This window comes from Streptomyces sp. NPDC093071, from assembly GCF_044754545.1.
Taxonomy (GTDB): domain Bacteria; phylum Actinomycetota; class Actinomycetes; order Streptomycetales; family Streptomycetaceae; genus Streptomyces.
Genome location: NZ_JBIVPH010000014.1, coordinates 1 through 48514 on the forward strand (window position 1 = coordinate 1; position 48514 = coordinate 48514).

The following is a 48514-nucleotide window of genomic DNA, read 5'->3' on the forward strand; positions in this document are numbered from 1 at the left end:
GGGCTTTTCCCTTCGGTCTTGCGTTTCCGACTCTATCAGATCTTTCCGATCCGATTTCCTCGGTGCTTTCCGGTCCCTTTCGCTTTCGCTCCGGGGGCCTTTCGGCGGTTCCGACTTTATCAGAAGTTCTGAGTCGGATTTCCCGCCTCCCGTTCGGCCTTCCGGGCGCACGTCGGCACCGGGGCTTCCTGTTCTGGCGGAGCCGTAAACGTACTGGAGCGGGGCGCCCCGATGCAAATCGAGGTGCCCCGCTCCGTTCCCGCGCTGGTCAGACCTCTACGACGACCGGAAGGATCATCGGGCGACGGCGGTAGGTGTCGGAGACCCACTTGCCGACGGAGCGGCGGATCAGCTGCTGGAGCTGGTGCGGCTCGACGACGCCGTCCTGGAAGGACTTGTTGAGCGCCTGGTCGATCTTCGGGATCACCGCGTCGAAGGCGGAGTCCTCGATGCCGGAGCCGCGGGCGTGGACGTGGGGGCCGCCGACGATCTTGCCGGTCGACGAGTCGACCACGACGAAGACCGAGATGATGCCCTCCTCACCGAGGATCCGGCGGTCCTTGAGGGAGGTCTCGGTGACGTCGCCGACCGAGAGGCCGTCGACGTACACGTAACCCGCCTGGACCTTGCCGGTGATCCGGGCGCGGCCGTCGACCAGGTCGACGACGACGCCGTCCTCGGCGATGACGATGTGGTCCTTGGGGATACCCGTCATCGCGCCGAGTTCGGCGTTGGCTCGCAGGTGGCGCCATTCGCCGTGGACCGGCATGAGGTTCTTCGGCCGGCAGATGTTGTAGAAGTACAGCAGCTCGCCGGCCGAGGCGTGGCCCGAGACGTGGACCTTGGCGTTGCCCTTGTGGACGACGTTCGCGCCCCAGCGGGTCAGGCCGTTGATCACGCGGTATACCGCGTTCTCGTTGCCCGGGATCAGGGAGGACGCCAGGATCACGGTGTCGCCGGGGACGATCCGGATCTGGTGGTCGCGGTTGGCCATGCGGGACAGGGCAGCCATCGGCTCGCCCTGGGAGCCCGTGCAGACGAGCACGACCTCGTCGTCCGGCAGGTCGTCGAGGGTCTTCACGTCCACGATGAGGCCGGCCGGGACCCGGAGGTAGCCCAGGTCGCGGGCGATGCCCATGTTGCGGACCATCGAGCGGCCGACGAAGGCGACCCGGCGCCCGTACTCGTGGGCGGCGTCGAGGATCTGCTGGATGCGGTGCACGTGGCTGGCGAAGCTGGCCACGATGATGCGCTTCGGCGCGTTCGCGAAGACGTTCCGCAGGACGTTCGAGATGTCCCGCTCCGGCGGGACGAAGCCCGGGACCTCGGCGTTCGTCGAGTCGGAGAGGAGGAGGTCGATGCCCTCCTCGCTGAGCCGGGCGAACGTGTGGAGGTCGGTGAGGCGGCCGTCCAGCGGCAGCTGGTCCATCTTGAAGTCGCCGGTGGCGACGACCATGCCCGCGGGGGTGCGGACCGCGACCGCGAGCGCGTCCGGGATGGAGTGGTTGACCGCGATGAACTCGCAGTCGAACGCTCCCAGGACCTCCCGGTCGCCCTCCTTCACCTCGAGGGTGTAGGGGCGGATGCGGTGCTCCTGGAGCTTGGCCTCGATCAGGGCGAGGGTCAGCTTGGAGCCGATCAGCGGGATGTCCGGCTTGAGCCGGAGCAGGTAGGGGACGGCACCGATGTGGTCCTCGTGGCCGTGCGTGAGCACGATGCCCTCGATGTCGTCGAGGCGGTCCCGGATGATGGTGAAGTCCGGCAGGATCAGGTCGACGCCGGGCTGCTCCTCCTCGGGGAAGAGGACGCCGCAGTCGACGATGAGCAGACGGCCGTCGAATTCGAAGACCGTCATGTTGCGGCCGATCTCGCCGAGGCCGCCGAGCGGAATGACGCGCAGGGCGCCCTTGGGCAGCTTGGGCGGGGCGCCGAGTTCGGGATGCGGATGACTCAAAAGACTCTCCTCACCACGCGCGCCACGTACCCCCTGGCACGTGGCGCGCATGACAATCGTGCACTTGCTGTTGTGGGTGTTCAGTTGTCCAGACCGTGTTCAGTTGTGAAGTCCGTTGTCAGAGTTCTACCCCGCCGGCGGCCAGGTCGAGCCTGAGCTGCTCCGTCTCCTGCGCGGAGAGTTCCACGAGGGGCAGCCTGAGGGGGCCGGCCGGGAGGCCCTGGAGGGCGAGGGCGGCCTTGGTGGTCATGACGCCCTGGGTGCGGAACATGCCGGTGTAGACCGGAAGCAGCTTCTGGTGGATCTCGGTCGCCTTCTGGACCTCGCCGCCCAGGTGGGCGTCGAGGAGGGCGCGGAGCTCCGGGGTGACGACGTGGCCCACGACGGAGACGAAGCCGCAGGCGCCGACGGAGAGCAGCGGCAGGTTGAGCATGTCGTCGCCGGAGTACCAGGCGAGGCCGGAGCGGGCGATGGCCCAGCTCGCGCGGCCGAGGTCGCCCTTGGCGTCCTTGTTGGCGACGACGCGCGGGTGCTCGGCGAGGCGGACGATCGTCTCGGTGTCGATCGGGACGCCGCTGCGGCCGGGGATGTCGTAGAGCATCACCGGGAGCTCGGTGGCGTCGGCGATGGCCGAGAAGTGCCGGTAGAGGCCCTCCTGCGAGGGCTTGTTGTAGTACGGCGTGACCGCGAGGAGGCCGTGGGCGCCGTCGCGCTCGGCCGTGCGGGCGAGCGCGATCGAGTGGTGGGTGTCGTTGGTGCCGATGCCGGCGACGACGTGGGCGCGGTCGCCGACCGCCTCCAGTACCGCTCGTACCAGCTCCGATTTCTCCGCGTCGCTGGTGGTGGGGGACTCGCCGGTGGTGCCGTTGATGACGAGGCCGTCGTTGCCCGCGTCCACCAGATGGGTGGCGAGCCGCTGGGCACCGTCGAGGTCGAGTGCGCCGTCCGCCGTGAAGGGCGTGACCATGGCGGTGAGGACCCGCCCGAAGGGGGTCTGCGGAGTGGAGATCGGAGCCATGGGTAACACGCTACTCGCTGCTCAGCGCCGGGTGTCCCCCTGGGGGACGGAAGAAAGGGAGCCCGGCGCTGCCTGCTCGGGGGTTCAGACAGCGCCGGGTCCGTTTGATCAGCCTAGATGAACTTCGTGAAACGTCGCAATACGGACACTTCGCGTGACGAGGTCGGACATGTGTGCCCTACGGGGCCACGCGCCCGTTCTTGTTGAAGGCGGCGTGGGTCAGCGGCATCAGCCGGGCCCAGTGCTCCTCCATCCTCTCGCCGACCATCTCGATCTCCCGCTGCGGGAAGGACGGGACCGCGGCCAGCTCGTGCTGGGTGCGCAGGCCCAGGAAGTGCATGAGCGAGCGCGCGTTGCAGGTGGCGTACATCGAGGAGAAGAGACCGACCGGGAGGACCGCGCGGGCGACCTCGCGGGCCACGCCCGCGGCCAGCATCTCCTGGTACGTGTCGTACGCCTGCCGGTACGAGTCCTCCATCGAGCGGCTCACCAGGTCGTGCTGCTCCTGGCTGCCCTCGACGAAGACGTACTTGCCGGGGCGCCCCTCCTGGACGAGCTTGCGGGAGGCGTCGGGGACGTAGAAGACCGGCTGGAGCTCCCTGTAGCGGCCCGATTCCTCGTTGTAGGACCAGCCCACGCGGTGCCGCATGAACTCGCGGAAGACGAAGATCGGGGCGCTGATGAAGAAGGTCATCGAGTTGTGCTCGAACGGGCTGCCGTGGCGGTCCCGCATCAAGAAGTTGATGAGGCCCTTCGAGCGCTCCGGGTCCTTCTGGAGCTCTTCGAGGGACTGCTCGCCCGCCGTGGAGACCCGGGCGGCCCACAGGACGTCGGAGTCGGCCGCCGCGCTCTTGACCAGGTCGACGGTGACGTCGCTCCGGAAGTCGATCTTCACGTTCTCGGTGGGGCTGTCGCTCACCAGCGGTCCTTCCAGTCGGGGTGCAGCCGCCCACTTTAACGAGGGGTCCCGGCGGGATCCTCCATAGGGCGGACCCCCTCCTACCGGAGGACTACATTCGGCCGGTTTGGTGAAAACCTTGGCGAAATCGGGCACCGAAAGACCGGTTCTGTCGTCTGTACCTGTGAAGCACGACGACACCCGAGGAGAGTGGACCTGATGCTGCGCCGGCGAGAGCCCGTACCATTCGCGTTCGTCGCGGAGGCCGACCACTTTCGCAGTAACGTCACTCCACCGCCCCGGGAGCGCCCCAGCGCCTCGCAGCTCGTGGGCCGCACCCTGCTCGGGCTGACCGTCGTGGCCGGTCTCGTCGGGTCGCTGGTCCTCGGGATGCCCTCGCTCCAGTCGGGTGACTCGGCCACGCGTCAGCAGCAGTCCGAGGCCTCCGACAACCGCTGAGGTAGCCTCACCGGGCATCGCCCCTTCGAGCGTGCTTGTGAGTGAGGATCTGTCGTGCCCCTGCCCTTTCTGACGGCCGACCATGCTTTTGACGCGAACGACCAGGTCGCCCTGCCGTTCGACGACCACGACCAGTGGCGTCGTCCGTACCGGCCGGGGTCCTGGCGGGTCGGGGCGGCGGCGCTTTCGCTGCTGCTCGCCTCCTTCGTCCTGCTCGCCGCGGTGATCGTCGCCGCGGCGGGCTCCGTCGGCGGCGCGACCGTCACCTTCGGCATCGCCGGACTGATCATCCTGGCCACCCTGCGGATGCTGCGGATGGGCACCTGGGTGAGCCGGGCCGGCGTGCGGCGCGTGGGCTTCCTCTCGACCGTCACCGTGCCGTGGGCCAAGGTGACCTCCGTACGGACCGTCCAGCAGCCGGTGCGCTGGCTGGGGCTCCCCCGCACCGTCCAGGGACAGGCCCTGGTGCTCGGCCGGCAGGGTGGTGAGCAGCTGCTGCTGCTCACCGACCACAACGCCGACTTCCTCTCCCGGGTCGAGGCCTTCGACCGGGCGGCCGACACGGTCGAGGCCTGGAACGCCGAGTACGGCACGGCCCCGGTCGCCGCTACGCGCTGACCGGGCGCCCCTCGTGGAGCGCGATGGCCCGCTGCATCGCCTCGCGGGCCCGGGGGGTGTCGCGGGCGTCGTGATAGGCGACCGCCAGCCGGAACCAGCAGCGCCAGTCCTCGGGCGAGTCCTCCGTCTCGGCCTTGCGCCGGGCGAAGACCTCGTCGGCCGAGTCCCGGTCGATCCGGCCGCCCGCCGTGCGCGTCAGCTCGTCGACGGGCAGACCGCCCTCCGCCTCCAGCTCGGCGGCGAGGCGGTTCGCCCGGCGGGCGAAGCGGGTGTTCTTCCAGAGGAACCAGCCGCCGACCAGGGGCAGCAGGAACGCCACCGCGCCCATGCCCATGGCGGCCGGCTCGCCGGTGAGGAGCAGCAGGACGCCCTCCATCCCCACCACGCCGAAGACCAGCACGAGCACGGTGGAGAGGAAGACGTACGTGATCTTTCCACCCACGGCCGTCAGCCCAGGTCCAGGAAGTGCTCCAGGCCGAAGGTGAGGCCGGGGGTGGCGGTCACGCGTCGGGCCCCGAGCAGGATGCCCGGCATGAAGCTGGAGTGGTGCAGGGAGTCGTGCCGGACGGTGAGGGTCTCGCCCTCGCCGCCGAGCAGCACCTCCTGGTGGGCGAGGAGCCCGCGCAGGCGTACGGCGTGCACCGGGACGCCGTCGACGTCGGCGCCGCGCGCGCCGTCCAGGGCCGTGGTCGTGGCGTCGGGCTGCGGGGCGCAGCCTGCCTTCGACCGGGCCTCGGCGATCAGCTGGGCGGTGCGGGTGGCGGTGCCCGAGGGGGCGTCCACCTTGTTCGGGTGGTGCAGCTCGACGACCTCGACCGACTCGAAGTACGGGGCCGCGATCTGGGCGAACTTCATGGTGAGGACCGCGCCGATGGAGAAGTTCGGGGCGATGAGGACGCCGGTCCCCGGGGCGGCGTCGAGCCGGGTCCGCAGCCGCGCGAGGCGCTCCTCGGTCCAGCCGGTGGTGCCGACGACGGCGTGGATGCCGTGGCGCAGACAGAAGTCGAGGTTCTCCATCACCGAGTCGGGCGTGGTCAGTTCGACCACGACCTGGGCGTCGGCCTCGACGAGCTTCTCCAGCCCGTCGCCGCGGCCGAGGGCCGCGACCAGTTCCATGTCCTCGGCGGCCTCGACGGCCCGGACCGCTTCGGAGCCGATGCGGCCCCGGGCTCCGAGGACCGCCACGCGCAGCTTGCTCATTGCTCTTCCTTAGGGGACTCGTGGGTCAGGAGACCGCTTGCCGGAGGCGGTCGGCCTGCTTGTCCTTCAGCGGGCCGATCACCGCGAGCGAGGGTCGCTGCTCCAGTACATCGCGGGCGACCTCCCGGACCTCGTCCGGGGTGACGGCGGCGATCCGGGTCAGCATGTCGTCGACCGACATCTGGCTGCCCCAGCACAGCTCGCTCTTGCCGATGCGGTTCATCAGCGCGCCGGTGTCCTCCAGGCCGAGCACGGTCGAGCCGGAGAGCTGGCCGACGGCACGGCGGATCTCCTCGTCCGTGAGGCCGTCGGAGGCGACCTTGTGGAGCTCGTCCCGGCAGATCTTCAGGACGTCGTGGACCTGGCCCGGCCGGCAGCCCGCGTACACCCCGAAGAGGCCGCAGTCGGCGAAGCCCGAGGTGTACGAGTACACGCTGTAGGCCAGGCCGCGCTTCTCCCGGACCTCCTGGAAGAGGCGGGAGGACATGCCGCCGCCGAGGGCGGTGTTCAGCACGCCGAGGGCCCAGCGGCGCTCGTCGGTGCGGGCCAGGCCCGGCATCCCGAGGACCAGGTGGGCCTGCTCGGTCTTGCGGCCGAGGAGCTCGACGCGGCCCGCCGCGCGCAGGGTGCGCCGGCCGTCGCGGGGGGCGACGGGGACGGCGTCGGTGCGGGTGAGGGCGCCGGCCTTCTCGAAAGCGCGGCGGACCTGGCGCACCACCGCGGCGTGGTCGACGTTGCCCGCGGCGGCGACGACCAGGTGGGTCGGGTCGTAGTGCTTCTTGTAGAAGCGGGCGATCTGGTTCCGGGTGAGCGCGTTGACGGTGTCGACGGTGCCGAGGACCGGGCGGCCGAGCGGGGTGTCGCCGAACATCGTCTGCGCGAACAGCTCGTGCACGACGTCGCCGGGGTCGTCCTCGGTCATCGCGATCTCTTCGAGGATGACGCCGCGCTCGGCGTCCACGTCCTCGTCGAGGACGAGCGAGCCGGTGAGCATGTCGCAGACGACGTCGATCGCGAGCGGCAGGTCGGTGTCGAGGACCCGCGCGTAGTAGCAGGTGTACTCCTTCGCCGTGAAGGCGTTCATCTCGCCGCCGACCGCGTCGATCGCGGCGGAGATGTCGAGGGCGGACCGCTTGTGGGTGCCCTTGAAGAGGAGGTGTTCCAGGTAGTGGGTGGCGCCGTTGAGCGCCGGGGTCTCGTCGCGGGAGCCGACGTGCGCCCAGATGCCGAAGGTGGCGGAGCGCACGGAGGGGAGGGTCTCGGTGACGATGCGGAGGCCGCCGGGGAGGGTCGTACGGCGGACCGTGCCGATGCCGTCCTTGCCCGGGAGAAGCGTTTGGGTACGGGCGACGGCCCGCCCCTCCGAAGAGGGGCGGGCCGTCGCGCGGGGACTACGGGACGTCACTTGGCGGCGTCGTCCTTCTCGCCCTCGGCGTCCTCGTCCGCGATCACGGGGATCAGGGAGAGCTTGCCGCGCTGGTCGATCTCGGCGATCTCGACCTGGACCTTGGAGCCGATCGCGAGCACGTCCTCGACGTTCTCCACGCGCTTGCCGCCGGCGAGCTTGCGGATCTGCGAGATGTGCAGCAGGCCGTCCTTGCCCGGGAGCAGGGAGACGAAGGCACCGAAGGTGGTGGTCTTGACGACCGTGCCCAGGTAGCGCTCGCCGACCTCCGGCATGGTCGGGTTGGCGATGCCGTTGATCGTGGCGCGGGCGGCCTCGGCGGCCGGGCCGTCGGCGGCACCGATGTAGATGGTGCCGTCGTCCTCGATCGTGATCTCGGCGCCGGTGTCCTCCTGGATCTGGTTGATCATCTTGCCCTTGGGGCCGATGACCTCGCCGATCTTGTCCACGGGGATCTTGACGGTGATGATCCGCGGGGCGTTGGGGGACATCTCGTCCGGCGTGTCGATCGCTTCCATCATCACGTCGAGGATGTGGAGGCGGGCGTCGCGGGCCTGCTTGAGGGCCGCGGCCAGGACGGAGGCCGGGATGCCGTCCAGCTTGGTGTCGAGCTGGAGGGCGGTGACGAAGTCCTTCGTACCGGCGACCTTGAAGTCCATGTCACCGAAGGCGTCCTCCGCACCGAGGATGTCGGTGAGGGCGACGTAGTGCGTCTGACCGTCGATCTCCTCGGAGATCAGGCCCATGGCGATGCCGGCGACGGGGGCCTTGAGCGGCACACCGGCGTTCAGCAGCGACATGGTGGAGGCGCAGACCGAGCCCATCGACGTCGAGCCATTGGAGCCGAGGGCCTCGGACACCTGGCGGATCGCGTAGGGGAACTCCTCGCGGGTCGGGAGGACCGGCACGAGGGCGCGCTCGGCGAGGGCGCCGTGGCCGATCTCGCGGCGCTTGGGCGAGCCCACGCGGCCGGTCTCGCCGACGGAGTACGGCGGGAAGTTGTAGTTGTGCATGTAGCGCTTGCGGGTCACCGGGGAGAGGGTGTCCAGCTGCTGCTCCATACGGAGCATGTTGAGGGTGGTGACGCCCAGGATCTGGGTCTCGCCGCGCTCGAACAGGGCGGAGCCGTGCACGCGCGGGATGGCCTCGACCTCGGCGGCGAGCGTACGGATGTCCGTGATGCCGCGGCCGTCGATGCGGACCTTGTCCTTGATGATGCGCTCGCGGACCAGCTTCTTGGTCAGCGCGCGGTAGGCGCCCGAGATCTCCTTCTCGCGGCCCTCGAAGGCCGGGAGGAGCTTCTCGGCGGCGAGCTCCTTGATGCGGTCGAGCTCGGCCTCGCGCTCCTGCTTGCCGGCAATGGTGAGCGCCTGGGCGAGCTCGCCCTTGACGGCGGAGGAGAGCGCCTCCAGGACGTCGTCCTGGTAGTCGAGGAAGACCGGGAACTCGCCGGTGGGCTTGGCGGCCTTGGCGGCGAGGTCCGACTGGGCCTTGCAGAGGACCTTGATGAAGGGCTTCGCGGCCTCGAGACCGGCGGCGACGACCTCCTCGGTCGGCGCCTCGGCGCCGCCCTTGACGAGCTGGACGGTCTTCTCGGTGGCTTCGGCCTCGACCATCATGATCGCGACGTCGCCGTCCTCCAGGACGCGACCGGCGACGACCATGTCGAAGACGGCGTCCTCGAGCTCGGTGTGCGTCGGGAACGCGACCCACTGGCCCTTGATCAGGGCGACGCGGGTGGCGCCGATGGGGCCGGAGAAGGGCAGGCCCGCCAGGATCGTGGAGGCGGAGGCGGCGTTGATGGCGACCACGTCGTACAGGTGGTCGGGGTTGAGCGCCATGATCGTCTCGACGATCTGGATCTCGTTGCGCAGGCCCTTCTTGAAGGAGGGGCGCAGCGGGCGGTCGATCAGGCGACAGGTGAGGACGGCGTCCTCAGAGGGGCGGCCCTCCCGGCGGAAGAAGGAGCCGGGGATCTTGCCGGCCGCGTACATCCGCTCCTCGACGTCCACCGTCAGGGGGAAGAAGTCGAGCTGGTCCTTGGGGCGCTTCGAGGCGGTGGTCGCGGAAAGGACCATCGTGTCGTCGTCCAGGTAGGCGACGGCGGAGCCGGCGGCCTGCTTGGCGAGGCGGCCGGTCTCGAAGCGGATGGTGCGGGTGCCGAAGGTTCCGTTGTCGATGACGGCCTCGGCGTAGTGGGTCTCGTTCTCCACTATGGGGTTCTCCTACGTGTTCGTCTTTGCGTCCGGGGCCCGTGTGGCCGGGGACGGTGTGCGACGGCGGCGGAGAAGCTCGCACTCGGAGGGCGGGCCGGTCTTCGATCGAAGCACCCGGGGTTTCGGTTCCGGGGGCCACTACCGAGGACCGGCGGCTGGCCGGCGGCTTCTCGCTCGTCGTATGGGGTTGTAGCTACCAGACTAAATGTCCGGGTGCACTTCGCGCACGTACGGCGGCGCGTGCTACGGCCCGTACGGCCGTGTGTGCGACGCGTGCGGGCGTGCGTACGAGCGTGTGTACGGCAAAGGGAGCGGCTCCCTGAACGCGGGAACCGCTCCCTTCACGGCGTCTTACTTGGCGCCGCCGGCCGCACCGCGGCGGATGCCGAGGCGGTCGACCAGCGTACGGAAGCGCTGGATGTCCTTCTTGGCCAGGTACTGCAGCAGGCGGCGGCGCTGGCCGACCAGGATCAGCAGACCACGGCGGGAGTGGTGGTCGTGCTTGTGCTGCTTGAGGTGCTCGGTCAGGTCCGAGATGCGACGGGACAGCATCGCGACCTGGACCTCGGGGGAGCCGGTGTCGCCCTCCTTGGTGCCGAACTCGGCCATGATCTGCTTCTTGACGGCGGCGTCGAGAGCCACGCGGATCTCCTCTTGGTTCGTGCGCCCGCGAGTGCCCCTGGTCTAGGTCTCAGGGGAAGCTTCCGTGACTCGACGGGCGAAGGTCCGATGGGCGCAGCTTCCAGAGGGTTCCCGAGCGTGTCGGGGGTCTTCCGGGAGCGCGTACACAAACGGCCGTCACACAGCGTACCAGGGCTCAGGACGTCATCGCCCGGACGGAGTGGTAGACGTCGAAGACCGCGAGGCAGAGCGGCAGCAGCGTGAGGAGGACGAAGGTCTCGGCGATCTCCAGGAAGCGGCCCCAGAAGGGGGTGACGCCCTTGCGGGGGACGATCAGGCCGATGGCGGTGATCAGCGCGGCGACGCCCGCGACGGCGGCGGAGAGCCAGATCGTCCGGATGTCCAGGCCGGTGCCGTCGCCCTTGAGGGCCTCCTGGATCAGCTCCGGGGGCGGGTTCAGGCAGAGGCCGAGGCCGAGCAGCACCAGGGCGCCGAGGCCGGCCCCGAGCGCGCAGCCGACCTGCGCGGTGTAGCGGAAGAGGTGGGCGCGCATCAGCATGGCGACGCCGGTGGCGAGCGCCAGGAGCTGGCCCCAGACGTTCTCCGAGAAGCCGAGGACGGCCGCGGCGGCGACGGCGACGAGGGCGCAGCCGCCGACGAGGCCGACCAGGAGCTCGTGGCCGCGGCGGGCCTGGGCGGCGATGCGGACGGCGTCGACCGGGCCCTGCGGCTCGGCCTCGGTGCCGTAGCCGCCGACGGCGGTCCTGGGCGGGTCGAAGCCGATGGGGAGCCGGGCGAAGCGGGTGGAGAGTCCGGGCAGGAAGGCGAGGGCGCCGACGGCGAGGGGCGCGCAGACGGCGGCGGTCTCGGACGGCTTCAGGTTCGTCAGGACGGCCACGAAGCCGACGAGGAGGCCGACGGCGGAGGCGAGGACGAACGCGACGAACGGGCCGTCGCCGCCCGGGGAGACGATCGTCAGGATGACGGCGAAGACGAGGACGGCGGCGCAGGCGAGGAGGAACTGGAGCTTGCCCATGCCCTGTCCGGCCGCCAGGGGCAGCAGTCCGGCGCCGGCGACGGCCGCGTTCGCCATGGCGCCGGTGCCGAGGGCCACGGCGGAGCCCCGGTCGTCGTAGACCCGGGCGCGGACGCCGGCGAGCGCCAGGAGCAGGACGCCGGTGACGGCGGCGAGGACGCCCGGCAGGCCGTGGGTGTCGTGCCGGGGGTCGGCCGTCCACAGCACGAACGCGAGGAGGACGAGGAGGACGGAGCCGCCGAAGAGTCCGGCGCCGCGCATCAGGGCGTCGGACCAGAGGGTGCGGTCGCGGGCCACGGCGGAGGCGACGGCGTCCGAGACGTCGTCGAAGACCGCGGGCGGCAGGGACTCGGCGAAGGGGCGCAGCGAGAGCAGTTCGCCGTCGAGGATGCGCTGGGCCGCGAGCGAGCGGCCGGCGTCGAGGACGGTGCCGTCGCGGCGCACCAGGTGGTAGCCGACCGGGGCGCCCGGCTCCGGGGTCTGGCCGGAGAGGCGGAGGACCTCCGGGTAGAGGTCCGCGACCGCGACGTCCTCGGGCAGGGCGACGTCGACGCGGCCGTCGGGCGCGACGACCGTGACGCGGCAGAAGCCGGTGCCGCCGTGGAAGACGGGCGCGGGGGCCGACTGGCCCGGTCCGCTGGCCGTGGCTGGGGCCGTCATACTCACCTGCTGCTTCCCCTCGTGGTGATCCTGGCCGGCGGGCCCGGCGCCGCGCTCCGGGCGCCGTGGGGCCGGGTGCGCCGCGCTCCGGACGATGCGCTCCGAATGACCCTTTATTTTGCGATAGCTCATGGGTGCGCAAACGTTTCGGGTCACCCTACCGCCCACCCGTGACTCCGTACCAAAGTAAGATCCGTCCCCGCGGATGGATCTCGTCGCCACGGGGGCGCCCAGAGGAACTTTCCGTCCGGCAACGGAAATTGGTGAGCTGTGAGTCAGATCGTCGTCAAGCGCCCACCACGGGCTCTGCCCTCCGAAGTGCCGAGCGAGCAGGTGCAGTTGCAACCTCCTCCGGAGCTCCCCCGGGGACAGCAGGAGGGCGCCCTGATGCAGCTCCTGCCGATGCTCGGCATGGGCGGTTCGGTGGTCTTCTTCTTCATGACGCCGAACCCGATCATGCGCATCATGGGCATGATCATGATCGCCTCGACGGTCGCCATGGCCATCGCGATGCTGGTGCGTTACCGGCGCGGGACGCAGGGGCAGCTCGCCGACATGCGGCGCGACTACCTGAAGTACCTGACCCAGACGCGGCGCGCAGTCCTGCGGACCGCCCGCCTCCAGCGCGACGCGCAGTTCTATCTGCACCCGGCGCCCGAGCAGCTGTGGGCGCTGGTCGCCGAGGGCAGCCGGGTCTGGGAACGGCGCATCGGCGACGACGACTTCGCGCAGGTGCGCGTCGGACTCGGCAGCCAGCAGCTCGCGACTCCGCTCATGGCCCCCGAAACCGCCCCCGTCGACGAGCTGGAGCCGCTGACCGCCGGTGCGATGCGGCAGTTCCTCACCGCGCACGGCACCCTGGACGGCCTGCCCATGGCCGTGTCGCTGCGCGCCTTCTACCACCTCACCGTGAGCGGGGACGGCGACTCCGCCCGCTCCACCGCGCGCGCCTTGATCGGCTCGCTCGTGGCGCTGCACTCCCCCGAGGACCTGGTCGTCGCCGTCGCCGCGGACGGCGGGGCGGCGCCCGCCTGGGAGTGGGCGAAGTGGCTGCCGCACGTGCAGGCTTCGGGGCCCGGGGACGGCGCGGGCAGCCGGCGTCTGATCACCACGGACGCGCGCGAGCTCCAGGAGATGCTCGACGCCCGGCTCGAAGGACGCCCCCGCTTCCAGGGCGCCGGCCATCCGCTGCTCGACCACCCGCACCTCGTCGTCGTGCTCGACGGCCAGTCGGTCCCGCAGACCTCGGCGCTCGCCTCCCCCGAGGGCATCCAGGGCGTGACGATCATCGAGGTCGTGCAGGGCCGGAACACCGGGGCCCGCGGCGACCTGGCCGTGGTCGTGGAGGGCGACTCGCTGCGCCTGGAGTCCGGGCACGGGCACGTGTACGACGGGACGCCCGACCGGCTGGACCCGGACGTCGCCGAGGCGCTCGCCCGCCAGCTCGCCCCGCTGCGGGTCGCGTCCGGTTCGGACGACGACGAACCGCTGCTCGCCAACCTGGACTTCACCGACCTGCTGAACCTCGGGGACGCGGCCTCGGTCGACGTCGCCCGCACCTGGCGGCCCCGTTCCCGCTCGGAGCGGCTGCGGGTGCCGATCGGCGTCGGCGAGGACGGCGTCCCGGTGATGCTCGACCTCAAGGAGGCGGCGCAGGAGGGCATGGGGCCGCACGGCCTGTGCGTGGGCGCGACCGGTTCCGGCAAGTCGGAGCTGCTGCGCACGCTCGTCCTCGGCCTGGCGGTGACGCACTCCTCCGAGACGCTGAACTTCGTCCTCGCGGACTTCAAGGGCGGCGCCACCTTCGCCGGCATGTCGCAGATGCCGCACGTCGCCGCGGTGATCACCAACCTGGCGGACGACCTCACGCTGGTGGACCGCATGGGCGACTCCATCCGGGGCGAGCTGAACCGGCGCCAGGAGATGCTGCGCGACGCGGGCAACTACGCCAACATCCACGACTACGAGAAGGCCCGCGCGGCGGGCGCGCCGCTCCAGCCGATCCCGTCGCTCGTCCTCGTCATCGACGAGTTCAGCGAGCTGCTCACGGCCATGCCGGACTTCATCGAGATGTTCGTGCAGATCGGCCGCATCGGGCGTTCGCTCGGCGTGCACCTGCTGCTGGCCTCGCAGCGCCTGGAGGAGGGCCGGCTGCGCGGTCTGGAGACGTACCTGTCGTACCGGATCGGTCTGCGGACCTTCTCCGCGGCCGAGTCCCGCGCGGCCATCGGCGTTCCCGACGCCTACACGCTGCCGAACGTGCCCGGTTCCGGGTACCTCAAGTACGGCACCGACGAGATGGTCCGCTTCAAGGCGGCGTACGTCTCCGGGGTGTACCGCGCGAACCAGCACGCCGTCGTGCCGGGCGGGCCGCTGCCCGTGGACCGGCGGCCCGCCCTGTTCACCGCGGCGCACGTGCCGGTGCACCACGTCGAACCGGCGGCCCGGGGACGGGTGCCCGAGGCCCGGAGGCCGGAGGACGACGCGCTGGCCGACTCGGTGCTCGACGTGATCGTGCGCCGGCTGGAGGGGCGGGGGGTCGAGGCGCACCAGGTGTGGCTGCCGCCGCTCGACAACCCGCCGCCGCTCGACTCGGTCCTGCCCGGTCTCGCGGGCGTGGAGGGCCGGGGCCTGACGCAGCAGGGGTACGAGGGGGCCGGCAGGCTCGTCGTCCCGCTGGGCGTGGTGGACAAGCCGTACGAGCAGCGCCGCGACACGCTCTACCGGGACTTCTCCGGCGCCGCGGGCCACATGCAGGTCATCGGCGGTCCGCAGTCCGGCAAGTCGACGCTGCTGCGGACGATCGTCTCCGCCTTCGCGCTGACCCACACCCCGCACGAGGTGCAGTTCTACGGCCTCGACTTCGGTGGTGGCGGTCTGTCGTCGGTCGCGGGCCTTCCGCACGTCGGCGGGGTGGCGTCCCGGCTCGACCCGGAGCGGGTGCGGCGCACGGTGGCCGAGGTCTACGGCGTCCTGTCCCGCCGCGAGGAGTACTTCCGCAGCGCCGGGATCGACTCCATAGCGACGTACCGCAGGCTCCGGGCCCGGGGTGACATCTCGGTGAAGGACCAGCCGTGGGGCGACGTCTTCCTCGTGATCGACGGCTGGGGCAACTTCCGCACCGAGTACGAGGGCCTGGAGGCCGCCGTCGTCGACATCGCCGCGCGCGGGCTCGGCTACGGCATCCACGTGATCCTGACGGCCTCGCGCTCCATGGAGGTCCGCGCGAACCTCAAGGACCACCTGATGAACAGGCTGGAACTGCGGCTCGGCGACACGATGGACTCCGAGCTGGACCGCAAGATCGCCGCCAACGTGCCGACGGGCGTGCCCGGCCGCGGTCTGACGCCGGAGAAGCTGCACTTCATGGCGGCCGTGCCGCGCATCGACGGCATCAGCTCGGACAGCGACCTGTCCGAGGCGACGGCCGCGATGACGCAGGAGGTCACGCGGCACTGGACGGCGCCGGGCGCGCCGGAGGTGCGTCTGCTGCCGCGCGAGCTGGACGTGCGCGAGCTGCCGGCCGGTCACGCGGAGCCGGGGCGCGGGGTGGCGTTCGCCATCGACGAGAACGGCCTGGAGCCGGTCTTCGTGGACTTCGACCGCGATCCGTTCTTCCTGGTCTTCGGCGAGAGCGAGTCGGGCAAGTCGAACCTGCTGCGGCTGCTGATCAAGCAGATCTCGGAGCGGTACGACGGCGGTGCGGCGAAGTTCTTCGTGATCGACAACCGGCGGGCGCTGCTCGACGTCGCCCCGGCGAGCCACCTCGCGGAGTACGTGCCCATGTCGAACAACATGGAGCACCACGTGGACGCGCTCGCCGACCTGATGCGGCGCCGCTCCCCGTCGGCGGACGTCACGGCGCAGCAGCTGCGGGAGCGCAGCTGGTGGCAGGGCCCGTCCCTCTTCGTCGTCGTGGACGACTACGACCTGGTGTCCACGTCCAGCGGCAACCCGCTGGCGAAGCTGACGGAGCTGCTGCCGTTCGCGCGGGACGTGGGCGTCCGCTTCATCATCGCCCGCAGCGCGGCCGGTGCGAGCCGGGCGGCGTACGAGTCCTTCATGCAGCGGATGATGGAGCTCGGCGCCCAGGGCGTCCTGCTCTCCGGCGACCCGCAGGAGGGCGACGTGCTCGGCGGCGTCCGCATGAGGCCGATGCCGGCGGGGCGGGGCATCTACGTGTCGCGGCAGCGGGGGAATCCGCTGGTGCAGACCGGCCTGGTGCCGGAGGTGTGACGGTGCGGCCGGCCGCGTTCCCGTCCGGGGCCCGGCCGATGACGAGGGGTCGCGGGGGCGGCCCTGGAACGGTCCATCCAGACGTACACACGGGGGAAGGAATCACGACATGGCGTGGGACGAGTGGGAACAGCTGAAGTCCTCGGCCGCCGATCAGGATTCGACGCGGATGCGGCTGAACCGGCTGCCCGACGAGCGGGAGGAGAACCGCGGCGGCGGTACCGGGGGCGACCTCGCGGTGGACGACCAGGACCTCGCCGCGGTCGGGAACAGCGCGTTCAAACTGTTCGAGGGCCTGGGGAATCACGGCCGTGACGCGTGGTCCAGCAGTCAGACGGCGGCGAAGGACCTCACGGCGCAGGAGTTCGAGCTGGGCGGCGCCCTGCAGGTGGTGCAGGACCGGTGGGAGAAGTCCCTGAAGACCCTGTTGGACGCGTGCGCGCACATCTCCAACCACATGGACTTCACCAAGAACGCGCACGCCGGCGACGAGTACTTCATCGCCACGACCGTCAGCAGCATCGCGACGCTGGACAAGGGCTTCGACGAGGGGGTGAAGCGCTGATGGACCTCGAAGCACTGCGCCAAGGCAACTTCGCGGCGCTGGGCACGGCGATCGACGACTGGACGAAGGTCGTCGGTCACCTCAAGGGCTACGAGAAGGACGCCCGCGAGGACCTGAAGGCGAAGGCTGACCGGGCCGAGTGGGCCGGGGTGAACGCCACGGTGTCGCGGCAGTTCGTCTCCAAGACGGCCGGCGAGTTCGCGGACGCGCTCGCGCAGGCCACCAGCATCCGGGACATCCTCCGGGACACCCGCGACGAGCTCGTGGGGTACCGCGACGAGCTCAACCGGGCCATCGACCGGGGCTGGGAGAAGAAGCTCTCGGTCGTGGGCGAGCAGGGCGGCGGCTTCCGGGTCTTCGTGAACGTCCATCCCGAGCCGCCGAACAGCGAGCAGGCCGTCAAGGACCTGCGGGACGAGCTCCAGGGCATCCTCACGAAGGCCACGACCAGCGACTCGACCGCCTCCCAGGTGTTGCGGGCCATCGCGGAGCAGGCCGACTACGGCTTCTCCGGCGTCTCGTACGAGGACCGGGACTCCGCCGCCGAGGCGATGCGGCGCGCCGACGACCTGGCGAAGCTGGCGAAGCACCCCGAGAAGATGTCCGACGCGGAGCTCAAGGAGTTCAACGACACCTTGGCGAAGTACAAGGACGACCAGCTCTTCTCGGCCCGGTTCGCGACGCGGCTGGGGGCCGAGGGCACGCTCCGGTTCTGGACCGAGATGTCGGACGTCCACATGGGCGCCCGCGACGGCGAGCTCAAGCGGATGGAGGAGTTCCAGAAGAACCTGAGCATGACGCTCGCCACCGCGACGCTCTCCGACACCGATGCGATGCAGTCCTGGAAGAAGGACCTGGTCGACCAGTCGAACAAGAACTTCGTCTCCGACGCCGTCAACGTGCCGGGGCGGACGGTCGGTGCGTACGGCTACCAGGTGATCAGCAGCCTGATGCACCACGGGAAGTACGACGCGGAGTTCCTCGACGCGTACGGCAAGCAGCTCCTCAAGCAGGACATGGCACCGGCCGGCCCGCCCGGCATCGGCTCCAAGAACCTGTGGCACGGCGACAACCACCAGCTCACGGACCTGGTGTTCGGCAAGGACGACGGGCGCGACCCCCTGGTGGGGTTCATGGACGCGCTGTCCCACAACTCCGAGGCCGCGACGAACACCTTCGACGACAAGAAGGTCCTGGAGCACGTCCTGGAGAGCACCCGGTACACCGACCGGGATACCTCGGTGGGCCGTGCCCTGGAGGCCGCCGTCATGGGCGTCGGCGTGGGCGAGAAGCCGGACGGCCCCGCTCCGCACACCGCGACCCAGGTCGGCATCATGAAGAACGTCATGCACATGGTGGCGCAGCCGGACGGCGGTTCGGACCTGGTGAGCAAGGGGCTCGGGGACAGCTTCGGGAACATGGCGAGCGCCTACATGCCGGAGATCAGCAGGGCCATGGCCGGCAAGGGCGCGGAGCCGATCTTCCTGACGGACAGCGCCCTCCCCGACGGACTCGACAAGACGGACGTGACGCGGTTCCTGTACGAGGTCTCCCAGGACCCCAACGGCCGGGCGGGCATCATCCTCGGCCAGGGCGTCTACACCTCCAGCCTGATGGAGGCCCACGTCTCCGACCCGTCCCTGTACGACGGAGGGCCCGCCGAGGCCATCCGCACGATCTCGGAGAGCACCGGCGTCATCCAGGGGATCGTCGGCCACGCCAACGCGGACGAGGGCATCAGCGCCGAGATCGCCAGCGAGAAGGAGCAGAACGATGCCCTCAAGGCGAAGGGCGACTACATGAAGGCGCTGGCCGGAGCGGCCATCGGCGTGGGCGCGGTCGCGCTCGCCCCGGCGACCGCGGCCGGATCGCTGGCGGGGGCCGGGGCCAGTGGCTACTTCGGCGGGATCGCCGGCATGGCGATCGACCGGCTCATGGACGGTCAGCAGGCGCAGGGCGCGACGGACCGGGCGCTCTACCAGACCGGCCGGGAACTCAACGACTACCAGGCCTCGGCGCAGAGCCAGACCAGGCAGTCGGCCCTGGACGCCATCGAGAAGTACGGTTCCGACCTGCCGCCCCAGTCGACGGGCAACCAGGTCCGCGACGCGGTGAACGACGGCTGGGTGGACAGTGACTCGATCCTCGAGGACGCCCATGTCCGGCCGGCGGCGTGATCCCGCGCCCGGCCCGGTCGACGAGTCTCCCCGTACGGAAGGCCCAGGGGCCAGGAAGGCGATGCGGATCGTGATCAGGAAGCGGTTGGCGGCGGCGGGAGCGGCCTGCGTCGTCGCGGCCGGGGCGGTCTTCGGGTACGTGGAGGTCTTCACCAAGGGGATCGACCGGCTTCCCGAGAGGCCGTGCGGGGGCGCCGTCGACCGCGGTCTCGCGGCCGACGCGCTGCCTTCCGCGCGGAAGGCGGAGGAGCGCGGGAAGCTCAACACGCATGGGGACGGGGATTTCCTGTTCGCCTGTTACGTGCGCACCGCCGATTCGGCCCTCTCCGGAGAGGCCCAGACCGGAGGGGGGACGGAAGCCGGCTGGCGAGAGGCGCACCGGTCCGACCTGGAGGAAGGCGCCGTCGCGGTGTCGGAGGGCGGAGTGCAGGCGCTGGCCCTGCCGACCGTCGCCTGGGTGTACGTGCCCTGCACTCCTCGCCGGTTCACGGAGGAAACGAAGAGACCGCATTCCCTGACCGTCGAAGCCAGGACCGTCGGAGAGACCCGGCTGCACGGTGACGCCTTGCGCCAGGTGGTGCTTGACTTCGCCTATCAGCTGGCGCGGCATTCGTACGAGGCAGGTGAATGCCAGGAGCAGCGAACATTCCCGGAGGAACTCCCCCGAATAGGTTCCGAATAGCCCGCAACCGCAAGGAGATGTGACGTCCATGGCATGGGACGAGTGGGAACGGCTGAAGGCCTCGGCGGCCGACAAGGACGCGGCACGGATGCAGTTGAACGGGTTGCCGCCCGAGGACAGGCCCAACGCGGGCAGTGCGTCCGGGGGGTTCCTCAAGGTCGACCAACAGGATCTCGCCGCGATCGGTGACGAGGCGTTCAAGCTCTACAACCGGCTGTGGAAGGAGGCGCGGGTCACCTCCACGGACTCGGCCGGGTCCGACCTCTCCTCCCAGGGCTTCGCGCTCGGCGGCGCCCTCCAGCACGTGTCGACGCGCTGGGACAAGCAGCTCGGTTCGGTGATGGACGCGTGCGCGCTCATCTCGAACCACATGGACTTCACGAAGAACGCCCACGCGGGCGACGAGATCTTCATCGAGCGGCACGTCTCCAGCATCCAGACGCTGGACGCGGGCTTCGACGAGGACTGGGCGGGCCAGGGGAAGCCCAATCCGGTCTACGCCGAGAAGAAAAAGAAGGACTAGAGGAGACCCCGATGGATTTCGAAGCCCTTCACTCGGCGAACTTCAAGCTGCTCGACGACACGGTCTCGGACTGGACGAGTATGCTCACCAAACTCCAGTCCCTGAAGAAGGACGCCCACGACGGACTGCAGGGGAAGGCCCTGAAGGCCGACTGGGCCGGCGACAACGCGGTGATCGGCCGCGAGTTCGTGGGCAAGACCGCCGGCGAATTCGGCGACGCCCTCACCCAGGCGACGTCCATACGCGACATCATGCTCGACACCCGGGACGAGCTGAAGACGCAGCAGCGGCTCCTGAAGGACGCCATCGAGCGCGGGCGGGGGAAGAACCTCACCGTCACCGCGAACGGCGGCGGGTTCACCGTACGGGAGAACCCCGACAAGAAGGCCCCCAACGGGCAGAGCGACGTCGACGGCCTCCGGGACGAGCTCCAGGGGATCCTCAACACGGCGACGGAGATCGACAGTTCCGCCGCCACCTCCCTGAAGGCGCTGGTCGACCTCACCGACCACGGTTTCTCCGACGCGGTGTACAAGGACCGCGACTCGGCGGCGAACGCCGTGAAGGAGGCCGAGAAGCTGGCGGCGATCGCGAAGAAGAAGCCGGAGGACCTCACGCCGGCGGACTTCGACGCGCTCAACGCCGGGCTCGGAAAGTACTCCGGGGATCCGATCTTCGCCGAGCACTTCGCCTCGACGGTGGGCCCCAAGGGGACCCTCGACCTCTGGGCGGGCCTGAACGAGATGCCGAAGAACAGGGACGTCTTCCCGGACCGTCACGAGAAGTACGCCGAGCTCCAGAAGAACCTGAGTCTCACGCTGGCCACCGCGACCCAGACGGACACGCCCGAGATGTCGCGCTGGAAGTACGACATGGTCAACCTGGCGGACCAGACCCTCTCCAAGAACAGCACCACGTTCGGGGCGCAGGTCATGAGCAACCTGATGCGCTGGGGCAACTTCGACGACCAGTTCCTCAAGGACTACGGCACGAAGCTCATCGACACCGAGAAGAAGATGAGCGACAACGGCCGCCACGTGCCGATCGGCTGGCAGCGCATGGGCATGGATCCGTACCTCAACCGCACCGGCACCGACTCCGGCTCGGACCCCATGACCGGCTTCCTCAAGGCGCTCTCCAACAGCCCCGACGCCGCCACGGACTTCTTCAACGCGGACTTCGTCACCAAGGACGAGGACCACGACTTCGAGGAGGACGCCGACGGCAACGGCAAGAACGAGAAGCGCGAGCTGAGCAACTTCGACTACCTCTTCGAAGAGCGGCACTGGCCCCAGGAGCAGGACGACAAGGGCAAGGACAGCATCGAGGGCCGCAACAACCTCGCCCAGGCCCTGGAGGCGGCGACGACCGGACATCCGGCGGGCGAGCTGCCGACCGCGAACACTCCGCCGCACAACGCGGACCAGGCGAAGCTGGTCACCGACATCTTCCAGTCGGTGTCGGAGAAACCCGAGCGGCTGACGAAGAACGGGTTCATGTCCGACAGCATGGGCCAGATCGCCGCCGAATACATGCCGGACATCCATCGGGGCCTGCACCCCGCCAAAACCGATGTGAGCACACTGTTCCCGGTGGCGGGCACACCCGCCGCTCTCAGCGAACAGGACATCACGCGTTTCCTCTACACCGTGGGACAGAATCCCGAGGGTTACGCGGCCGTCAACGTCGGACAGCACTCCTACACGTCTTCGTTGATGGAACACCACTTCGCCCACCCGACATCCCACCTGCCGGACGAGAACTTCAGTGTGAACGAGAACCTGAAGAAGTCGATCGAGGACATCGCCCGGGTTTCCGGTGAGATCGAGGGGACCATCGGCGCCGGCCGCGCGTATGCCAACGAGGTGGAGGGCGGAGCCAAGGACGAAGAGTTCAACTCCGCCATCGAAAGCGCCAGCACGTGGGTGAGCAGCGGTGTCGGCATCGGCATCGGGCTGGCCACGGCACCCGCCGTGGGCCCGGGTGGCGCCGTCGCGGGAGGCCTTGCCGGAACCGCGGCGGACGAGATCCTCGGGGCCCTCACCGAAGGGCTGATGAAGGACAGCACCGAAGAGGTGATCTACCGCAACGGAAAGGAGATCAACGACACGAAGGAATCCACTTACAAGCTCATCGAGGCGGCGGCCGAGAAGGCCGGAGAGAACGCGAAGAACCCCTCACCTCATATCGTCTCGGCTGCGGCGACGGCCGCCGAATCCGGATTCACCAACGCCCAGAGCATGGTCACGGACTACTGCAACGGACAGGGCATTCCGAAGCAGCTCGAAAAGGAAAAGTAACCCCATGGACGTCAAACGCAGGAGGCTTGCCCTTTCGGTCTCGGCCGTGGTCGTCGTCGCCGGTCTGGCCGTCGGCGCGGCATACGCGCTGGAGGTCCCTCCGTTCGCCGGGCGTGGAGTGCTCGACTCCGAGAACGTGTGCGCCTCGGCCGGAGACCCCGGAAGATCGGTTCCGGCGCTCGAGGACGTCCTGCCGAGCAGGACGTCGTACTCGTCCGAGGACCGGTACGACGGGAAGAACGTCGCGGAGGGCGGGTCGAGCTACAGCACCTACTGCTTCGTGTGGGGCGACGGCGATCTGCTGTTCAGCGCCCGGAGCCGGATGGTGCTCGCCGCCCCTTCGAAGGAGTGGGTGAGGGAAGCCCTGGAGCAGGAACGGACCGGGAAGGCCGAGGAGTTCGAGGCGGGCGCACTGGGCGTCGTCGACCCGACGAGCCTGAAGGCGGCGGTCCTCACGCCCTGTTCGGCTCCCGGAACCGTCGTGGGCGGCAGTTACAGCATCAGCACCGTGGTGCATCTGCGGCCCCATGACGGAGCGGGCGGTCCGAAGGTGAAGCAGCGGCTGGCGGACCTGGCCGTGGAGGCGGCGCGGTCCGCCCACAAGAGCGCCAAGTGCGACCTGCCGTCGGGGCTTCCCTCCGGAGGCCCCCGTGTCGGTGCGGATTCGGGGTGACCGCCGGGTCGCCGCGGAAGTGCGGCACGGCTCCGCGTCGTTTGGCGCGTCTGTTGGGGGCCGACGTCGGCACGGGGACCGTGCTCGTGCCGGCGGTCTCGTGCTCGTCTCCCGTGCGTGAGTACGCCGTGCCCGCCGAGCTGTGTGGTGTCGGGGTTCCGGCCTCGGTGCTGGAACCGGTGTTGCCGCCCGGCAAGGAGATCAGCGCGCGTCCCACGGATCCGCAGGGCACCGGGATCGCGCGGTGTCGGCTGCACGTCGACGGGGAGTCGGTGTTCTCGGCCGGTGTCGAGCGGTAGGGGAAGGACGCGTCCACCCGGGACGTGGTCGGTCCGGCGCAGTCGGTCGGTCCCGGCGACGCGCGGAGCGAGGACGGGCGGTTCGTCCACTCGGCCTCGGGCGCGGTCGGGAGGGTGGACTGCCGGGCCGCGGACGACGCGGGCAGGTCCGTGTGGGTGACGGTCAGGACGACGCGCGGCGGGACGACCGGGGAGCAGATGAAGGACCTCGTCACCGCGTACGCCGACGCCGTCGGCGCGTCGGGCGCCTGTGACGAGGTCCTGGGCCGGTAGGCACGGAACGGGGTGGACGCCTCCCGCGCGCGTCCACCCCGTGTGCTGCCGGTGCCGTCTCGGCTTAGAAGAAGCCCGCGGCCCGCTTGTCGCCCGCCTGGTAGGCCGGGGAGGCCTGGCGGACCGCCTTGGAGATGCCCTGGAGGGCGGTGTGGATGGCGCGGGTCTCCTTGTCCCACTTGGCGTGCGCGCCGTCCGCGGCGATCTTCGCCTCACCCTCCCAGGTGTTGGAGACGGAGCGGATCTTCGTCTGGATGTCCTCCAGGGCCTGGTCCAGACGCTTCGCCTGCGCCTCGATGGTGTTCGCCGCGTCATCGAGCGAGGAGTACGTGACGAGCATGACGCCGTCGTTCTTGGACGACATGGTTCCTCCGGGTGTCGGTGGGTGTACGGGTGGGCTGGTGCCGGGTCGCGCCGGGTCAGAGACCGGCGATGTTCGACCTGGCCGCGCGCTCGGCCCCGGCGTCGCCGGAGAAGCCCGCGGTCACGTCGACGCCCCGCAGGGCCGCCTCGACCTCGTCGTCGGTGTTGCTGGAGGTCGTCCGGGTGACCTGGATGGCCTCCTGGAAGTTGAGCATCAGCCTGGCGATGCGCACCATGCCCTGGTTGATCTCGTTCTGCTTGACGTCGAAGGCGCCGGCGCCGATGCCCTTCCAGCGGCCTTCGAGGCTGTCGATGACGCCCTGGAGGGACTGCAGCTGCCCCTTGACGTCGTCGAACTTGCGGGTGAGCTCGTCCTGGAAATCCTTGAGACTCTGATCGCCAACCTTCAAGACTGACATGTGTCGCTCTCCCTCTCTGGGTTTCTCGTTGAGATCGCGTGCGCCCGGTTCACGCGCACGTGGTTCGGTCGGTTCGGCCCGTGCCGCCGGCTCCGTCGGCGCCGGGCAGGGGTCAGGCGGTGCGCCGTCGGCGCACGATCACGAAGCCCGCTCCGGCCGCGACGGCCACGGCCGCGACGGCGCCGACGACGAGTCCCGTCCGTCCGCCGCCCTCCGTGCTCCCGCTGGAGCCTGCCACAACGGTGTCGGAAGTCGGCTTGCCGTCGGGAGCTTGTGTCACATCTGATGCAGACGGTTCCGGGGAGCCGGTCGGGGACGACGCGTCCGACGATGGGGTCGGCCCGGGTGCGCCGATGGTCCTCGTGTTGGTCAGGGGGTTGACGTTCGGGTCGCCCGGCTTGCCGAGACCGCGGTTGATGTGGGCGTTGGGCCGGACGATCCCGTGGCCGAGGTAGCTGCTGAGCGTGCCCGGCTTCCAGTCGCTGCCGCGTGCCGCGGACTCGAGCATGACCCGGAGGACCTGGTTGGCGGTCCAGTCCGGGTGCACGGACCAGATGAGGGCGGCGGTGGCGGAGGCGATGGCGGAGGCGTTGCTGGTGCCGTTCCCCGTGCAGTAGCTCTTGAAGTTCTTGTCGCACCAGCCGGGAATGTCGCTGCCCGGTGCGGCGAGATCGATGTAGTCGCCGTGCTGCGAGTAGTCGCCCACGACGCCCTCCCGGTCGGTCGCCGCGACGGCGACCACTTCGGGATAGGCCGCCGGGTACTGCTTCTTGTTGCCCTTCTTGGCGGTGTTCCCGGCCCCCGCGAAGACCAGCTTCCCCTTCTCGTTCGCGCGTTGGATAGCTTCCTGGGTATAGATGTCGGAGTAGTCGGAAGCCATGGAGATGTTGATGATCTGCGCGTCGCTGTCGACCGCGGCCTTGACCGCCTCCTCCAGGTCGAAGGCGTTGACGCCGCGTTCGTGCTGTCGCTCGGTGTCGCTCACCCGGTAGGGGATCACCCGGGCGTCCGGCGCCAGGCCTTTGACGCCGCCGTTCGCCCCGGAGCCGACGATCAACTCGGCCATGGTCGTCCCGTGGCCCGTGTAGTCGTCGGTCTCGTCGCCCTTCGTGTTGGAGGCGTCCCAGCCCTTGAGCACCTTGCCCTTGAGCGAGGGCGTGTTCGGGTTGACCCCGGTGTCGATGACGGCGACCTTGATGCCCTTGCCGGTCGCCTTCTTCCAGATGTCCTCGGCGCCCATGGCGTCCAGGTACCACTGCCCTGGATGGGCGTCGGCGGCGACCGCCGCCGGAGCGGCTCCGACGAGAGCCGCCGTCAGCGCCGTTGCCGCCGTGGCGCCGAGCAGCGCTCGCCGAAGCCTGCCGCTCCCGATCATTCCTGCCGTCATCCTGACTTCCGAGCCTTCCGGGTGGTTAGCCGATCACCGGCGGCACGGTGCCGTGCCGCCGGTTCGTCCAGGTCTCCTCGTCCTCCGTCAGGTAGTCGGGGCGCGAGGAGCCTTCGCGGTCCTGTTCGTCACGGTCCGGACGCCGGGTGCCGCGTCCGCCGCCGACGGGTGTGCCGGTGCCGCGGGGGCTTCCGACGACGCCGTTGGTGCTGGGGGTGCCACGGCCGGCGGGGCGTGCGGTCCCCTTGCCGGTGGGGGCGCCCACCACTCCCGCCTGGGTGGGCCGGGCCGCGGCCGTACGGCCCGCCGCCGGGCCGTCGCCGCCGACGACGGTGCCCTTGGGGATCCGCGATCCGGTGCCCCCGGCGGAGGTGCGCTGCGGGGTGCCGCCGACGATGGGGTTGGACCGTCCGCCGCCCGTACGGCCGGTGGCGAACTGCCCCGGGCCGCCGGGGCGGCCGGTCTGGGGCGTGGCGCGTCCGGCAGGGGTGGACTGGCCGGTGGCCTGCGGCCCGCCCGCCCGTCCCACGGGGCCGCCGGAGCGGCCCATCGCCTGCGCGTTCGCCGGACCGGCCGAACGGCCCATGGCCTGCCCGTTCGCCGGGCCGCCGGAACGTCCCACGGCCTGTGAGCCCGCAGGTCCGCCCGAGCGTCCCACGGCGGGGGAGGTCCCCGGTCCGCCCGAACGGCCCACGGCGGGAGAGGTGCTCGTCGGTCCGCCCGAACGCCCCACGGCGGTCCGGCCGACGGGCGGCTGTCCGCCGGGCGTTCCGGTGATCCGGGGGCCCGTGGTACGCGGCGGGGTGCCGAGCGCGACCGGCGGCGGCAGCGTGGGGCCGGTCGGGCCCGGGGTGTTCGTGGGCGCGGTCGGTGTGGGCGCGGTGGTCGTGATCGGGGGTGCCGGAGGCGTGGCGACCGAGTCGATCTGCACCTTCGTGCCCGGCCGGCCCTCCCGGATCGGCTCGGAGCCGTCGAGTTCGTGCCCGGTGCGGGGCGCCGTCTGGGTGGCGCGGTCTTCACTGGCGCCGATGTGGCCCGGTGTCTCCCGGGACAGGCTGCCGTCACGCGACAGGCCGCCATCGCGCGAGGCGGAGGAACCGTCCATGCTGCCGACCCTTTTGAGCGGTGGCGGCACCGCCGCCCGGTACGACTTCGGCGGCTTCGGCAGCGTCTGGGCCCCCAGGACCTCCTGGGAGACCACGTAGAACGAGGCCAGGCGGTTCATCTGGTTGATGGCCTCCTGGCGGTCCTTCTCGACCTGGAGGGCCTTCTGGTAGTCCTTGTTGTCCTGGGTGCGCTCCGGCGGCGCGAAGTCCTCGGGCTTCTTCTGGACGAGGCGGTGGTCGCGCGGCGGCTTGGCGTTGCGGACCGAGGAGAGGCCGGTGCTGGCCACCTTCATCTGGGCGCCGACCGCGTTGGCGACCTTGCCGATGCCCCAGGCGTAGGACACGACCTCGGAGCCGTAGCGCTGGAACTCGGTGGCGGCGGCGCCCTTCCAGTCGACGCCGCGGACGAAGGTGTTCAGGTCCTTCGCGGCCTGGTTGAGGGCGGTCGTCGCCTTCTCCAGGGCTTCGCCGGCCTGCTCCAGGTCGGACGGGTTCGCGCTGTCGAGGAGGTCGAGCATCGCGTTGAGCCGGTGGCCCTCGAACGACGTCGAACCGTAGACGCTTCCCTTGAACCCCACGCTGAAGGGAAGGACCTCCTCCATGTTCTCCAGGAAGTCCGTGACCGCGTAACGCCGCTGGATGTCGGTCGTGTCCTGCGCCTGCTGCTGCTCCTGGGGCGTCAGGTTCGGCGTCGCGTTCGGCTGCTTCTCGTCACTCATGGGTCGTCACCTCAGTCCCTTCTCACCGCTCTTGGTGCCCTCGCGAGGCTGGGCGGGCTGTTCAGGCTGGGCGGGCGGGGCGGGCTGAGCGGGATCGCCGCTCTGCGCCGCCTTCTCCTGCTTGATCGCCTCCTCGCGCTCGTCCGCGAGGCGTGTCCGGATCTCGTAGAAACGCCGGCGCTGGTCGTCCTCCACGTTGTCGTAGCCGACGTCGGCCGCGTGGACCCCGATCTGCAGCAGCTCGATCTGGCCGCCGAGGGACTTCGACAGCGCCACGAGCGCTTTCTGCACCCGGTCGTACTCCCCGAAGAAGCCGTCCGCCTCCTTGAAGGGGATCCCGACGCCCAGGGAGTCGCGCGTCACCTGGTTCGCGCCCAGCCGGGTCGCGCCGCCCGCGCCGTTCGCCAGGTCCGTGATGATCCCGTCGACCCGGTCACGGAACTTCTTCAGCTCGCCGACACCGCGCTCAAGGTCACTCGTCACCGTCGCCCCCGTCCCCCGTCGCCTCACACACGAGCCATTCCTCCCCGTTCACTCCTACTGCCCCACATTGCGATCGTGACGACTCCCCGTCCACCGATCGCGCGCCTATCACTGTAATGACTGGGACCGACAGTCCCAAGTGACGTGCGCCGCACAAGACTTCTCCGCATCGACGCTATCAGCCGTGTGCGGCTGCAACCCTCACCGGGCGGATCCCCGGACGGTCCTGCGGCGATGGTCCCGCAGGGCCACCGCCGTCCCCGCGATCGCCGCCACCAGGACGCCCCCGCCGACCACCACGTAGGTCGCCAAGCGGGACGCACGCTGTTCCGGGGTCTCGCCCAGGTGGAGGGCGGCCGGGGTCGGGGCCTCGGCGCGGGTCACCCCCTCGTGGGCGACGGGCTTCTCGATCGGCTTGTCGTCCTCGGTCAGGGCCCTGACCGGGTCGACCACGCCCCAGCCGACCAGGCGGTCGTGGCCCGCGACCGAGCGTTCGGCGGTCTGCTGGATCTGGGCGACGATCTGCTCCTGCGTCCATCCGCGGTGCTCGGCCTTGAGGAGGGCGGCCAGGCCGGCGACGTACGGCGCGGAGAAGCTGGTGCCGTTGTCGGCGCAGTGGCCGCCGCCCGGCACCGTGGAGACCATGTCGACGCCGGGCGCGGCCACGCCGACGAAGTCGCCGGACTGGGAGAACTGCGCGCGTTCGTTGTTGCGGTCCGACGCGGCGACGGCGAGGACGCCCTCGTACGAGGCCGGGTAGGTGCGCTTGACGTTGCCGCCGAGGCCGTCGTTGCCCGCCGAGGCGACGACCACGATCTCCCGCTCCAGGGCCTCGTTCACGGCGTCTTCGAGGAGCTTGGTGGGCTTCACGGCGTCGGCCGTGTCCTGGGAGATGTTGATCACGTCGGCCTTCTTGGCGATGGCGTGCCGGATCGCCGTCGCGAGCGTCTCCGCGGTGCCGTGGCCGTCGGCGTCGTTCTGCTGAACGGGGATGATCACGGCGTCCGGCGCCAGGCCGACGAATCCGGTGCCCTTGGCGGGGCGGGCGGCGATGATGCCGGCCACCTTGGTGCCGTGGCCCACGGTGTCGGTGGTGCCGTTCTCGTTGCCCCGCTTCAGTTTGTACCCGTTGGCGTCCTTGGCGTCCTTGGGGATGAGGTTGATCCCGCTCTTGACGTCCACGGCCTTGGCGAGCTGCGGGTTCTTCACGTCGACGCCCGTGTCGATGACCGCGACCCGGACGCCCTTGCCGGTGGACTGCGACCACAGTTCGTCCAGCATGACGCGCTGGAGCGACCAGGGGCGGCCCTCGTACTTCTTGCCCGGGTAGGTGCACTGGGAGCCGTCGTCCGCCGCCGCCGTGGAGAGCGGCAGGCCGAGGGCGCAGAGCGTCGTCGCGGCCGCGACGGCGAGCACGCGCCGGGAGGGTCCGGAGAGCCGGTCGGCCGGCGTCCCGGTCCTCATGAGCCCTGCGGCTGACGTGCGCCGCCCGTGGAGAGGCGGGGGCCGGTGGGCAGGAAGGTCGACCACTCGGCGGGGACGGGAAGCGGCTCGACGTTCTTGTAGCCGAGGCGGTTCTGGGCCTGCTGCGCCTCCGCCTGCCGGGCCTTCTTCTCCTCCTCCGAGCCGGACGAGCCGATCCCGGAGTCGTCGGTGGCGCTGTCGCCGTTGGACTGCATCGCGTAGCGCAGGCCGGTGTCGGTGACGAGGAAGAGGAAGCCGCTGGAGGTCGTGGAGCCCTTGAACTGCCGGAAGAGCTGACCGGATCCGGGGGTGACGTACGCGCTGCTGGAGCCGGTCGGCAGGGCGGCGGGGAAGTCCTTCCCCGCCCAGGTGCTCAGCGTGGTCGCCCCGTTGTCCGCGTCGACCTCGCGCAGCACGTTGCACACGGTGTTCCGGCTGCCCTCGTCGGTGCTCGCCTCGTTGACGGGCACCGGGACGGCCTCGGGCCACTTCTTGTCCCGGCCGAACGCGCGGCCCGGCCGGAAGGCGCCGCCGCTGACCGAGGTCGCCTGCCCGGCCTGGCCGAGCTCGACCAGCTGCCGGCTGTTGAGCAGCAGCTTGGCCGTGAAGTCCGAGACGGGCGCGACCGTGCCCCGGAGTACGACGTACATCTGCTTCCGGGTGCCGTCCGTCGCGGACAGCACCGTCCCGATCCGGTCGGCCCCGGAGGGGAGGTCGGAGATCCCGGCGGGTTCGCCGACCCGGCCCGGGACGTGCGGGAAGGAGATGGCGTCGCCCTTGTGGAGGGTGTTCAGCCAGGCATCCGAGACCCGCTGGGCGGCGCGGCCCTGGCCGACGAGCTGGCGCAGGAGCAGTTCGTCCTTCTCCACGGGGTACGCGGTCCCCTTCGCGTCGACCACGTAGCGCTTGCGGTCGGGGCCCTCGACGTACAGCAGTTGGCCGCCGGTGAGGCGCTCCGCGCCGTCGGTCCTGCCCTCCTCGCGGGCGGCGAGGACGAACGCCGCCTTCTGGATCGCCCGGCCGCCCTCGCCGGGACGCTCGCAGACGGCCCAGCGCTTGGCGGAGCCGGCCTCCTTGTCGCCGGGGAGGCGGTCGGGGGCATAGGGGATGCCGAGCGTGGCGCCGTGCGGGATCTTGCCGTTGTCGAGCACGGACTCGTCGACGCTGATGACCTTGCCCTTGTCGGGGTCGAGGAGCAGCTTGGCCGACGACATGTTGAGGACGGGGTGGAGCTGTGTCTTCTCGCCGGTCTTGAGCACGACGTAGCGGGTGGTCGACTTGCTCGCGATGATGACGTTCTCGCCGGGCTTGTCCCAGTCCTTGGGGGCGACGGGCTTGAACATGCCCCAGGCCCCGAAGACCGCGAGGACCACCGCGCCGACGATGGCCCCCGGCACCACCGCGCGCAGGGGGCGGGGCGCGCCCTCCTCCGACCCCGTCGCGTTCGGTTGCACGAACTGTGCGACCAGCCTTCGCTTCGCGAAGGTGTAGGCGTTCAGTTCGTCCCGACGTGATGCCATCTGTTCGCTCGTCCCTCTCCCCGATGGGCGACCAGGGTCCCACGACCCACGGACCCGGTCAGCCGTCCCGCCGCCCCCTACTATGCCTGTCGGCGCTTGCGTCCCACTGCTCAGGTAGGGTGATCGCCCAGTCAACGCCCATGGGAATTCGGCTATTACGGACACGAGGGGGCAACGTGGCGACGGGTACGGCGACGCGTGCACGGCACGGGCAGGCCGGCGACCCGGCACCCGGAACTTCCCGACGGCAACGCAGCAATGACCGGGGCGACGTTCGAACGACGGCCGCCCCCCGGGGCGTCCCCGCGACCACGACCCCCCGCCCGCTGTCGCGCGCCGGCCGCGTGGGTCCGTTCCAGCTGCGGCAACTCGTCCTGGTGGAGTCGGCGCTGGCCCTCGTGGCGGTCGGCCTGGTGATGGGCGGCCTCTGGCTCGTGCCCACCTGCGTCGTCGCCGGCGTCCTGGTCCTGCTGGCCGTCATACGCCGCCGGGGACAGGCCGTGCAGGACTGGCTGGGGACCGTGCTCGCGCTCCGCGCGCGCCGGAGCGCCGCCGCCCCGGCCCCGGCCGACGCGGACCCCGCCCTCGCCCCGGTGGGCGAGAACGTGCCGGGCTTCCGCGCCTCGCCCTACGTCGACCGCAACCACCGCACCGTCGGCATGTTGGGCGACGGCACCTTCCTGACCGCCGTGCTGCGCGTCGAGGCGAGCGGCTCGGCGCTGCGTCCGGTCTTCGGCGCCCGTGCCTTCCCGCTCTCCGTGCTGGGCGGCGCCCTGGAGGTCGACGACATCGTGGTGGAGTCGGTGCAGCTGGTGCAGCAGGTGCGCCCGGCCCCGGCCCTCCACCTCCCCCAGCAGGCCGTGGCCCGGCTCTCGTACGCCCCGCTCCAGGAGCGGACCGGCGCCCCCGCGCTGCGGCTGACCTGGGTGGCCGTGAAGCTGGACCCGGAGCTGTGCCGGGAGGCCGTGGAGGCGCGCGGCGGCGGACTGGAGGGCGCGCAGCGCTGTCTGGTGCGGATCGCCGACCACTTGGCCAGCCGCATCACGGGCGCGGGTTTCCAGGCCACCGTGATGGACCAGGAGGAGCTCAACTCCGCCATCGCCACGGCGGTCTGCACGAACCCGCGCGCCGTCGCCCGCGCGGGCCGGCCCGACGCGGCGCCGCAGCGGCGGACGGCCGAGACCTCCCGGGTCTGGCGGTGCGACGACCGCTGGCACACCTCGTACGCGATCGGCCGCTGGCCCGAGCTGGGGCGGGGGGCGACGCCGCTGCCCCGGCTGGTCTCGCTGCTCACCTCCGTACCGGCATACGCCACGACGTTCAGCCTCACCGTCCGGCGCGGCACCCGCCAGGGCGCCATGGACCTCGACGGCCACGTGCGGGTCACCGGCGGCTCCGACAACGAACTGGTCCGGGTGCGCCGGACCCTGGAACAGGCGGCGCGCGCCGCGAAGGTCGGCCTGCTGCGCCTGGACCGCGAACAGCTGCCGGGCGTGCTGGCAACGATGCCGCTGGGAGGCGCCCGATGATCGGACGCGGCCGGAAGCAGAGCCGGCCGCGCGGCCTGATCGGTCCGCGGCAGGCGGGGCACACCCTGCCCGCCGACCAACTCTCCGCCCTGTCCCTGCCCGTGGGCGACGACGGCGTGGTCATCGGCGAGGACGCCGAGGGGCGGTCGCAGCTGGTGGGGTTCCACCGCTCGACGCCGTACGACGTGCTCCTCATCGGCGGTCTGTGGACGGCGCAGGTACTGGCGCTGCGCGCGGCCGGCACCGGGGCGCGCGTGGTCGTGGAGACCGGGCGGCCGCACGGGTGGGTCGGTCTGGCGCAGGCGGCCGGGGCGGGCCTGGAGTGCATCACCCTCCACGACGTGGGGCGGGTGCCGCCGCTGGGCGCGACCGTCGGCAGTCCCGCCGTGGTGGTGCGCGACTGCGGGATGCGGCCGCCGCGCGGACGCGTCGTCTCCTCCCCCTGGCAGTCGGTGCTGACCCTCCTCCCCTACCTCAGCCCGGTCGCGCCGCGTCTCATGCGGTCCGCGACGCTCGTGGGCGTCCAGCGGGTCTCCCCGCAGGAGGCGCAGCAGATCGGGACCATCCTGGGGCTGACGCGGGGCGAGGTCGAGGCGCTGCCGACGCTGGCGGACGGGGTCACGCTCTGGTCCTCCGGCGGGGAGCGGCAGTGGGTCATGACGAGCCCCACGGACGCGGAGGCGGGCCTGCTCGGGACCGCCCGCCGGATGGACTGAGCCACCAGCGGGTGAGCGGGCGGCCGAACCGCCCCCGCCCGAAAGCCGGGCTGCCTACTATGGCCCCGGTGACCGCCGGGCCACGGCGAACGGCCCGGCACCGTGCGGGACGTGGGCCGTTCCGCCGGCCGCGAGCGAAAGGAATCCCCATGGGGAGCGCGCAGGAAAAGGACGAGCTGTACGCCCTCGACATCTCCGGCGTCGAATGGCAGGGCGCCCCGGGCACCAGCCCGGACGAGGAGCGCGTCGAGATCGCCCATCTGCCGGGCGGAGGCGTCGCCATGCGTTCCTCGCTGGATCACGACACCGTGCTGCGGTACACCGAGGCCGAGTGGCGGGCCTTCGTACTGGGCGCGCGGGACGGGGAGTTCGACCTCCGCTGAGGCGTCGGGGCGTTCGGGAGCCGGGAAGTCACGCCGGTCCCCGGAGGGTTCCGCCGACCGGCGGTCGCGCGGCCGAAGAGGCCCGCGGCCGCCGGTCCGTCGTCACGGGCCCGGAATCGTGCGCGCTCGTACCGTTTCGCCCGGCTCCTTCCTCACGCTCCGCCGTACCGGCGTCACTTCGGGGCACCTCGGGGTACGAGGGGTGCGGGCGGGGACGGACGGGCCTGCCGCGGCGGTGGCACGGGCGATTAGGCTGGGCCGGGGCACGGCAGGAGGACCCTCGGACCCGTCCGCCGTGCTCCAGGGGGAGAGCCGGGCCCATCGGAAGTGAACGGTGGCCCCCACCCACGACGGCACAAGGGTGCTCGACCACACCAGGAGGCAAGAGTGAGCGGCGATCGGGACGACATCCACGGGGGCTGGAACCCTCCTGCCGACGATTCCGACGTGGACCCCGTGGAGCTGACGGGCGAGTTCACCATCGACTACACGCCGCCCGCCTGGTACGCGCAGAGCGCGTCGGGCGAAGCCTCCGGCGCGGTCGCCGGACAGCAGTACCCGCCGCCGCCGACGGGCGCGCCGGTCGCCGTGCCCGGCCTGCCCGCCGGAAGCGGCTTCCAGCCGAACCCGCCGGCCGTTCCCGTACCGCCCGCCACCACGCCGGCCGCCCCGGTCCCGGCCCCGCCGGTCGAAGCCTCCCCGCAGCCCTTCGGCGGCGGCGATCTGGAGAGCGGCGCGACCATGCGGTTCTCTCCCGTGACGATGCGGCGGGAGATGGAGGAGATCGCGGAGCGCGCGGCGGCGGCGCGGGCCGCCTCGGCGGACGGCGGGGACGGGACCCCGGCGGACTCCCCGGACGCGGGCTCCGCGCCGACGTCCGGACCCGGTGCGGCGTCCGACCCCGGTGCCGCTTCCGGTTCCAATGCCGCTTCCGGTTCCGGTTCCGTCGGTACGGACGACCGGCCCGAGGCCGACGCGACCCCCGACGCGGTACGGGAGGAGCCGGCCGATGACGCCGTCGCTCCGTCCGGACAGGTCTCCGGGGACGACGAGGGCGCGGCCCCGGCGGACCGGGACGACGAGGACGTGACGGACTCCGCCCCGGGCGAGGCCCGCGACGAGGCCGGTCCGGCCGCCGACGACGCTTCCTCCGATACCGCTTCCCACGATGCCTCTTCCGTCGAGGGCGCTTCCTCACCCGGCGGTACTTCCTCCGAGGGCACCCCGCCCGGCGGTGCTTCCTCCGGTGGCGCCCCCGCCGAGAGCGCCCCGGCGCCCGGGCCGCAGCCCGGGGCCGCGCCCGGACTGCCCCCGCTGCCGCCGTCGTTCCAGCCCGCCGCGCCCGCGCCCGCCCAGCAGTGGCCCGCGCCGCCGGCCGGCGGGGCCCAGCCGGTGCCCCCGGCCGCGCCGCTGCCGCCCACCGCTCCCTGGCCGTCGCCCGCGTCCGCGCCCGTCGCGTCGCCCGGTCACGTACCGCCGCAGGCCCAGGAGCCCGGCGGGTACGGCTACCCCCAGGCCCCGCAGGCCCCACAGCCTCCCCAGGCGCCCCAGGCGCCCCAGCACCCGGCCCCGGCCACGCAAGGCGGTTACGGCTTCCCGCACCCCGGGACGCCCCCGCAGCAGCCCGGTTACGGCTACCCGCAGCAGCCCGGCGGCGTGCCGCCGCAGGCCCAGGGGCAGGGCGGATACGGCTACCCACACCCCGGCGCCGTACCCGCGCAGGCCCCCCAGGCCCAGCCCCAGGCCCCCGTCCAGCCGCAGCAGCCGCAGTCGCAGCCCCAGCCCCAGCCCCCGTACGACGCGCAGCAGCCCGTCGACCCCCGGACCGGTGCCGCCTGGCCCTCGCCCGTGACGCACGACCAGCGCGAGCGGTCCGTGCCGGGCGCCCCGCTCGGCTACAACGCGGCCGTCGAGCTCTCCTCCGACCGGCTGCTGCGGAACAACAAGCAGAAGCCCAAGTCCAGCCGCACCCCCGGCGCCGCCTCCCGCTTCAAGATCGGCGGCAAGAAGGAGGAGGCGGAGCGGCAGCGGAAGCTGGACCTGATCCGGACTCCGGTCCTCTCCTGCTACCGGATCGCGGTCATCTCGCTCAAGGGCGGCGTCGGCAAGACCACGACGACCACCGCGCTCGGCGCGACCCTGGCGACCGAGCGGCAGGACAAGATCCTGGCGATCGACGCCAACCCGGACGCCGGCACCCTCGGCCGCCGGGTGCGGCGCGAGACCGGGGCGACCATCCGCGACCTGGTGCAGGCGATCCCGTACCTCCACTCGTACATGGACATCCGCCGGTTCACCTCGCAGGCGCCCTCGGGTCTGGAGATCCTCGCCAACGACGTGGACCCGGCCGTCTCGACGACCTTCAACGACGAGGACTACCGGCGGGCGATCGACGTCCTGGGCAAGCAGTACCCGATCATCCTCACCGACTCGGGCACGGGCCTGCTCTACAGCGCCATGCGCGGGGTGCTCGACCTCGCCGACCAGCTGATCATCATCTCGACCCCCTCCGTGGACGGCGCCTCCAGCGCGTCGACCACCCTGGACTGGCTCTCCGCGCACGGCTACGCGGACCTGGTGCAGCGCTCCCTCACCGTCATCTCCGGCGTCCGCGAGACCGGCAAGATGATCAAGGTCGAGGACATCGTGCAGCACTTCCAGACCCGCTGCCGCGGGGTCGTGGTCGTGCCCTTCGACGAGCACCTGGCGGCCGGCGCCGAGGTCGACCTCGACATGATGCGGCCGAAGACCCGCGAGGCGTACTTCCACCTGTCGGCGATGGTGGCCGAGGACTTCGTACGGGCGCAGCAGGCGCAGGGCCTGTGGACCGGCGACGGCCAGGGCGCGGTGCCTCCGCACATGGCCCCGCCGATGCCCGGCCGGCCGGGCCCGGGCCTGCCGTACCCCGGTCAGCCGTACGGGGGGCAGCCCGTTCCCGGTCAGCCGTACGCGGGACAGCCGGTCCCCGGCCAGTTCACGCAGAGCCAGCAGGGTCAGCCGGGACAGCAGGGCCAGCCGGAAGCACAAGGCCAGCACGGACAGCACGGACAGCACGGCCAGCCGCTCCCCGGCCAGTTCCCGCCGGGGCAGTTCGCGCCCGGCCAGCCCTCCCCCGGTCAGCCGTACGCCCCCCAGGCGCCCCAGCCCGGTCAGCCCTATCCCCCGCAGGCGTACCCGGCGCCGGGACAGGGCCCCGGCCCGATGCCCGGTCAGTTCGCCCCGGCCCAGCCGGCACCCGCTCAGGCGAACCCCGGTCAGCCGAACCCCGGCCACCCCGCACCCGCCCAGGCCGCGCCCGGCCACCCCGCGCCCGGTCAGCCGTACGCGCCCCAGGCGCCGTACCCCGGTCAGCCCTACCCGGCGCAGCCCGCCCAGCCGGGCGCTCCGGGCGCTCCCGGCGTGCCCCCGGCCTGGCAGCAGCAGCCGGCCCCCGCGCAGGTGCCGCCGCAGGATCTTCCCGAGCAGCGGCCGGGGCAGCCGCTGCCCCCGCAGGCCGGCCCGCAGACGCCTCCGCAGGCGCCGCCAGCCCCTCAGCAGTAGGGCGTCACAGGAGTAGACCAATGAGGCCCCGTATCGGTCGTCCGATACGGGGCCTCTTGGCGTTCCCGCAGCCCACAAGGGGTTTGAGTCATCGTTGACGACGGCAGACCAGCGCTGATACACCTTCGCTTCACTCACCGTCAGCCCAAGATCCACGACAGAAACTCCGACGCGAGGTCACGTCCCATGGTCATGGTCACGAAGGTTCCACCCCGTCCCGCGCCCGCGCGCAGAGCCCGCCGAGCCCTCCGGTTCCTGCTCGCCTCCGGCGTCGCCGCCACCTCGCTCGTCGTCGTCCCCGGCACCGCGCAGGCGGAGGACGAGAAGTCCGGCGGCACCACCCTCACGGTGGCCGTCTCGCAGAGCATCGACTCGCTGAGCCCGTTCCTCGCGCAGAAGCTCACCTCGACGAGCATCCACCGCCTGGCCTACGAGTACCTGACGAACTACGACCCGAAGGACGCCCGTACGGTCCCGGGTCTGGCGACCGCGTGGAAGCCCTCGCCCGACAAGCTGACGTGGACGTACACGATCCGCGGGGACTCGTTCTGGTCGGACGGGACGCAGGCCACCGCCGCGGACGCGGCCTGGACCTTCAACAAGATGATGACCGACCCGAACGCCGCCACCGCCAACGGCAGCTTCACGGCCAACTTCGAGAAGGTCACCGCGCCCGACCCGCAGACCCTCGTCATCAAGCTGAAGAAGCCCCAGGCGACGATGACCGCGCTCGACGTGCCGATCGTGCCGAAGCACGTCTGGGAGAAGGTCGGCGACCTCTCGAAGTTCAACAACGACCAGCAGTTCCCCCTCGTGGGCAACGGGCCCTTCGTCATCACCGACTACAAGGTCGACCAGTACATCAAGCTCAAGCCGAACAAGAAGTTCTGGCGGGGCGCCCCCAAGTTCGACGAGCTGGTCTTCAAGTACTACAAGGACGGGGACGCCGCCGTCGCCGCCCTCCAGAAGGGCGAGGTGTCCTTCGTACCGAACCTGACGCCGGCCCAGGCCGACGCGCTGAAGACCCAGAAGAACATCAAGGTCAACGACGCCCCCGGCCGCCGCTTCTTCGCCCTCGCCACCAACCCGGGCGCCCGGGCGCAGGACGGGAAGACCTTCGGCAACGGGCACAAGGCGCTGCTCGACCCGGCGGTGCGCAAGGCGCTCTTCCTCGCGGTCGACCGCACCACCCTCGTCGACAAGGTGTTCCAGGGCCACGCCGTCGAGGGCGAGGGGTACATCCCGCCCCGCTTCGGCTCGTACTTCTGGCGGCCCGACGGGGACCAGAAGCGGACGTACGACCCGGAGGAGGCGGCCAGGGTCCTCGACGCCGCCGGGTACCGGAAGAACGCCGACGGCAAGCGGGCCGGCAAGGACGGGAAGCCGCTGGACTTCCGGATCCTCTGCCACGCCACCGACCCGAACGACAAGGCGGTCGGCAAGTACCTCCAGGAGTGGTGGGGCGAGCTCGGCATCGGCCTGAAGGTCGAGTGTCTGGACAGCGTCTCGGACCCGTGGGTGAAGGGCGACTACGACCTCGCCTTCGACGGCTGGTCGGTCAACCCCGACCCGGACTACGTCCTCTCCATCCACACCTGCGGCGCCCTCCCGGCCACCCCGAAGGACAGCGGGGCCACCGACAACTTCATCTGCGACGAGGAGTTCGACGGGCTCTACGCGCAGCAGGCGGTGGAGTACGACGCGGCCAAGCGGGCGGATCTGGTGAAGCGGATGCAGTCCCGCCTGTACGACACGGGGTACATGAACGTCATGGCCTATCCGAACGCCCTGGAGGCGTACCGCACGGACCAGATCGCGTCCATCACGACCATGCCCGAAGCCGCCGGGAACCTGTGGGGCCAGGACGGCTACTGGAGCTGGTGGTCGGCCGTCCCCGCGGCCTCCGCCTCCGGCGGGTCCGAGGACGGCGGCTCCTCCACCGGGGTGATCGTCGGCATCGGCGCGGCCGTGGTGGTCGTGGTCGGTCTCGGCGTCCTGCTCGGGCTGCGCCGCCGCTCCACCGCCGACGACCGCGAGTAGTCCGTGACGACGACCAGCACCCCCGCCGACGTGGTGCGGGCCGACCCGGCCCGCACCACGGACGGCGCGTCCCGCGCCGGCGCCGCCTCCGGTTACCTCCGCCACGCGGCGGGGAAGCTGGGCGGCGCGCTCGTCTCGCTCTTCGCCGTGCTCGTCACCAGCTTCTTCCTGTTCCGGATCATCCCCGGCGATCCGGTGAAGGCGATGACCCACGGCGTGCCCACCTCGGCCGAGCAACTGGCAACGCTGAGGCGGCAGTTCGGGCTCGACCTGCCGCTCTGGCAGCAGTTCACCGACTACTGCGCCAAGGCCCTGACGGGCGACCTCGGCACCTCGTTCCAGTTCCGCGCCCCCGTCGGGGAACTGATCTGGGAGAAGCTCCCGGCGACGCTGCTGCTCACCGGGGTCGCCGTGGTGATCTACTCGGCGCTCGGGCTGTGGCTCGGCACCCGCTCGGCCTGGCGCCACGGCGGCCTCGGGGACAAGCTGAACACCGGGATCGCGCTGACCCTGTGGTCGGTGCCGTCCTTCTGGCTCGGGCTGCTCCTCATCATCGTCTTCTCCGTGGGCGCGGGCCCGGTTCCGGGGCTCTTCCCGACCGGCGGCATGGAGTCGGGCACGGGCGAGACCGGTCTCGCGCACGTCCTGGACGTCGCCCACCACCTGGTCCTGCCGGTGGTGACCCTGGTGGCGGTCGGCTACGCGCAGACGCTGCTCGTGATGCGCTCCTCGCTCCTGGACGAGATGGGCGGCGACTACCTGACGACGGCGCGGGCCAAGGGGCTGCGCGACGACGTCGTGCGCCGCAGGCACGCCGTGCCGAACGCGCTGCTCCCGACCGTGACCATGATCTTCATCAATCTGGGCCACGTGGCGGCGGGGTCGATCCTGGTGGAGACGGTGTTCTCCTGGCCGGGGCTCGGCGGACTCTTCTACCAGGCGCTCAGCGTGCCCGACCTGCCGCTCGTGCAGGGCCTGTTCGTGGTCTTCGCCGGAGCGATGATCCTGATGAACCTGCTCGCCGACCTGCTCTATCCGCTGCTCGATCCCCGGGTGGGCCGATGACCTCCTCCACGACCTCCGCGACGCCAGCGCCGGAGCCCCTGGAACCCCCTCCCGCCGTCCCCGAGCCCGCGCGGAAGCCGCCCTCCGCGGCCTCCCTCGCCCGGCAGCGCCGCAAGGCGTCGGCGATCCGCTTCTGGAAGCGGTACCGCACCCACCGCGCCGGCCTCTACGGTCTCGCCGGGCTCGTCCTGATCGCCCTGCTCGCGCTCGCCGCCCCGCTGCTCGTCGGCGCCGACGTGCAGTCGGTGACGGCGGCGCCGGGCACGGCCCTGGAGTCCCCGAGCGCCGAGTTCCCGCTCGGCACCGACCAGTTCGGGCGCTCGCTGCTCGGGCTGCTGATCTGGGGGGCGCGGATCTCGCTGCTCGTCGGGCTGCTCGCGGCGGCCCTCTCGGTCGCCATCGGCACCCTGGTGGGGGTCGTCGCCGGGCACTACGGCGGCTGGTTCTCGACCGTCGTCATGCGGATCACCGACTGGTTCCTGGTGATGCCGACGCTGGTCCTGGCGATCGTGCTCGCCACCGTCATGTCCCGCTCGATGTGGACGGTGGTCCTGGCCATCGGGGTGACCTCGTGGCCGACCACCGCCCGTCTGGTGCGGGCGCAGACCATCGCGGTGGAGTCCCGCCCGTACATCGAGCGGGCGACCGCGCTCGGCGGCGGCCACCGGCACGTCATGACCCGGCACGTGCTGCCGAACGTGATGCCGCTGGTCCTCGCGCAGACCACGCTCGGCATCTCGACCGCCATCCTCACCGAGGCCACCCTCGCCTTCCTCGGCCTGGGCGACCCGACGGTGGTCTCCTGGGGCGGGATGCTCCAGGACGCCCGGGAGGCCGGCGCGGTCTCCTCCGGGCACTGGTGGTACCTGGCCCCGCCCGGGATCGCGATCGCCCTGGTGGCGCTCGCCTTCACGCTGTGCGGCCGGGCCGTCGAGTCCGTGCTCAACCCGAAGCTGGGGGTGGGGCGATGAGCCTCCTGGAAGTACGCGGCCTCAGGGTGACGTACGGGTCGGGCGCGGCGGCCGTGCCCGCCGTGCGCGGAGTCGACCTGACCCTGGAGGCGGGCACCAAGCTGGGCGTGGCCGGGGAGTCCGGCTGCGGCAAGTCCACGCTCGCGCTCGCGCTGCTCCGGCTGCTCCCGGCGTCGGCGCGCCTGGAGGGCGAGATCCTGCTCGACGGCGAGGACGTCCTCGCGATGTCGTGGGGGCGGCTGCGGGCCGTGCGCTGGGCGGGCGCGTCGATCGTCTTCCAGGGCGCGATGCACTCGCTGAACGCGGTGCACCGGATCGGGGACCAGATCGCGGAGCCGCTGCTGGTGCACGGCCGGGCGACCCCGGCGGCGGCCCGCAAGCGGGTCGGCGAGCTGCTCGACCACGTCGGCCTGCCCGCCGCCCGCGCCGCCGCCTATCCGCACGAGCTGTCCGGCGGGCAGCGGCAGCGCGTGATGATCGCGATGGCGCTCGCCTGCGACCCCCGGCTGATCGTCGCGGACGAGCCGACCACCGCCCTGGACGTGATGATCCAGGCGCAGATCCTGCGCCTGATCGAGGGCCTGGTCGCCGAGCAGTCCATCAGCCTCCTGATGATCAGCCACGACCTGGCGGTCCTCGCCGACACCTGCGACCGGCTCGCCGTGATGTACGCGGGCCGGGTCGTCGAGGAGGGCCCGGCCCGGGAGGTGTACGAGGCGGCCGCGCACCCCTACGGGCGGGCGCTGTCCTCGGCGTTCCCGCGCATCGGTGACCCCGCCTCCCGGCGGGCGCCGCGCGGTCTGCCGGGCGATCCGCCGGACCCGGCCGACCTGCCGGGCGGCTGCACCTTCCACCCGCGCTGTCCGGTGGCGCTCGACGCCTGCGGGGACCTCGACCAGGAACTGCGGGAGGCGGGCGCGGGGCGCCGGGCCGCCTGCGTGCACGTGGGGAGCGCTTCATGAGTACGGACACCACCACGCGCCCGGAGACGGCGACCGGGGCGCTGCTCTCGGCCCGGGACCTGCGCGTGGTCTTCCCCGGACGCCGGGGCGCGCCGCCCGCGCGGGCGGTGGACGGGGTGGACCTGGACGTCGGCGCGGGCGAGATCGTGGCCCTCGTCGGGGAGTCGGGCTGCGGCAAGACGACCCTGGCCCGCTCGCTGCTCGGCCTGGTCCGGCCCACCTCGGGCACGGTCTCCTTCGACGGGGAGCCGCTCGCGTACTCCTCCGGGTCGCTGAAGACGTACCGGAAGCGGGCGCAGCTGGTCCTCCAGGACCCGAGCGGTTCGCTGAACCCCCGGCACACGGTGTACGACGCGGTGGCGGAGGGGCTGCGGATCCACGGGTACGCGGGGGACGAGCGGGCCGCCGTCGCCGGGGCCCTCGCGCGGGCCGGGCTGCGCCCACCGGAGCGCTTCTTCTTGCGCTACCCGCACGAGCTGTCCGGCGGGCAGCGGCAGCGGGTGGTCATCGCGGGCGCGCTGGTCCTGGAGCCCGAACTGATCGTCGCGGACGAGCCGGTGGCCTCCCTGGACGCGTCCGTACGGGGCGAGATCCTGGCGCTGCTGCTGCGGCTGCGCGACGAACTGGGCCTGTCGGCGCTCGTGGTGACCCACGACCTGGGCCTCGCGTGGAACATCGCGGACCGGGTGGCGGTGATGTACCTGGGCCGGGTCGTGGAGACGGGCCCGGTGGAGTCCGTCCTGACGAACCCTCAGCACCCGTACACCCGGGCGCTGTTGTCGGTGCTCCCGGAGTCCGAGGGGGCGCCGGTGGTGCTGACCGGGGAACCGCCGGACCCGTCGCGGATCCCCTCGGGCTGCCGCTTCCACGTCCGCTGCCAGGTCCTCGCCTCGGGCGCGGCGGCGGAGGTCGCGGACCGCTGCCGGGGCGAGGACCTGCCGGTCCTGCCCGGCGGCGGGGCGGACGCGGTGGCCTGCCACTGGGCGGGGCGGGAGAAGGCGGGACGGGGGCAGTCGGGGCGGGGGAAGGCGGACTGACCGCCCCGGCGGGTCAGGCCCGCTCCGGATGCTCCCGGTCGTACTCCCCGGTCAGCTCGCGGCAGCGCTCCACGTCGCCCGCCATCGCCCGGAGCAGGTCGTCCAGGGTGTCGAACTTGAGCATCCCGCGCACGTACACCAGGAAGTCGACGGCCACGTGCAGCCCGTACAGGTCGAGTCCCTCGCGGTCGATCGCGTACGCCTCGACGGTCCGTTCGGTGCCGTCGAACTGCGGGTTCGTGCCGACCGAGATGGCCGCCGGCATCCGCTCGCCCGCGGCCGTCAGCCAGCCCGCGTAGACGCCGTCGGCCGGGATCGCGGTGTGCGGCAGGGTCTCGACGTTGGCGGTGGGGAAGCCGAGCTCGCGGCCGCGCTGGGCGCCGCGGACCACGACGCCCTCGACGCGGTGCGGGCGGCCGAGGATCTCGGCGGCCCCGGCCATGTCGCCCTCGGCGACCAGGCGGCGGGTGAGGGTGGAGGAGAAGGGCTCGCCGCCGCCCGCGCTGCCGCTGACGTACAGGTCGACGACCTCGACCTCGTAGTCGTAGGTGGCGCCGAGCTCGGCGAGGAAGGCGACGTTTCCGGCGGCCCGGTGGCCGAAGCGGAAGTTGGGGCCCTCGATGACGGCCCGGGCGTGCAGCTTGTCGACGAGCACCTTGACGATGAAGTCGGCCGGGGAGAGCTGGGAGAACTCGGCGGTGAACGGCAGCACGAGCACCGCGTCCACGCCGAGCCCGGCCATCAGCTCGGCGCGCCGGTGGTGCGGGGCGAGCAGCGGCGGGTGGCTGCCGGGCCGCACGACCTCGGAGGGGTGGGGGTCGAAGGTGACCACGACGGAGGGGACGCCGAGCTCGCGGGCGCGCTCGACGGCGCGTCCGACGATCAGCTGGTGCCCTCGGTGCACCCCGTCGTAGGAGCCGATGGTGACGACGCTGCGCCCCCAGTCCTGGGGGATGTCCTCCAAACCACGCCAGCGCTGCACTGTGACCGCTCCTCGTCCGCCTGTTCGCCGATTAAGCAGGTCTAAGACTGCCATGCCCACGCCCGTCGGCACGCATCGGCATGGGAGTGCCGGGGCCGCGCAGCGCGTCGAGGGTCGCGATGCCGAGCAGCGGCGCCCAGTCGCCGGGGGCGGCGACGATCCAGCCGCAGAGGAGTTCGGTGAAGACGGGCCGCTCGTCGACGAGGGCGGCGAGGAGCCGGTCGAGCCGCGCGGCGCCCTCGGGGGTGCGGACGCACAGGAGGCCGGCCCGGTGGGTGAGCCGCCGGGTGCGGGCCCCGCCGTTCCGCTCGGCCTCCCCGGCGGCGGCCGTCAGGAGGACCTCCGGGACGGAGGGCTCCCCGGCCCCGGTCTCATCCTCCTCGTGTGCCTCCTGCTCCAGGAGTACGTCGAGCAGCTCGTCGCGCAGGTGGCGGGAGGCGCCGGTGCCGGGGGCGGCGAGCACGGGGGCGAGGGCGCGGCGGAGGAGGACGGACCGGCTCCGGATCAGATCGCACGTCAGGGGGAAGAGCACCGCCCTGGCCCCGGGTCCGGCTTCGAGGCGCCGGTCCACGAAGGCCGCCACGTGGGGGGCGTCCCCGGGGTGGCGGAGGGCGTGGTCGCGGACGAGGGCGGCGGCGTGGCGGGCGAGGGCGGGCGCGTCGATCCCGGCGAGGGCCTCCAGGATCGCGGCCGGGTCCCCGCCGGGGGCGTCGAGCCGGGTCCGGAAGGCGTCGAGGACCTGCTCGGGGTGGGTGGCGAGGGCCTCGACGAGGGCGTCCACGGGGACGCCGGGCTCGGTGGCGGCGCGGGGCAGGTGGCGGCCGCGGAACTCCGGGTCGCGGATCAGGAGGTCGAGGGCGGCGCCGTGCAGGGCCCGGTCGGCGGGGCGGGCGAGGAGGGCGAGGGCCGCGTAGCGCAGCAGCTCGCGGTCGGCGGGGGCGGTGGCGCGGCCGGTGACCAGCCGTCCGTACGCGGCGGCCGCGGCGCGGCGCTCCGGGCGCCCGTCGTCGTGGGCCCAGCGGTCGACGGCCCGGCAGAGGGCGGAGGTCTCGTCCCGGGCGAGCGTGGCGAGGAGGGCCTCGGCGAGGGGGTGGGCGGTGGCGACGAGCACCTCGCACAGGTCGTCGACGGCGAGCGCCCGGTGGGCGTGCAGGAGGGCCTGGGCGGCGGTGGCGACGGTGGCGTCCGGGGCGGCGGGCAGCGGCCGGGCGTCGCCGAACCAGCGGCACAGGAGCGGCTGGACGCCCCGGGGGTCGGCGGCGAGCAGCTCCGCGACCGTGCCGAACCAGCGGTCCTCGCCCGGCGGGTCGGCGGTGACCAGCCGCCGGAGCAGGTCGATCCGCTCGTCCTCCCCGACGGCGAGGTCCCGCCAGAAGTCCGGTCCGAAGGCGGCGAAGGCGGGGCGGCGTCCCGGGCGGGCGCCGATCCGGTCGGCGAGCAGCCGCAGGACGGGCAGGCAGGGCCGGGGGTCCGGCACCCGCCGCAGGCTCTCCCCCAGCAGCCGCGCGGCCCACCAGGCCCCGTCCCCGTCCTCCCCGGCGTCCGCGAACCGCGCGAGCGCCTCGACGAGCCCGGCGAGCCGGGGCACGAGCCCGCCCGCACCCCGCTCCCGGTGCTCCAGGAGCAGCGCCTGGAGCACGGGCCCGATCCGGTGCCGGGGGACGGGGGGCGCCCCCGGGGCGGCGTCGCCGGGGGCGGCCGGGTCGGTGCTTCCGGGGACGGGCCCGGAGTCCGGAGCGGTGCTCGCCGGCGCGGGCCGGGGGCCCGGGACGGCGGTCCCCGGTACGGGCCCGGGGTCCGGGGTGGTGCTCCCGGGTCCGGGAGCCGGGCCCGTACTCCCGGGTGCGTGCCCGAGGTCCGGGGCGGTGTTCACGGGCCCGGGGCCCGGGCCCGTACTCCCGGAAACACCCCCACGGCCCCGGGCGCTGTTCCCGGGTGCGGCACCCGGGCCCGTGGACGCGCCGGGTTCGGGGGCGTGCTCGTGGTGGGTGTGGACCAGGGCGTGGAGGGCGGTGTCCAGGTCGAGGTGGGCGGCCTGGAGCCAGTCGGCGAGTTCCTCGTGGGCGAAGCGGTAGCCGGAGCCCGCCGGGACGAGGAGGCCCTCGGTGAGGACGGCCGGGGCCCAGCCCTCCCGCCAGGGGAACAGCTCCTCGAAGGAGGCCCGGTCGAGGACGCCGTGGCCGGGGCCGAGGCACCGGCGGGCCGCCTCGTGGACCCGGCCGGTCACGCGCGCGGCGAGCCGGCGGACGGCGGTCCCCCGGACCAGGGGCCGGGTCCCGGCGGCGATCCGGACGGCGGTCCGCAGGCACATCAGGTCGAGGTGGGCGGTGAAGACCTCCTCGCGGCGGGGCCGTCCCGGCACCTCGCCGGGCAGCGCGGCCCGGACCTCGGCGAGCAGCCGCAGGGCGAGCGGGTGCCGGGCGTCCGCCTCGGCGAGGTCCGTCTCGCGGAGCCCGTACCCCTCGCGCACGGCCCGCGCCTCCGCCTCGGTGTACGGGCCGAGGACGACGGCCGGCGGGAGTCCGGTCCCGTCGTCCCCGGTCGCGGGGCGGTGCAGGGCCTCCGGGCCGTAGAGGGCGCCCGCCCGCTCCCAGTGCTCGGGGCGGCAGGCGGTGGCGAGCCGGGCGCCGTGGGCGCGGAGCCACCGCTCGGTGGCGGCGGTCCAGGCGGGGAGCCGGTGGGCGAGGAGCGGGGGCATCTCCTCGGGGCCGTCGAGGACGACGAGGAGCGGCCGGCCGGCCTCCCGGGCGAGGGCGGCGGCCCGCTCGGGGGTGGCGGTGGTGGTGTCGCCGAGGGCCCCGGAGGCGGCGACGATGCGGCCGGCCTGGTCCAGGGCGCGGCCGACGGCGTCGGCGAGGGAGTGGTCCCCGGCTCGCAGGTCGGCGCCGCGCAGCCGGACGGTGGGGGCCGGTTCGACGCCCCGGGCGCGGCGGTCGCAGAGCGCGGCGAGGGCGGTGGTGCGGCCGGTGCCGGGGGTGCCGACCAGGGCGAGGACGGGGGCGTCCCCGGCGGCGAAGCGGTCGAGTTCGCGGGCGCAGTCGGCGCGCTCGACGGGCTCGGGCCAGGGCCCGGGGTCCCGTACGGGGCCGGTGGAGGTGGCGGTGAGCTCCAGGATCCCGGCGAGGTTGAGGTCGGGGCCGTAGGCGGGGACGGTGGCGGCGTTGCGCCGCAGCAGGGCGGTGAGCGGGCCGTCGGGCCGGAGCGGGACCGCGTATCCGGCGGCCCTGCGGCCGCCGTGCAGGGCGGTGCCGAGGACGGCGAGGACGGTGCCGGTGGCGGTGTCGAGGACGGGGCTGCCCGCGGCCCGGCCGCCGCGCCGGAGCGCCTCGGCGCCCTCGGTGCCGATGGCGAGTTCGAGGGCCTCGTCGAGGTCGTGGAAGCGGTCGGCGGCGGTGTACGTGACGGTGGCGGGGCCGAGGACGCGCGCCTCGCGCCAGCCGTGGGCCTCGATCCGGACGTAGGTGCCGGGCTCGATCTCGGGGCGGGTCGCGAGCGGCAGGGGGCGGACGCCGAGCCCTTCGCTGTGGACGAGGGCGAGTCCGCTCTCGGGCAGGGGGGTGACGGCCCCGGCCTCGGCGAGCCAGCTGCGGTCGCCGGGCGCGCGCAGCAGGACGCGGCTGAGCCCGTCGACGGCTTCGTGGCTGGTGACGACCGTTCCGTGGTGGTCGGCGAGGAATCCGGTGCCGCGTGTCCGTCCCGCCTGATCGCAGATCCGCACCAGCGTCGCCAGGTCCCCGCGTCCCATGGTGACGACGGTAGGCCGCCCGTGATCACCCGACGGCCCGCGCGGAGGAACACGCCCCCTTCCGCTCCCCTTTTCACTCCGAGCGCCTCCCCGTCGGAGTGAATTTCCGTGACTTCCGCGGACAGGGCCCCGTGGGGGAACGAGAGTGGGGGGGGGGGGGGGGGGGGGGCCCCCCCCCCCCCCCCCCACGACCCCCCCCCCCCCCCGGGGCCCCCCCCCCCCCCCCCCCCCCGGGGGCCCCGCGCCCCCCGGGGGGCCGCCCCGCGCCGG

The 48514-nt window shown here is 72.2% G+C and carries 38 protein-coding genes; 20 read left to right on the plus strand and 18 right to left on the minus strand.

Going from position 1 to position 48514, the window contains the following annotated elements; translation table 11 throughout:
• Nucleotides 1-268: 268 nt before the first annotated feature.
• The 3 genes from ACIQD7_RS31905 to thyX all read right to left on the minus strand — a co-directional run bounded on the left by ACIQD7_RS31905 (nucleotide 269) and on the right by thyX (nucleotide 3891).
• Nucleotides 269-1954 carry a ribonuclease J gene (locus ACIQD7_RS31905; protein ID WP_121830612.1) on the minus strand — a complete coding sequence of 562 codons (1686 nt, stop codon included), beginning with the start codon at nucleotides 1952-1954 and terminating at the stop codon, nucleotides 269-271.
• A 118-nt stretch (nucleotides 1955-2072) separates the two neighbouring features.
• Entirely contained in the window at nucleotides 2073-2972 is a 900-nt protein-coding gene (dapA, locus tag ACIQD7_RS31910) for a 4-hydroxy-tetrahydrodipicolinate synthase (protein WP_121830611.1), read from the minus strand.
• Between the two features lie 178 nt (nucleotides 2973-3150).
• Nucleotides 3151-3891, minus strand: a complete 741-nt coding sequence (gene thyX, locus ACIQD7_RS31915) for an FAD-dependent thymidylate synthase (RefSeq protein ID WP_402446394.1) — start codon at nucleotides 3889-3891, stop codon at nucleotides 3151-3153.
• Nucleotides 3892-4089: 198 nt separating this feature from the next.
• Here thyX and ACIQD7_RS31920 point away from each other — a divergent pair, with 198 nt between their 5' ends.
• Together ACIQD7_RS31920 and ACIQD7_RS31925 are read left to right on the plus strand one after the other, a co-directional pair.
• On the plus strand, nucleotides 4090-4329 hold the full coding sequence (locus ACIQD7_RS31920; RefSeq protein ID WP_383416227.1) for a hypothetical protein: 240 nt from the start codon (nucleotides 4090-4092) through the stop codon (nucleotides 4327-4329).
• Nucleotides 4330-4383: 54 nt separating this feature from the next.
• Nucleotides 4384-4947 (plus strand): hypothetical protein, encoded by a 564-nt coding sequence (locus tag ACIQD7_RS31925; RefSeq protein WP_402446396.1) that lies wholly within the window; start codon nucleotides 4384-4386, stop codon nucleotides 4945-4947.
• Here the strand turns inward: ACIQD7_RS31925 and ACIQD7_RS31930 are convergent.
• The 6 genes from ACIQD7_RS31930 to eccD form a co-directional block, all read right to left on the minus strand.
• Nucleotides 4937-5389, minus strand: a complete 453-nt coding sequence (locus ACIQD7_RS31930) for a hypothetical protein (protein ID WP_121830608.1) — start codon at nucleotides 5387-5389, stop codon at nucleotides 4937-4939. The two genes, ACIQD7_RS31925 and ACIQD7_RS31930, sit on opposite strands and share 11 nt — an antisense overlap.
• A 5-nt stretch (nucleotides 5390-5394) precedes the next feature.
• Nucleotides 5395-6147 (minus strand): 4-hydroxy-tetrahydrodipicolinate reductase, encoded by a 753-nt coding sequence (gene dapB / locus ACIQD7_RS31935; protein WP_402446400.1) that lies wholly within the window; start codon nucleotides 6145-6147, stop codon nucleotides 5395-5397.
• A 25-nt stretch (nucleotides 6148-6172) separates the two neighbouring features.
• Nucleotides 6173-7552 carry a M16 family metallopeptidase gene (locus ACIQD7_RS31940; protein WP_402446403.1) on the minus strand — a complete coding sequence of 460 codons (1380 nt, stop codon included), beginning with the start codon at nucleotides 7550-7552 and terminating at the stop codon, nucleotides 6173-6175.
• Nucleotides 7549-9765, minus strand: coding sequence for a polyribonucleotide nucleotidyltransferase (locus ACIQD7_RS31945; protein WP_121830605.1), 2217 nt, complete (start codon nucleotides 9763-9765; stop codon nucleotides 7549-7551). Before ACIQD7_RS31945 ends, ACIQD7_RS31940 begins: the two co-directional genes overlap by 4 nt.
• Nucleotides 9766-10119: 354 nt before the next feature.
• Nucleotides 10120-10410, minus strand: coding sequence for a 30S ribosomal protein S15 (gene rpsO / locus ACIQD7_RS31950; RefSeq protein ID WP_015036567.1), 291 nt, complete (start codon nucleotides 10408-10410; stop codon nucleotides 10120-10122).
• 175 nt (nucleotides 10411-10585) lie between these two features.
• A complete protein-coding gene (eccD, locus tag ACIQD7_RS31955; RefSeq protein ID WP_402446406.1) occupies nucleotides 10586-12085 on the minus strand; it encodes a type VII secretion integral membrane protein EccD in 1500 nt (499 codons plus the stop codon).
• Nucleotides 12086-12355: 270 nt separating this feature from the next.
• Here eccD and eccCa point away from each other — a divergent pair, with 270 nt between their 5' ends.
• From eccCa to ACIQD7_RS32000, 9 genes are all read left to right on the plus strand, one after another.
• Nucleotides 12356-16321 (plus strand): type VII secretion protein EccCa, encoded by a 3966-nt coding sequence (gene eccCa / locus ACIQD7_RS31960; RefSeq protein WP_402446408.1) that lies wholly within the window; start codon nucleotides 12356-12358, stop codon nucleotides 16319-16321.
• A gap of 109 nt (nucleotides 16322-16430) precedes the next feature.
• A complete protein-coding gene (locus ACIQD7_RS31965) occupies nucleotides 16431-16886 on the plus strand; it encodes a hypothetical protein (RefSeq protein ID WP_402446411.1) in 456 nt (151 codons plus the stop codon).
• A complete protein-coding gene (locus tag ACIQD7_RS31970; protein ID WP_402446414.1) occupies nucleotides 16886-19063 on the plus strand; it encodes a hypothetical protein in 2178 nt (725 codons plus the stop codon). The genes ACIQD7_RS31965 and ACIQD7_RS31970 overlap by 1 nt, the downstream gene beginning before the upstream one ends.
• A 61-nt stretch (nucleotides 19064-19124) precedes the next feature.
• The gene (locus tag ACIQD7_RS31975; protein WP_402446417.1) at nucleotides 19125-19745 is read left to right on the plus strand and encodes a hypothetical protein; all 621 of its coding nucleotides are present in this window, start codon (nucleotides 19125-19127) and stop codon (nucleotides 19743-19745) included.
• A 28-nt stretch (nucleotides 19746-19773) separates the two neighbouring features.
• Nucleotides 19774-20268 carry a hypothetical protein gene (locus ACIQD7_RS31980; protein WP_402446420.1) on the plus strand — a complete coding sequence of 165 codons (495 nt, stop codon included), beginning with the start codon at nucleotides 19774-19776 and terminating at the stop codon, nucleotides 20266-20268.
• An 11-nt stretch (nucleotides 20269-20279) separates the two neighbouring features.
• The gene (locus tag ACIQD7_RS31985) at nucleotides 20280-22568 is read left to right on the plus strand and encodes a DUF6571 family protein (RefSeq protein ID WP_402446422.1); all 2289 of its coding nucleotides are present in this window, start codon (nucleotides 20280-20282) and stop codon (nucleotides 22566-22568) included.
• Nucleotides 22569-22572: 4 nt separating this feature from the next.
• Complete coding sequence (locus ACIQD7_RS31990) at nucleotides 22573-23241, plus strand: hypothetical protein (protein WP_402446425.1); 669 nt, start codon at nucleotides 22573-22575, stop codon at nucleotides 23239-23241.
• A 128-nt stretch (nucleotides 23242-23369) separates the two neighbouring features.
• Nucleotides 23370-23540, plus strand: coding sequence for a hypothetical protein (locus ACIQD7_RS31995; RefSeq protein WP_402446428.1), 171 nt, complete (start codon nucleotides 23370-23372; stop codon nucleotides 23538-23540).
• A 24-nt stretch (nucleotides 23541-23564) separates the two neighbouring features.
• On the plus strand, nucleotides 23565-23813 hold the full coding sequence (locus ACIQD7_RS32000) for a hypothetical protein (RefSeq protein ID WP_402446431.1): 249 nt from the start codon (nucleotides 23565-23567) through the stop codon (nucleotides 23811-23813).
• Nucleotides 23814-23877: 64 nt separating this feature from the next.
• On the opposite strand, the gene ACIQD7_RS32005 is transcribed toward ACIQD7_RS32000, so the two are convergent.
• The 7 genes from ACIQD7_RS32005 to eccB form a co-directional block, all read right to left on the minus strand.
• A complete protein-coding gene (locus ACIQD7_RS32005; protein ID WP_121830596.1) occupies nucleotides 23878-24177 on the minus strand; it encodes a WXG100 family type VII secretion target in 300 nt (99 codons plus the stop codon).
• A gap of 55 nt (nucleotides 24178-24232) precedes the next feature.
• Entirely contained in the window at nucleotides 24233-24595 is a 363-nt protein-coding gene (locus tag ACIQD7_RS32010; protein ID WP_121830595.1) for a WXG100 family type VII secretion target, read from the minus strand.
• 112 nt (nucleotides 24596-24707) lie between these two features.
• A complete protein-coding gene (locus tag ACIQD7_RS32015) occupies nucleotides 24708-25982 on the minus strand; it encodes a S8 family serine peptidase (RefSeq protein WP_402446434.1) in 1275 nt (424 codons plus the stop codon).
• Between the two features lie 25 nt (nucleotides 25983-26007).
• Nucleotides 26008-27807, minus strand: coding sequence for a hypothetical protein (locus tag ACIQD7_RS32020; RefSeq protein WP_402446437.1), 1800 nt, complete (start codon nucleotides 27805-27807; stop codon nucleotides 26008-26010).
• 6 nt (nucleotides 27808-27813) lie between these two features.
• Nucleotides 27814-28290: a hypothetical protein gene (locus tag ACIQD7_RS32025; RefSeq protein ID WP_202526839.1), complete on the minus strand. Its 477-nt coding sequence runs from the start codon at nucleotides 28288-28290 to the stop codon at nucleotides 27814-27816.
• Nucleotides 28291-28491: 201 nt separating this feature from the next.
• On the minus strand, nucleotides 28492-29754 hold the full coding sequence (gene mycP, locus ACIQD7_RS32030; protein WP_402446439.1) for a type VII secretion-associated serine protease mycosin: 1263 nt from the start codon (nucleotides 29752-29754) through the stop codon (nucleotides 28492-28494).
• Nucleotides 29751-31274, minus strand: coding sequence for a type VII secretion protein EccB (gene eccB / locus ACIQD7_RS32035; protein WP_402446442.1), 1524 nt, complete (start codon nucleotides 31272-31274; stop codon nucleotides 29751-29753). Before eccB ends, mycP begins: the two co-directional genes overlap by 4 nt.
• Nucleotides 31275-31414: 140 nt before the next feature.
• Between eccB and eccE the strand changes: the two genes are divergently transcribed.
• The 9 genes from eccE (at nucleotide 31415) to ACIQD7_RS32080 (ending at nucleotide 43517) form a co-directional block, all read left to right on the plus strand.
• A complete protein-coding gene (gene eccE / locus ACIQD7_RS32040; RefSeq protein WP_202526837.1) occupies nucleotides 31415-32803 on the plus strand; it encodes a type VII secretion protein EccE in 1389 nt (462 codons plus the stop codon).
• A complete protein-coding gene (locus ACIQD7_RS32045) occupies nucleotides 32800-33519 on the plus strand; it encodes a hypothetical protein (RefSeq protein WP_402446445.1) in 720 nt (239 codons plus the stop codon). The genes eccE and ACIQD7_RS32045 overlap by 4 nt, the downstream gene beginning before the upstream one ends.
• A 149-nt stretch (nucleotides 33520-33668) precedes the next feature.
• Entirely contained in the window at nucleotides 33669-33902 is a 234-nt protein-coding gene (locus ACIQD7_RS32050; protein ID WP_053643325.1) for a DUF397 domain-containing protein, read from the plus strand.
• Nucleotides 33903-34289: 387 nt separating this feature from the next.
• Entirely contained in the window at nucleotides 34290-37442 is a 3153-nt protein-coding gene (locus ACIQD7_RS32055) for an SCO5717 family growth-regulating ATPase (protein ID WP_402446448.1), read from the plus strand.
• Between the two features lie 192 nt (nucleotides 37443-37634).
• The gene (locus ACIQD7_RS32060; RefSeq protein ID WP_402446451.1) at nucleotides 37635-39482 is read left to right on the plus strand and encodes an ABC transporter substrate-binding protein; all 1848 of its coding nucleotides are present in this window, start codon (nucleotides 37635-37637) and stop codon (nucleotides 39480-39482) included.
• Between the two features lie 3 nt (nucleotides 39483-39485).
• Nucleotides 39486-40547 (plus strand): ABC transporter permease, encoded by a 1062-nt coding sequence (locus ACIQD7_RS32065; protein ID WP_402446454.1) that lies wholly within the window; start codon nucleotides 39486-39488, stop codon nucleotides 40545-40547.
• A complete protein-coding gene (locus ACIQD7_RS32070) occupies nucleotides 40544-41518 on the plus strand; it encodes an ABC transporter permease (protein WP_121833222.1) in 975 nt (324 codons plus the stop codon). The genes ACIQD7_RS32065 and ACIQD7_RS32070 overlap by 4 nt, the downstream gene beginning before the upstream one ends.
• Nucleotides 41515-42480 (plus strand): ABC transporter ATP-binding protein, encoded by a 966-nt coding sequence (locus ACIQD7_RS32075; protein WP_121833221.1) that lies wholly within the window; start codon nucleotides 41515-41517, stop codon nucleotides 42478-42480. The genes ACIQD7_RS32070 and ACIQD7_RS32075 overlap by 4 nt, the downstream gene beginning before the upstream one ends.
• On the plus strand, nucleotides 42477-43517 hold the full coding sequence (locus tag ACIQD7_RS32080; protein WP_402446459.1) for an ABC transporter ATP-binding protein: 1041 nt from the start codon (nucleotides 42477-42479) through the stop codon (nucleotides 43515-43517). The genes ACIQD7_RS32075 and ACIQD7_RS32080 overlap by 4 nt, the downstream gene beginning before the upstream one ends.
• Before the next feature lie 13 nt (nucleotides 43518-43530).
• Here ACIQD7_RS32080 and ACIQD7_RS32085 read toward each other — a convergent pair whose 3' ends face one another.
• Both ACIQD7_RS32085 and ACIQD7_RS32090 read right to left on the minus strand, forming a co-directional pair.
• Nucleotides 43531-44499, minus strand: a complete 969-nt coding sequence (locus ACIQD7_RS32085; protein WP_402446462.1) for a bifunctional riboflavin kinase/FAD synthetase — start codon at nucleotides 44497-44499, stop codon at nucleotides 43531-43533.
• A 31-nt stretch (nucleotides 44500-44530) separates the two neighbouring features.
• Nucleotides 44531-48244 (minus strand): serine protease, encoded by a 3714-nt coding sequence (locus ACIQD7_RS32090; protein ID WP_402446464.1) that lies wholly within the window; start codon nucleotides 48242-48244, stop codon nucleotides 44531-44533.
• Nucleotides 48245-48514 lie beyond the last annotated feature (270 nt).

Coding starts and splice junctions, on each gene's coding strand:
- dapA (WP_121830611.1), bottom strand. CDS start 2,972: ATGGCTCCGATCTCCACTCCGCAGACCCCCTTCGGGCGGGTCCTCACC.
- ACIQD7_RS31920 (WP_383416227.1), top strand. CDS start 4,090: ATGCTGCGCCGGCGAGAGCCCGTACCATTCGCGTTCGTCGCGGAGGCC.
- dapB (WP_402446400.1), bottom strand. CDS start 6,147: ATGAGCAAGCTGCGCGTGGCGGTCCTCGGAGCCCGGGGCCGCATCGGC.
- eccD (WP_402446406.1), bottom strand. CDS start 12,085: ATGACGGCCCCAGCCACGGCCAGCGGACCGGGCCAGTCGGCCCCCGCG.
- ACIQD7_RS31965 (WP_402446411.1), top strand. CDS start 16,431: ATGGCGTGGGACGAGTGGGAACAGCTGAAGTCCTCGGCCGCCGATCAG.
- ACIQD7_RS31970 (WP_402446414.1), top strand. CDS start 16,886: ATGGACCTCGAAGCACTGCGCCAAGGCAACTTCGCGGCGCTGGGCACG.
- ACIQD7_RS31975 (WP_402446417.1), top strand. CDS start 19,125: ATGCGGATCGTGATCAGGAAGCGGTTGGCGGCGGCGGGAGCGGCCTGC.
- ACIQD7_RS31980 (WP_402446420.1), top strand. CDS start 19,774: ATGGCATGGGACGAGTGGGAACGGCTGAAGGCCTCGGCGGCCGACAAG.
- ACIQD7_RS31985 (WP_402446422.1), top strand. CDS start 20,280: ATGGATTTCGAAGCCCTTCACTCGGCGAACTTCAAGCTGCTCGACGAC.
- ACIQD7_RS31990 (WP_402446425.1), top strand. CDS start 22,573: ATGGACGTCAAACGCAGGAGGCTTGCCCTTTCGGTCTCGGCCGTGGTC.
- ACIQD7_RS32005 (WP_121830596.1), bottom strand. CDS start 24,177: ATGTCGTCCAAGAACGACGGCGTCATGCTCGTCACGTACTCCTCGCTC.
- ACIQD7_RS32010 (WP_121830595.1), bottom strand. CDS start 24,595: ATGTCAGTCTTGAAGGTTGGCGATCAGAGTCTCAAGGATTTCCAGGAC.
- ACIQD7_RS32015 (WP_402446434.1), bottom strand. CDS start 25,982: ATGACGGCAGGAATGATCGGGAGCGGCAGGCTTCGGCGAGCGCTGCTC.
- ACIQD7_RS32020 (WP_402446437.1), bottom strand. CDS start 27,807: ATGAGTGACGAGAAGCAGCCGAACGCGACGCCGAACCTGACGCCCCAG.
- mycP (WP_402446439.1), bottom strand. CDS start 29,754: ATGAGGACCGGGACGCCGGCCGACCGGCTCTCCGGACCCTCCCGGCGC.
- eccB (WP_402446442.1), bottom strand. CDS start 31,274: ATGGCATCACGTCGGGACGAACTGAACGCCTACACCTTCGCGAAGCGA.
- eccE (WP_202526837.1), top strand. CDS start 31,415: ATGGGAATTCGGCTATTACGGACACGAGGGGGCAACGTGGCGACGGGT.
- ACIQD7_RS32045 (WP_402446445.1), top strand. CDS start 32,800: ATGATCGGACGCGGCCGGAAGCAGAGCCGGCCGCGCGGCCTGATCGGT.
- ACIQD7_RS32050 (WP_053643325.1), top strand. CDS start 33,669: ATGGGGAGCGCGCAGGAAAAGGACGAGCTGTACGCCCTCGACATCTCC.
- ACIQD7_RS32060 (WP_402446451.1), top strand. CDS start 37,635: ATGGTCACGAAGGTTCCACCCCGTCCCGCGCCCGCGCGCAGAGCCCGC.
- ACIQD7_RS32070 (WP_121833222.1), top strand. CDS start 40,544: ATGACCTCCTCCACGACCTCCGCGACGCCAGCGCCGGAGCCCCTGGAA.
- ACIQD7_RS32075 (WP_121833221.1), top strand. CDS start 41,515: ATGAGCCTCCTGGAAGTACGCGGCCTCAGGGTGACGTACGGGTCGGGC.
- ACIQD7_RS32080 (WP_402446459.1), top strand. CDS start 42,477: ATGAGTACGGACACCACCACGCGCCCGGAGACGGCGACCGGGGCGCTG.
- ACIQD7_RS32090 (WP_402446464.1), bottom strand. CDS start 48,244: ATGGGACGCGGGGACCTGGCGACGCTGGTGCGGATCTGCGATCAGGCG.